Raw genomic sequence first — 57,671 nt, forward strand, 5'->3', positions numbered from 1 at the left:
AGCAGAATCGAAAGATGGCAAAGCATGGACGCCTGTTCGAAGACAAAACCGCGCGCGAACGGCAGCAATGCCGCCAGCGCCGCATAAGGGCGCGGCGAGACCACAATCGCCTGTCCGTCGTGAACACGCAGTTGCCGCTCAAGCTCTTCCAGTTCGGCACCCAGCGAGCTGGACGAAGGGATCGAATTGATTGAAACGGTGGCCGAGATACTCAGTTCTTCCAGCTGTCGACCCGCCGTGACCAGCACCACCGGCCCGTCGGCATAACCTGGCGAAATCAGGCGGATTTCCGTTGCGTCCTGCACCTGCACGAACGTCGACAACGGCGAAAAATCAATCAGGTGCAACTGTTGCCCTGCCCTTACCCATTCCAGTTGCACCGAGCCCAGCAGTGCGCCCGCCGCATGGGTGATGCTGTGCAGCTGCTGCGCATCGGAGGGCCCACTCGGGTCGTTCGTCGCCAGGCGCGCGCGTTGAGTGCCGGCAATGCCGCGATTGATCGCCAGCAAACCTTCCGATGACCACTCACAGGTCGTCGAGCCGTCATCACACGCCTGGGTGATAAGCCCGGTTTCACCCTGCAGAAACTCGCGCAGCACGAAACACACCACCCGCTCATCGCTGAGTTCAAGCAGCCGCTCACGCAGTGCGCCACGCTCGAGAATCTGCTGGCGCACCTGATCGGAGAAATCCAGTACCACTTGATCGGTCTTGAGCCTGTCCAGCAGTGCCTGGCTCATTGTCGGTTCGAGCAGCCCCTGGCGATTGGCCTTAATCAGCAATGCCTGGCCAGCCGAGACGTCGTGGGTTTGCGCGAACAAGGCCAGCGGGCGGCGCTTGCTTCGAAAATACTGCGCAAAGGCAGGCAATGGACGGAATTCCGTCAGAGCTTCGTCACTGGCAAGGTAGAGCTCAGCCCACTCCAGCACCGGCTCCAGGCTGCGCGCCTCGCGCAGACTGGTGACGGGTCTTGCCTGAAGCAGCCAGACTTGCCCCTCATCCGCCGCCCATTCGATGTCGGCAGGCATGCCCAACGCCGCAGAAGCCCTGGAGGCCAGCGCGGCCACCTCCAGCAGCAATGCGGTGTGCGGTTCCAGCGCTGGGTCACAGTCCAGCAATTGCTGGTCACCGATCCGCGCCGACATGCCCCTCTCTACACCGGACACCATCGCTTCACCCAGCGAGGCAACCGTTTCGATCAGCGTCACGGCCTCACCGGTCAGCGGATCGTGGCTGAACGCGACGCCGGCGAAGCGAGCCTTGACCATGCGCTGCATGATCACCGTCATCTCCACCGGTGTTTCCAGCATCGACGCCCGCAGGCGTTCCAGAATGGCCTGACGGGAAACCCCGGAGCGCCAGACATCCAGAATCGCAGCCTTGAGCGCCGGCAATCCCTTGACCGACAGATGCGTGCTGAAGATTCCGGCAAAACTGTGCTGATTGCCATCCTCGATATTCGCCGAAGAACGCACGGCAAGTTCGCTGTCGGCGTCAAAGCCTGCCTGCCCGAGCAATGCCTGAAGATGGCCGTCGGCAGCGTCACTCCACTCGAACTCGGCGAACCGGGCGATTCTGTCCATGTGCTCGTCAAGAAAGGCACCGGCGGTGATGCGCACGGTTTTCAGCGTGTCCTCAATGGCCTGTTTGCGGTTTGCAAAGTCCTGCCATAACACGCGGTAATCGGCATCATGCAGAGCGCTCAGCGCGGGCACCGGCAGATCACCGGCCAGATGTTTCAAGGTCAAGTATTTACTGGACACGACGGCCTCCTGCTATCAGTGGAATCTCGGTGGCCATTCGCCCGTGCCTGCCGGCCAGCGCATCGGGCGAGGCATCGACCTCTTCCTGGGCTGCTACAACGGGAAATGGCGCAAGGTTGGGCACCAGCGGCTGTGGACGCGGCGTCTTTTCGAAATCCATGAAGATGCGGGACGCGAAAGCCTCGGTCGCGCCCTGGTACTTTCCGGAATACAGCTCGATATCGCCCTTGACGTTCCAGAACATCATTTGACCGATGTTCATGCCGGGGTAAACCCGTATGCGGTTGAGCGCATACAGCTGCAAGGTCCAGCGCCCGACGAAACCGATGTCGCCCAGTGGCGCCGAGAGGTTGATGAACATGCCCAGCCTGGCGATCGAAGAGCGAGCCGCATAGGTAGGTACGAAATGGGTGCTGCCCATGGTTTCTATGGTCGAGGCCAGATACAGCTTCATGGGCTGCAATTCAAAGCCTTCCGGACCGATCTCGATGGTTCGCGTCGACGCCTCGGCGCGCACATCGATCACATCGTCTTCGTAGACCTTCATCTGGTCATGCAGGCGGAAGTTGTAGCTGTTGGGGTTGACGTTCTCATGGGAAAACGGACTGATGACGATTTCACCCGAACGCACGCGATTTTCGATTTCACTACCGGTCAATATCATGGTCAATCCAGAATGATTTTCGAGGGCACGGTGCTCTTGGAGCCCAAGTAGCGTCCCGCGTAGCAGGTGGTCATGCCGAAGTTCGCCCAGAAGCAGACCTTGGCCACTTTGGTGCCGGCATAGACCCGCACCGGTTGAGTCACAACGATTTCCAGCGTCCAGCTGATGGCCGCACCGGTATGACCGAGCGGCGCACTGGTCTGGATGAAAACGCCACAGGACGCCGTGGACACATTGGCGTAAAGCTCGCTGGCGAAATCGATACCGCCGATCTGCTCGGCAGTCGCCCCCAGGTAAAAACGGTTGGGGTACAACACGAAGCCTTCGGGCGGAATATGGTGCTCGACCACCTCCAGCTCACCGTGAGGATCGATGCGGTCGCTGCGGTACTCCAGAAGCAGATCCGCCAGGTGACAGCCGTATGAGTTGACCTCGACATGTGCAGGGTCGAAGGGCTCGATGACGACACTGCCGACCTCGCGCATCTTCACTATTTCAGAACCTGTGAGCATCATGGGTTCAAGCCTCCTGATCCAGAGAGGCCACGGCACGCGCCCGGCCGTTGGCACCATACAATTCGGCGCGCATGCTGCGTTCCCCCAAGAGGTAACCCTGGGTGCTGCAGGCCGCAGCTGAACCAGGCAGGCTCTGGGCAAGACGCCGGGACAAGGTGCCCAGGTGATAGCTGGGTATCTGTTGAAAAAGGTGATGCTCCCAGTGCCGATTGATATTGCACGGCGCAAACAGCCCTCGTTCCAGCCAGCCCGGACTGACACTGCGTGCATCGCGCTTCACACTCTGGGTCGAAAGCCCTGCGTGCTCCGACAGGCTGCGAATGCGCAGAATCGGCGGCAGAAAGAACACCAGTGGCGCCAGCCAGTACAGCAGCACGCCCGGCCAGGCCTGCAAAGCCGTGATGAGCAGTGCGGCGCAGGTATAAAAGGCCATTGCCTGATAGCGCTCGATGCGGGTCGACGGCACGGGGTGAGTGAACAGTCCGATCACGCTGAAGCTGTCCATCGTGCGTAGCGATTGCAGGGTCGACAGCCCACTGATGTCGCGCAGCAGAGCCTGCCAGAACAGTCCGGAACTGGCGGGTGCGAAGGCATCGGCGTAGTCCGGATCGTCGGGCGTGTTGAGGTGCTTGTGGTGGGCAATGTGGTGAGCCCGGTAGCGTGACGTGCTCAACGTCAGGGGAAACGTCAGGAATACGTTGGAGATCAGATCGTTGCGCCGCTTGTCACGGCTGATCAGCAAATGCGCCGCATCGTGCATGAGTACCAGCAACGCGTGCTGTCGCGTCGCAATGATGATTACCGCGATCAGACACACCAGCGTCGAGTCGCTGACTTCAGCCAGCGTGACTGCGGCGACGATCACCGCCCACTGCACGCCTATCTGCAATGCCTGCCGCCAGTGGCTGAGTTGCTTGAGATCCGAGGTCAGTGACAGGTTGTCGCGTGCCAATGTGGCACGCTCGGAGCGTCGGTCGTAAGCGCCACTGTCCATCGTGTCGAGTTCGATTGTGTCTGCCATGTTCCATCTCCCGTTCAATCGTTGAAAGGGCCTGCTAGCCGTGCATTGCCGCCGATTTCGCGACAAGCTTGTCCAGGCTGATCCGTGCCTCGGGCGCATGAGCCAGCCAGTAATCCACCGCTTTGGGTAAAAACACTTCCGCGCCGGGTGCCGGGTTCCGGACGTTCAACGGTGGCCTGACCAGATCGCTTTCGGCGTACACGCCATAGATTTGCAACAGGCGCTCGAAATAGCGGAAATCCCGGGTCGAAATACCTTCGGGCCGCCATGCGACCAGCGAGCGCTTGAGGAATGCCCATTGCCGGCTGCGCAGGATCGGTGCCGGGGTCAAGGGCGCAATGCCGGCTTGCTGCCGCGCATGATCGACGCGCGACTCGATGATGCGGATCACCTGCTCATAAGGCAGGCGTGCATCCCCCGCCGAGGCGACGACCTCGCGCGCTTCGCCACCGGCCACGCAATGACTGACCAGGTGGATCAATTCGTCCACCACCCAATCGATAGGCACCAGATCGAACAACCCCTGGCGATTGCCGACCAGAAACGGCGGCGCAAAGGCATTGATGAAGCGAATCAGCGGGTACAGGCCGTGAAAACGACTGATTGCGCCATCGCCGGTAGCGCCGATGACCAGGCTGCAACTGAACACGGAAATCGGCATCTGCGTGCCGAAAGTCTCACGCAAACCACGCTCTGCCGCTGCCTTGCTTTCCTCATAGCCATTGCGATAGGTCCAGCCTTCACAACGGGTGAACGCTGTGGACACGTAAATGAAATGCGGCTTGCGCACCAGTTTCTGGACAAAGCCGCAGAACAGTTGCGCACCTTCGACATTCAACTCGTGCATCTCTTCGAAGCTCTTGTCCCAGGCCACATCGGCAGCCAGATGGACTGCCGTGGCGCACTCGATGGCGGGCAGCGTGGCGGCCAGCGCATTCAGGGAGTCGGCGTCTGTCAGATCGGCGATCCGGCATTCGAGCCGCGAGCGGCTGTGCGCAGGCAAATCCTGCAGGCAGCGACTGGCCGCCTGCGCGGAACGGCACAAGGCAATCACATGCGAGGCCGGATGCTGACTGAGCCAGTCGCGCACGAACCAGGAGCCCAGCGCACCACTGGCCCCGGTGATGATCAGTGTCGAGCGCATATCAGCAGCCCCCTGCCGCAACCCGCTGATGACGGCGAGCGAGCAGTTGATTGCGTATCCCGTCCAGCATCTGGATGTTGTTGGCGCGAATCGCCCGTTCACCGATAGGGTGCAGGACTTCGGCCAGCGACGGGATGCCCAGGTCGAAGGTGACGTTCAGGTCCACGTGCAAGCCGTCTTCGCGCTGGATCAGCAGCCACTCGCCGTACCAGACCTCAAGGTCGCCATCGGTCTGCTTGAATTCGATGCGTTCGTCCGTTACCAGCCAGTCCTGCTCGGTCCAGGTCAGCTCGCTGCCATTGATCAATACGCGCCACGTACTGGAAACGTATTCACTCTGCCGGGGGTGAACGATCACCTCCAGCACATCGCTCATGAAGTCGGGATAGCGAGCGAAGTCCGAGAGAATCGGCCAGACCTCGCCAGGCTCGAAGTCACCGAGAAGAACGCTGGTTGATACATCAGGCATAGGAATTCTCCGTCATTGAATGGAGCGATAAGCCGCATCGACGGCATCACAGAAACTGTTGATGCCTTGTTCGAGGTGGTCTCGGGAGATGGTCGCGTCGGGATACACCCGCAGCACGGAGGTTGCGCTCAGGCAGAACGCCAGCAGCACATTGCGCTGCGCGGCTTCGATCAGGGTCTGCGCCACATAGTTGCTGGAGGTGAATTCCACCCCGATCATCAGGCCGCTGCCACGCACTTCAGCCACGGCAGGACAGTCCTGTAAACGCTCACGCAGGATGCTCATGGCCACCTGCCCCAGCTGGTTGACGCGCTGACAGAATGCGGGATCGCTGACCACGTCGAGCACAGCGTTGACCACGGCTCCCGCCAGCGCGCTGCCAGCGTAGGACGAGGCATGCACGACCGGATCACGCGCCGGTGCACCGAAGCGGCTGCTGTCGTAAATGGCGGCGGCCACCGGAAACACACCACCGCCCAGGGTTTTGCCGAACACGACGATGTCGGCGGGCGCGCCGCAGATCAACGATCCGCTGCGCCCCAGGCCGGATTGAATCTCGTCATGAATCATGAACGCGCCATGTTCGCGACACAGACCTGCAAGTTCGCCCAGAAAATCCAGGTCGACCGGCCTGATTCCGCCCTCGCCCTGAACCGGCTCGGCGATCACTGCGGCAATATCGCCCTCTGCCAGTGCCTGGCGTGCAGCAGCAAGATCACCGGCAGCAATGAACACGACATCTTCGGCGTGCATCAGCGCGGCGTGCCCGCGATAGCCATAGCTGACCGCAAGCGCGCCACTGGTCCGGCCATGGTAGGCGTGGGTCAAGGCGATGATGCGCCGCCGGCCAGTCTGCATGCGCACCAGCTTGAGGGCTGCTTCGATGACCTCCGAACCGCTGTTGCCGTAAAGCAAGCCGTTGCCCGGACGGCCGACACATGTCACGAGCCGCTCGGCGGCGCTCAGGCTGGATTCGTTGGCCAGGATCCGGCTGGAAAGTCCCAGTGATGTGACCTGTCGCGTCAGCGCAGCCACGACCTGAGGGTGCCGGTGGCCCAGCAGGTGCAGCCCGAAGGAACCGAAGTCCAGCCAGCGGCGGCCGGTGTCATCGGTTATCCACGACCCCTCGGCCGAGTGTTCGGCTGCGGTCAGCCCGGCCATGCGCAACATAAGGCCTTGCTCACGGCCAAACACCGCACCGTAGCGTTCGACGAATGAGGATTTGCGCGCAGGCACGCTCGCCGGCGCACTCATGACATGACTGTTCATAGAGACCTCATCAAAGGTGCCAGAAAGGCAGCATCACCACCTGCCAGGCGGCAGGAGCGGTCCCAGTCGCGCAGGGTTCGCAACACCTGACCCTGAGTGCCCGGCAGCAAGGGGTTGAACAATTTTCCGGGAAAGGCTTCCAGCAGTTCCTTGAACAGTTCGATCAGCCGTTCTGCTTCATGGTCGTGACCTGCAGCGCTGTCAGCGGCAACGCCGAGCCATTCGACGGCGACCGGGCCTGTGTGGGCAATCACGTCGGTCAGGCCGTACTCGCTGAACAGCGCGAACTGGTGCAGTTCGTTCGGGGTGTCGGCACCGGCGAGTCGGCAGTCGATGTCGACCATCAATTCGGCCAGCTTGATTCTCAATGCATCCACCACCAGCGGCTCGTCCGCCGCGCCTTCGAGGTCTTCCAGATACGCCTCAAGCTCGGTCATGAGCAACCAGGCCACTGATATCAGCTTTTGCGTGTAGAGGCCCGCCGGGTATACATAGCCGCCAGCGAGCCGGGGAAACCAATGGCGAACGGCTGCTTGTGTGCTGGCAATCATGCGTGTGCTCCCTGCATAGGGTGTTGATCCTTGAGTGAGAAACTGACCAGCCCGGCCCGTGCGGCGCGCAGAAAATACGCAGCCTCTTCCCGGGATTGCTCGGCCAGGTCGATCGGGCGGGTGCTGCGCAATTCCGGCACATCCAGATGCGTCAACAGGGTCGCCTGCTGGTTGTCGGTGAGCACGAAGTCGACCCCCGGCAGAAACCTGCTGGCGGCGGAGCGCTCGATACCCGGCAGCAGCTCGGCGTAGGCGGCCTCGCAGGCGAACGTCTGCTCGGCGAGTTGAGTCAATTCACACAAGTGCATGAGGTCTGCGCCCTGCAACCCATTGCCGCAGGCCGGATAGGCGCACTGCCAGAGCTGCCCGATGGCGCGGGCAAGGCCGTCGTCCGCCAGCATGCCGTACCTGTTGAGCGCGCGGTCCCAGCGCAACAGCGTCCACTTGCGATTGGAGTTGACCCAACCGTGGCTGGCCAGCGTCGCGTTCATCAGAAACAGTGCGGCGTTGCAGGCATAGGCGGCGGCCGCGCGGTATTCGCCACTGCGCCAGGCCAGCACCGAGAAGCAGGCACTTTGGCGAAAGTCATCGAACGCTGCTGCAGACCAGATCGAGCTCAGGTCCTTCTGACTGTCCAGATAAGGCAGCGACTGATCGGTCGACACCGCGCAGACCAGACGCTCCAGGTACTTTCGCGATACCGCCTGCTGCTTGTCCCACTGTTTGAACGCAACGAGTTTCTGGGCGGTGGTTTGGTGTGCGTCCGTTGCCAGTCGGGAGAACGCGTTGTCAACTTCTTCGCGGGCAAATGCCACCACTTCCATATGGTGTTCATTGTGGTAGATCTGCGAGGCCATCGATTGATCGGACTGCCGACCATCGGTTACGCATATCAGATCTATATCACTGGCCGCGTTAGCGATGCCATGTACTGGAGAACTACTGATCAAGGCCAGTTGTGCATCGCCATACTGGCGTTTTACAACCTCTTCAAGTTCGGCAAAAGCGAGTTGGCGCGTGGCCAGAAACTGCCGGGCGTTGCCTGAATAAAAAGCACGAAAGTCCATGTATACCTTCCACTCGATAACGGTGACTTCATTAGGGCTGCTATTCGGCGTGCCGAGCAGCCCCCTGCCTGATCCATGACCATGAATTACGTTGTCGTCGTTAACGCGAGCGCTGACGCAATGGAACAAGCACCATTACTTCACGATGGAGTACACAGCAAGTGGCGTGCCACCGTTATTGATCATCGTCTAATGGCAAGGCGTCAGATAACCGCCAACGCGGATCCTGAGTGTTACCTGTCGAACGCCAAACCTTTAGATTCATTGGCTTTTTTACGACCAGGTATTGAATATGACTACTTTAATATATGTATAAAATTATTTATAAGCCACTTTTGGAAATAGCAAAGTGCTACCTGTATTTATTATTTCAGCGCCTGCACTTAACTGCACCACGCCGATTCGAACACTTTAAAATCGCCCTGTTTTGGTGGGCCGTCTTGTATACATGTTTATTAAAGTGTTCTCGTTAAGTTGTTCAGCCACTCGATAAAACCGTGGCACGAAGCTTGCTCGAAACTTGCCCACACTTCGAAATCAGAGGCGTTCAACGTGGACACACTTTTTGCACAATTAGCCGATGACACCAACGACACCTTCTATACCGTTGACCCGCGCTGGATCACCCGGAATGCGCAGCAATTCAGCGGCTGTTTTCCAGGTACCGTGCTGTATGCAATGAAGGCCAATCCACTCGTGCACGTGCTTGAAGCCTTGAGCCAGGGCGGTATCAATCATTTTGACGTGGCGTCGCTTGCCGAGGTGCAGACGGTGCACAACACGCTGCCCAACGCAGTTCAATACCTGATGAATCCAGTGAAATCCCGCCACTGCCTGCACGAGGCCTACTATCGACATGGCGTACGTTCATTTGTGCTCGACAGTGAGGAGGAACTCTCGAAGTTGCGGGACGTACTGCCCGAGCGCGACAGCACGATCAGCATGTTCGTGCGCTACGCGCCCTCCGAGTCGACGGCGGTTTACGATCTCAGAGGCAAATTCGGGGCAAGTCCGGCGTTGGCGACGCAACTGGTGCATCAAGTGGCGGCCAGCACTGACTGGTCACTCGGGCTGTCATTCCATGTCGGTTCACAAGCCATTGAAGACGGCCCGTGGCTGGCAGCCCTCGATGACGCGGACGCCATCGTGCGCGACACCGCCCAGCATGTCAGGCACCTGGATATCGGTGGCGGGTTTCCGGGCAATTACCTGAACTCCATGGGTAATACGCCGGACCTGGTTGGCAGGGTCTGCGAGCACATTCAGACCAGCCCGACATTGAAGGATCTGAACCTGATCTGCGAAGCGGGTCGTGGCCTGGTCTACGGCGGCATGTCGCTGTTTGCACGGGTGCTGTCGAGACGCGAACACAGTGTTTTCTGCGGCGCCGGTATTTTTGGCGGTCTGCTCTCCGCCCAGCAATGGCTGCAATTTCCCGCACGCGTGTGGCGAGACACTGCGCCTTACGCCGGCTCGGCGGAAGCCACCTTCAATATCTTTGGCCCCACCTGCGACAGCATGGATCGCCTGGCCTTCCCCTACTCGCTCGCCAGCGATATCAGGGAAGGCGACTGGCTGGAGTTTCAATCGACCGGCGCTTACTCGGTGTCCTTGCGCACCCCGTTCAACGGGTTTTACGCCGACCGCATCATCTCTCTCCCTTCCTGAATGCCTGAAAAGCGATCTGCCGTCATGCTCATAAAAGCTTATTTGTTCCTGCTTGCAGGTATCGTCGCTGAAACAGTAGCGACCATTGCGCTCAAAGAAAGCAATGGCTTCACCCGCTGGGTTCCGGTCATTGCCTCGATAGCAGGCTATGGCCTTGGGATTGTGTGTCTGGGGTATGCACAACGGGACTTGCCCATGTCACTGATCACGTCCATGTGGTCAGGCCTGGGCATTACCCTGATCACCGTCATTGCAGCGTTTCGTTATCAGCAGGTGCCCACTTTGATGGCCATTGGCGGTATCAGCCTGATCATCGCGGGCATCATCCTGGTCAATCTGGCCAAGGAGCAGGCGACCTGACAGCCTGCGCTGTCAGGGTCATCCCCGTTCAGGCGAAGTCAAAAGGTCCTTCGAAGCGGCCTATCGGCACCCAATGGGTGATCAGGCCGGTGTCGGCTTTCCAGTGGTGCAGCAGCAATGCAGGCGGTTCGACATAGGAGGCGTCGGCAGCCTCGGGGTGCAGTCGCAAGGCGATGGCCGTCGTCGTGCTCGGTGCCGTACACATCAGCGTGCCGCCGAAGCGCAGCTGCATGAAGCGATGAATATGCCCGCAGACGATGCGCTCGATGGCCGGGTATCGGCATACGACCTCCGCCAGTCGCTCGCCCCTTTCACAGCGATATGCATCGATGTAGGGAATGCCGCTTGAAAACGGCGGCTGGTGCATCATGATCAGCGTCGGCTTGTCCGGCTCCAGCGCCAGTGTGCTGTCCAGCCACCGGGTCGCCGTGTCGGTCATATCGCCGTGATGCTGCTCGGGGACGCTGATATCCAGACCGATAATGCGCACCGGCGCAGAACCCGAGTAAACGAAACTGCAATCCTGATCATTGATGAAGTAATCGTGCTCGGCAAAGGCGTCGCGCAGGTTCTGCCGATGATCATGGTTGCCCGGTATCATCAGCAGTTTTTGCCGTAGCGGTTGCAGCAACTCCCGAGCCATCGCGTACTCTTCGGGCCGCCCCTCGTCCACCAGATCACCGCTGAACAAAATCAGATCGGGTGCTGGGTCGAGGGCGTTTATCGTGTCGACGGCGGCGGCCAGCATGGCATTGGAGTCCACCACGCCTTGATAGAGTTGCCCTCTGGGCCGTACATGTGTGTCCGAAATGTGTGCTATCAGCATTCCATTACCTCAATCGTGTCCGGGTCGCGTGTTCACTTATGCAGTGAACCTGCAACGACCGGGCCAGACTGCACCTCAATCACCGGCCCTGGCCACTGCCACCCTCACACCTCGGGAAACACCGGCTCCCCCAGGTTGAGCATGAGCCGGTTGGCCCAGGCGAATATCGAGATGGCGTGAATCAGGTCCAGTACCTGTGTCTCGTCCAGCCCCTGTTCGTACAGCGTCTGGATATGCCCGGCGTTGAGCGAAGCCGGTTCAAGCGTCAGGTCGATAGCGAACTGCACAATCGCTTTTTCACGCGCCGTGGTGCCTGCCGTCGCGGGGTCGGCAAACACCTGGGCGATGACGTCATTGCGCTTGGCCAGTTGTTCGAAGCGTTGCGCATGCACCGACGCGCAATACACGCAGCGGTTGATACGCGACACCACGGTACTTGCCAGCTCTCGTTCGGCGCGCGACAGGCCGCCGGGGGCGTACATGATCGCGTTGAACGCCTGAGAGCGCTGGCGAAGAATGTCCGGATGATGGGCCAGCGTCAGGTAGTAATCCGAGGTCTTGGCCTGCGGATGGCTTTCTTCAAGCACAGCGACCTGCTCGGCGCTCGCGCTGTCGAGGTCAACGGTGGGCAACCAGGCCTTCCAGCCCAGCACCTGATTGGTGAAACCTTCAATTTCTATGAGTTCGCTCATCAGGCTGCTCCGGCAGACTTTAAAGCACCCAGCCCTGCGGCCAGACGCACCTGGTAGGACAGAAAAGCGATCAGTTGCGCCAGTACCACGATTTCAGCGGTGCTCAGGCCCTGCTGTTGCAGCGCCTGCAATGCGCTTTGATCGCCGTGTACCGGAGACTCGATCAAGGTTCGGGTAAAGCGCAGGATCGCCGCCAGACGCTGATCCTCCAGCAGATCGATTCGGCTGGCGTCCACATCGGCCAGCACGTTTGCCTCGGTGCCGGCCGTCTGCAACTGCGACAGGTAATACCCGCTCAGGGTCGGCTGCGCGCTCAGCAGCGTTGCGTAGTAGGCCACCCAGAGGCGTTCGCTCAGTGACAGGTTGTGCGCCAGTGCCGGGTCGAAAAACAAGTTCTGGCTGCCCTGGGTTGCCAGGGCCACCTTGTCCCGCGCATGCCGAACCGCGTGCAGCGGGCTGCCCGGCGCGATACCCAGCAGGCTGTCGAGCACGTCCGGTGTCGTTGAATGTTCAGTCGATGTCATGAAAGGTCCTGCGAGGCTGTAGTTGCATTCGCGCAGCGCTGGCAAAAGCGCGCGGTCATGGAAGAAAATCAAGGCTGCTCGGTGACCATGGTCGCTGCAGTGCGGTCGCTGACCAGTGGCTCGACCTTGAGGCCTTTGCGCGCTGCCCAGATGTTCTGGTAATGGAACAGCGGGATGATGCCGACGTCATCGCTGACAATCTGCACCGAGTCCTGGAGAATCTTGCGCCGCCTGGCCTCGTCGAATTCAGCGGTCGAATCAGCCAGGGCCTTGTCCACCAGCGGATTGCTGTAATGGCCCCAGTTCGAAGCGCCCTGCCCTTTGCTGCTGTCGACCGTGGTCAGAATATTGGTCAGGGCATAGGCCGCTTCGCCGGTGCCATTGCCCCAGGCAATCACGCTGATCGCCAGTTCATTCTTGTTCGCCTTGCCCGCGTACACCGCCCACGGCAATACCTCCAGCTGAACCTTGACGCCAATCCGCGTCCAGAACTGCGCCACCGCCTGCATGACCTCCGGTGCCTGCGGATAACGGTCGCCCGGCACATGCACAGTCAGTTGGAAGCCTTCGGGGAAACCTGCCTGCGCCAGCAGGTCCTTGGCCTGCTTGAGGTCATAAGGGATGTTCTTGATCTGCGGGTTGTAACCGAACGTGTTGGCCGGCATCCATTGATTGGCTTCGGTGACGGTGCCTTGCATGATGCGCTCGTTGATGGCCGGACGATTGATCGCCAGGGACAGCGCCTTGCGCACGCGTACATCCAGCAGCGGGTTTTCGGCCAACGGCTTGCCCGCGTTGTCGCGAATGAATTCGTTCGGACCGGCACGGAAACTCGGCTGAATGATCAGCGCACGCAGCCCCTGATAGGCGAAGACATTGACGTTCGGCGTTTTGCGCAGGCGCGCCACATCGGTAGGCGATACCTTGTCGATCACGTCGACATCGCCTGCCAGCAAGGCCGCGGTACGGTTGGCGGCGTTGGCGATGAAACGGAAATCAACCTTGTCCCAGGTCGGTTTGCCACCCCAGTAATTGTCGTTGCGAGCGAATATCGTGCGATCGCCCGGCACGAACGAGACAAACCGGTAAGGCCCTGTGCCGATCATCGCCTTGCCCGAGTTGTAATCGGCGCTGCTGGCTGCCGCACCGGCATGGCGACTGACGATATAGATCGAATCGATGTCCGGCAGCAGATTGGCATTGGGCGAACGGGTCTTGATGATCAGCGTGTGATCGTCCCTGGCCTTGATCGATTCAACGGTACGCATGGCACCTGCATACGAGGCCACGCTGCCGGGCACGTTTCGCGCGCGCTCGAAGGAGAAGACCAGATCATCAGCGGTCAGCGGCGTGCCATCCTGCCATTTGACGTCATCACGCAGGGCGAACTCCCAGGTGGTGTCATCCACCACCTTCCAGCTCTTGGCCAGACCTGGCAGGGTCTTGTCGTCACGGCGGCTGACCAGCGATTCGAAGGCATGCAGCGCTACCGAGCGGTCGCCTGCATAATTGTTCAGCTGTGGGTCGAGGGACGAGACCGGGTCGGCGTAACCGATGCGCAAGTCCTGTGCCGTGACACCGCCGGCGGCCAGCAAGAGGGCCGACGCCAGCAATGAACGAACGAGTGGTTTCATGGGTGGTTCCTTGTACGCAATGGCAGAGGGTAACGGGCTTCAGGTGCCCGTTCAGCGTTGGTCATTCAGGTGACAGGCGCTCTGGTGATTCGGCGAAACCTCCCGCAGCGCTGGAACTTCCTCGCGACAGCGCGCCATGGCGTGCGGGCAGCGAGGGTGGAAATGACACCCGGCAGGCGGGTCAAGCGGGCTGGGGATTTCCCCTTGGATCGCGTCATAACGGGTACTGCGAATATCGAAGCGCGGGATCTGCGCCAGCAAAGCCTGGGTGTACGGGTGATTGGCCCGCGCGAACAAGTCATCGACCGATGCCGTCTCGACCACACGACCCAGGTACATCACGATGACCCGATCGCAGAGGTGCTCGACGACGCCCAGGTCATGGCTGATAAACAGATAGGTCAGGCCCAGCTCGTCGCGCAGGTCCATGAACAGATTGAGGATCTGCGCCTGAATCGACACGTCCAGCGCCGCCACCGACTCGTCGCACACCAGCAGTTCCGGCTGCACCGCCAGCGCCCGGGCAATCCCGATGCGCTGGCGCTGGCCACCGCTGAACTGATGCGGATAGCGCTGGCGCAATTGCGGGCTGAGCCCGGCACGCTGTAATTGCGCACTGACGTAATCATCTGCGCCCTTGCGGTCGGTCAGGCCGTGCAACAGCGCACCTTCGCCGACGATCCGGTCGACACGCAGACGCGGGTTGAGGCTTGACGAAGGGTCCTGAAAAATCATCTGCACTTTCAGGCGCAGCGCCTTGCGCTCCTGCGGGGTCAGGCTCTCCAGCGGTTTGCCGTCTACCGATGTGGTGCCCGAGGATACCGGCAGCAGCCCGGCAACCATGCGCCCCAGGGTCGATTTGCCACAACCCGACTCGCCCACCAGCCCGACCACTTCACCGCGCGCAATGCGCAGATCGACACGATCCACGGCATGGGTCAGCGGTTTCGGGCGCGTAAGGTGCAGCCGTTGCAGGAGCCCCTGCAGGGAGCGCTCATCCACGGGTTTGCCGAAGGTCTTGCTGACCTGATGCAGCTCGATGAGGGGAATCTGATCACTGGGCATCGGCCGCTCCTGGGTGAAAACAGCGAACCGTCTGGCCCGGTCGCGCCTGGTGGGGTTGCGGCTCCTGCGCACAGACCTGCGAGGCTCTGGGGCAGCGCGCTGCGAAAGCACAACCGACCGGCATCGACAGCAGGTCGGGCGCCATGCCCGGGATCTGCCGCAGGCGCTGGCCGCGCTGGTTGCGACTTGGCAGGCTGTCGATCAGCCCTTGTGTGTAGGGGTGCTGCGGACGATCCAGTACATCGGCGACCGGACCCTGCTCGACGATGCGCCCGGCGTACATCACCGCCACATCGTCAGCCAGCCCGGCGATCACGGAAAGATCATGGGTGATCCAGATCAGCGAAGTGCCCTGCTCGCGCACCAGCTTCTGCACTTCACTGAGAATCTGCGCCTGAATGGTCACGTCCAGCGCCGTGGTCGGCTCATCGGCGATGATCAGGTCCGGTGCATGCAGCAGCGCGATGGCGATCGCCACCCGCTGGCGCATGCCGCCGGACAACTGATGCGGATAGGCGCGCAGACGTTCTTCCGGGCTGGCGATGCCCATCAGCGCCAGCGTGCGGCTGGCGTGTTCGCGGGCCTCGCGCCTGCTCAGCGGGCTGTGGGCACGTACGGCTTCGATCATTTGCGTGTCGACCCGCAGCACCGGATTGAGGGTCATCATCGGGTCCTGAAAGATCATCGCTACCCGGTTGCCCTGAATGCCACGCAGTTGTGAGGCAGACAGCCTGGTCAGATCGCGCCCCTTGAACAGCACCTGGCCGCCGCTGATGCGTCCGGGTTCATCGACCAGGCCGAGGATCGAAAAGCCGGTGACCGACTTGCCCGAACCGGACTCACCCACCAGGCCGAGAATGCGTCCCGGCTCTACGCGCAGTGACACATCGCGCACCGCTGGCAACACCCCGGCGCGGGTATGAAACGAAGTGCACAGGTTGCGCACCTCCAGGGTCGGCTGTTGGACTGCGTCAGGCACAGACGACATTTCAGGCACGCTCATCGCTGTAACCTCGGGTTCAGGACATCGCGCAAACGGTCACCGACCAGATTGATTGCAACGATCGTGATCAACAGCGCCAGGCCCGGAAACAGACTGATCCAGTATTCATTGCTGAGCATGTATTGAAAGCCGTTGGCAATCAGCAGCCCCAGCGACGGCTCGGTGACCGGCACGCCCAGGCCAAGAAACGACAGGGTCGCTTCCAGTGTGATGGCGCGGGCAATCTGCAAGGCGCCGATCACGATCAGCGGCGGCAGGCAGTTGGGCAGAATGTGGCCGATCACAATGCGCAGCGGACCAACGCCCTGCCCGCGCGCTGCATCAACGTATTCACGGCGGCTTTCGGTAAGCGCCTGACCGCGCGCTGTGCGGGCGTAATAAGCCCATTCGAGCAAGATCAGGGTCAGCATCACGTTGCCGACACCCTTGCCCAGCCAGGCAAGAATCATCAGCGCCATGAGAATCACCGGAAACGACAGCAGCAGGTCGACCAGACGCATCAGCAAAGCATCGAGCCAGCCGCCTACATACGCAGACACCAGCCCGAGCAGCGTACCGAGCACTGCCGCAATCAACGCCGAGCCAATGCCGACCCACAGGCTGATGCGCAGCCCGTAGATAATCGCCGAGACCAGATCGCGGCCCTGCCCGTCAGTGCCCAGCCAATAGGTGTAACCGCTGTCCCCATTGAGGCTGCCAGGCGGCATGCGCGCATCCATGACGTTGAGCTGCATCAGGTCGTAGGGGTTCTGCACCACAATCCACGGCGCCAGGGCTGCAACCAGCACAATGATCAGCAGGACTACCAGGCCCATCACCGCCGTGGGCGAGCTGAAGAACTCGGTCAGCACTCGTCGCCAGGGCGATTGGGCCTGCAGCAGCGTGCTGCCGATCGGGGCTTTTTCAATGACATTCATCGCGATGCCTCGATGCGTACGCGTGGGTCCAGCAGGTAATACAAGCCGTCGACGATCAGGTTGAGCACCACGAAAATCACCACGACCACCATCAGGTAAGCGACCACCACAGGGCGATCAAGCATGTTGATGCTGTCGAGAATCAGCTTGCCAGCACCCGGCCAAGCGAAAATGCTTTCAGTCACCACGGCATAGGCGATGGTCGAGCCCAGTTCCATGGCCAGCACCGTCACCACCGGAATCATGGTGTTGCGCATGACGTGCATGCACATCACGCGCATCGGTGACAGGCCCTTGGCCCGGGCGAATTTGACGAATTCTTGGGGCAGCACTTCGCGCACGCCCGCACGGGTCAGGCGCAGCACCAGGGAAATCTTGAACAACGCCAGGTTCAGCGCTGGTAATAACAGGTGCTGCAAACCGTCCAGCGTCAGCCATGACCATTGCACACCCAGCCACTCACGGGTTTCGCCGCGGCCGCTGGCCGGCAGCCAGCCCAGGGTGATGGAGAACAGCATGATCATCATCAATGCCACCCAGAAGGCTGGCAGCGAAAAGCCGACAATGCTGGCGGCCATCATCAGCCGGGACAGCGGATGCTCGGGGTACATGCCGGCAAACATGCCCAGCGGCACACCGATGACCACCGCCAGAAACAGGGCACTGAACGCCAGTTCGAAGGTTGCGGGCAAGCGCTGCAGAATCAGGCGCATGGCATCCTCGTGATACACGAAGCTTTGCCCCAGATTGCCGTGAATCGCGCCCTTGAGAAAAATCAGGTACTGCTGCCACAGCGGCTGGTCCAGGCCCAAATGCGCGATGGCCTGCAGACGCTCGGCCTGATTGAGGTCTTCACCGACCAGAATGTCCATCGGGTTGCCGATGGCATTGAGGCCGACGAACACCACCAGCGTCATCAACAGGATGACCAGCAACGATTGAATCAACCGACGCAGCGCCCAGCCGATCATTGGCGCAGCTCTGCGGCGTCTGGCTGGCTGACCACCCACTCATCGCCCAGCAGCTCTGGCTCGGCGTAATCGAGCATGGTGTCGAAATGCAGGTCGATGTCCTCGTTGAACAACTGCCCGACCAGGGCATGCGCCAGACGTTTGGAACCCTCGCTGATGGCAGGAATGTCCCCGGACACCGCGCCATAGCTCAACGCGGCCGGATAACTGAAGCAGTGAATGTGGTTCAGCCCCGGGCAGGCGCCTGCGGTCTTTTCCTGAAATTCAAAGCAGTTGCCTAGATCCGGCAGCACAGCCAGTTCCGCATCGGTTTCGCCACTCGGTGCGTCGAAGCGATCCTGCCAGACACGGATCTGCGCAGAGAATGGCGCAAACTCCGGACGCTGCCGGAAGTCGGTGCGAAACCCGGTGGCAAATACCACGAAATCCGCCTCGATACGCGCCTTCGGCGTATTCAGCCAGACGCCCCCGGCAGCGCTCTGTTCGACGGAAAGCACCGGGCTGTCGAGCATGAACCGCGCCTTGCCGGAAGCGGACACTCTGAGCGTACTGCCGCGCGGTGGTGGCACTTGCTGGGTATTGAGGTAATGGCGAATGCGCCATTTCCAGATGTCCGGCAGGCGCCAGTAGCCATGCACCATGCCGGGATTACCGACGCCTTTGCCTTTGTTGATGCGCGGCAGCTCGGCGCGCCGGATCAGCAGATCGACCCGCGTCGCACCAGCCTCCAGCGCCGTGGCGGCGCTATCCATCGCCGAGGCGCCACCGCCGATGACCGCAACGCGTTTGCCGGCGAACCAGCTGTCCTGCAAACCCGCCGCCGAATGCGTCCACAAATGCTCCGGCAACTGCCGGGCAAAGTCCGGCACCCAAGGGCCGCCAAGACCGTCACGCCCCGTGGCGAGCACCACATGGCGGGCCAGCAGAAATCGCGTCTGTACCGGCGTGACGACGTCCAGTTCAATCAGACCGTCCGCTCTGGGCGCTACCCGGCTAATGCGGTGCTCATTGCGTACGTCCAGTGCCAGCACCTTGCGATACCAGCGCAGATACTCGGCCCATTGCAAACGTGGAATCTTGTCCAGCAACGGCCAGCCGTCGACGCCGAATTGCGCTTCGTACCAGGCGCGAAACGTCAGCGCTGGCAAGCCCAGCGCCGGTCCGGTCAACTGCTTTGGCGAACGCAGGGTCTCCATCCTCGCCGTGGTGGCCCAGGGGCCTTCGAAACCCGCTGGTGACTGATCGAAAATGACCGCCGCTACACCTAGATTGCGCAGCTCTGCGGACAGGGCAAGACCGGCCATGCCTCCGCCGATGATCGCCACGTCGAGCACGGCCTGCCCTGCGCTGATCCTTGGCTTGACCCAGGGTTTGGCGGGCAGATCCAGCCAGGCCAGATCCTGCTGCAAACGAGCTTCCAGAGCAGCCAGGCCAGCGGGTGCATTCACATCGGACATTGATCGGTACTCGAAAAAATGATCGGGCCACAAGCCCGAGCCTTGATTCAAAGCACTTCAAGAATCATTCCAATAGTGTGATAAATGAATTCTTAAAGCCATTGAATGCTTAATTCGAATAGTAAAAGCCGTTTTTTATTCTAGCAACGCGCAAAAAAGCATATTTATATTCCAAAATAGAATTTAAGGGAGTTTTGCGTGTTGTGTAACGAAGGGTTACGAAGGATATTCACGGACGCGCTGCGTCGATTTTCAGTCTTGCGCTACGACAAGCGTTACCAGCACCCGGGCCTGAATGCTGTCTGGATGGCCCACTCACTCGGCATAAATGCTCTGTAACAGGGCATCGTGCGCGCTGGCTTCGTGCATGATCATTTCCGGCAAGAGAATTTTTGCGCTGTCGGCAATCTCATCGATCAGCGCGCGCGCCACATCCGACAACGGGCTGGCGAAGGCTGAAATCAGCCCGAAGAAAAACGGAATGTTGCAGGCGATCGGTCTGACGACCACGCCTTGCACCGGCACGCCCATGGCCGTGAACGGATCGACCAGCGCAATGCCCAGCCCGACCCTGGCCATCTGCATGGCAATCAGCGACGTATTGGTGTCCAGCATGCGCGGCGGCTGACCACCCGCCTCCTGAAACGCCTTGTCGATGCGTCGACGAAAGCGATAAGGGTTGGCCATGGTGATCAGCGTCTGCTGACGCAGCAGCTCCATCGACAGCACCCCATGAGCGGCCAGCGCCGAATCGGCGGGCAATACCGCCACACAAGGCGCCTCGCCGATCCAGTGGATTTGCAGACCACGATGCTCCAGCGGCAGGCTGACCGCTCCCAGGTCCATGGTTTTCGACAGGACGGCCTGAACCACGTTCTCCGGAGACATGCTCTGCAACTGAATCTGTTGCGGGCGCAGGTGCTCGGGCAGCCGCGACAAGGCTGTGGGCAGCAGGCCGGCCGCCAGGGCCGAGATCGCCACCAGCTTGATCTGGTGGTTCTCCTCCTGGGCAATGTGCTGCGCACGCTGGCGGATGTTGCGCACACCCAGCAGCGCACTCTCCACCTCGCCATACATCATGAACGCCTTGTGGGTAGGCGTGACCTTAGGCCCGCTGCGTTCGAACAACGCAAAGCCCAGCTCCTGCTCAAGTTCCTGAATGGCCCGGGTGACCGAGGGTTGAGACCGGCCGAGCATTTTCCCTGCCGCCGTGACACTGCCTGCCGACATGACCGCCGCGAAGGCTTCGAGCTGACGCAAATCCATAAGCATGCCTTGATCGATACATCGCCGATGAGGAAGCACGACACAGTGCTCCCCGGTTCAAAGCGCGAAAGTCTACACGCTGGTAGCGCCTGGCGTGAGCAAGCACCTCATCCGGCGATCATTACCCGGTTTCGGCCCTGCTGTTTGCCCATGTACAGCGACGTGTCGGCACGATTGAGGGCCAGCTGGAACGCCTCGCCCGTGGCGATGGTCGCCACCGCGACTGTAGCGCTGACGGCGATGATGCGCTCATTGATCCGCCCGGCCTCTTCGGCGATACGCCGCCAGATACGTTCGGCCGCGCGCAGCGCATCTTCGGGCGTAGTGTCCGGCATGAGCACCAGAAATTCCTCGCCGCCCCAGCGTGCCGCCATATCGCTGCTGCGTACGCTTGAACCGATGATCTCGGCCACCCGTTGCAGAACCACATCGCCGGTTTCATGCCCATGGATATCATTGATCTGTTTGAAATGATCGATGTCGAGCAGGATCAACGAAGCCGACAGCCCCTGCCGCCTGGCTTCCAGTTCGCGTATGCGATGCAGCACTCGTCTGCGCGTGTAGAGATTGGTCAGGCTGTCGCGGTTGGCGATATGAAACAGGCTCAGTTGCATCGACGAGGTGAAACGTACCGACAGTGCAGTGGCGTAAATCGACAGAGTGGTGGCTGTGAGTACGTTGACGATACCGAACGCATCCAGCACGTTCTGGCTCAGACCGGTTCCCTGCCCCGTGTATCGGCGAAAAACGAAGCAGCCCACCAGCGACAGCAGAATCGCCACGCTGTAGGCAATGCGTCTGATGACGTTGAGTTGAAACGTGAAGGCAATGACCGGAATCACGCAAAATATGTAAAAACTGAAGTTGCTTTCCCAGCCCAGTTGCCATGTCGCGAGCACGGCATGGCCGATGATCTCCAGGCACATCAGTTGTCCGGCTTGTCGATGCCGCCCCCTGCGGATCAGGTAGATGCAGTTGACGTAAATCAGCGTGCTGACGATGTTCGCCATCCACATGATCTTCATGCCCAGCCCCAGAAACACTGTCAGCAACACACAGTGAATGCCCAGAGCGACATAAACGATCGGGGTGATGTGTTTCCAGAACTGGATAGCCGTGTCCTTGAACAGCTGGGTGCGGTCTTCCGTCGGAAGGCTCATCATCACGTTATCTCGAAATGCAGGTGGAATATGACCCTCGGCGTAGGGTTGAGATCATGACGTATTGTCGGCCTGAACCGACGCCGCTTTATACAGCGACTGGATAATATGTTTGTCTGCAGCGCCCGAACCCAGTGAATGCCGGAAGGATTCAAATGGACATCATTGAGCCCGGGTAGTGCAATCCCGTGGCTGACTTTTTCATATTCCGCCGGCCGTGTCGGCAGCATCTGGCATTACGCAGTGAGTTTGCACCCACGGGCAGCGGATGGCGGTTTTTCGTCGTTTTACAGTAGCGATCCTGATGCTCCGCAAATACTATCGGGAGCGGACCTTGTGTCGATCACGTATTGCTCGTCAGCCCGCCCAGACGCAGGCAGCCCTGAATGATTCGGAAGGAAGCGTACCGATGGAACGTCTCACTGCAAAAGACTTTGCTCCTGAACTGCTTGAGCTCTATGACTACTACGCGCACGGCAGGATCAATCGGCGCGAGTTTCTCGACCGAGCAGCGCTGTTCACTTTTGGCGGCATGACCGCCAGCGCGCTGCTTGCCTCGCTGAGCCCCAACTACGCGCTGGCCGAACAGGTGGAATTCACCGACCCGGACATTATTGCCGAGTATGTTTCCTACCCTTCGCCCAACGGGCACGGTCAGGTTCGCGGCTATCTGGTACGCCCGGCCAAAGCTACCGGGAAAGTACCGGCAGTGGTTGTCGCACATGAGAATCGCGGCTTGAACCCGTACATCGAAGACGTGGCGCGCCGCGTTGCCAAAGCCGGTTTCATTGCGCTGGCACCTGACGGGCTGTCATCGGTCGGCGGCTATCCAGGCAACGATGACAAGGGCCGTGAGCTGCAGCAGACAGTCAACCCGGAAAAGCTCATGAACGACTTCTTTGCCGCCATCGAGTGGCTGATGAAGCATGACGCCAGCACCGGCAAGGTCGGCATCACCGGTTTCTGCTACGGCGGCGGTGTGGCCAATGCTGCTGCGGTCGCGTATCCGGAACTGGGTGCTGCGGTGTCGTTCTATGGGCGTCAGCCCAACGCCGAAGACGTGGTGAAGATCAAGGCGCCGGTGATGATTCACTACGGCGAACTGGATACCCGCATCAACGAAGGCTGGCCAGCCTATGAAAAAGCCTTGAAAGCGGCGGGCAAGACGTACGAAACGTACATTTATCCGGGCGCCAATCATGGTTTCCACAACGATTCCACCCCACGCTACGACGAAGCAGCGGCCAAACTGGCCTGGGATCGTACATTGGGGTGGTTCAACAAGTACCTGGTTTAAGTTCTGACCGAACGGCGCGACGCAGATCGGTGACGCTGAGCGTCACGCAAGGCATTCCCACGCTGGAAAATGCCACTATCGTGCGACGCTCCGCGTGGGCATGCCGTTCTGGACGCTCTGCGTCCTCTCTTATAGCGCCCTCACCCGTTCCAGCAGTACCTGTAATGGATGCTGCACCACCTTGCCATCCTGGCGCTTGACCTGGCTGCGGCATGAGTAGCCATCGGCGACCAGTCGACCTTCACCGCCGTGCCGCGCCACCAGTGGCTGCCAGGACTGACGGTAGATGGTATCGCTGGTTTTCGCGTTTCGGGTTTCATGCCCATAGGTGCCGGACATGCCGCAGCAACCACTGGCCAGCACCTCCAGCTTGAGCCCGGCGCGGGCAAAGGCTTTCTGCCAGAGGCCGACGCTGGCGGGCTCGTTGGTCTTTTCAGTGCAATGCGGCAGGAAGTAGTACGTTTCTGCCGACGCGCCATCACCACCTTCCTCGACTGTGGACGCCAGCCATTCCTGCGGCAGCATGACCTCGGGCACATTCTCGCTGCCCAGCGTCTTGCTGTACTCCTGGCGGTAAACCAGGGTCATGGCCGGGTCCAGACCGATCAGCGGGATGCCGTACCCGGCCAGCTTGCCCAGCGACTGACTGTTGAAACCGGCAGCTTTCTCGAACGCCTGCAGAAAACCCTGCACCTGCAGCGGCTTGCCATTGGGCGCAAACGGTGCGAGGTAGACCTGATAACCGAGACGTGAAATCAGCTCCAGCCAGTCTGCCGCCAGCGGGGTTTCGAAGTATCGGGTGAATGCATCCTGAACCAGCACCACCGTGCGCTTGCGCTCCTCCTCGCTCGATGCGGCCAGACGCTGCGGCGTGGCGATGCCCACATTCCAGCGAGCACAAGCCGCACGGAAGTCGGTCAGGCTCAATAACGGGCTGTCGACCATGCCGGCCACATGTTCGAGCAGGTAACGCACCGGCCTTGCGCCCATGATCGCGTTGTACAGCTTCGGAAAGCGCGCCAGGTGCGGAATGCTGAACTCCAGCGAGCCAATCAGATAATCCTTGATCGGGCGCAGGTAGCGGCTGTGGTACAGCTCGAGAAAGCGCGAACGGAACTCGGGCACATTGACTTTCACCGGGCACTGTCCCGCACAGGACTTGCAGGCCAGGCAACCGGCCATGGCGTCGTAGACTTCGTGGGAGAAATCCTTCTGCCCCGCCACCCTGGCGACACTGTTGACGGTTCGCTCGGCAAGGCTTTTCAGCACATTGGCACTGCGCGCCCTGGCGCTGGCGGTGAGGACATTGACGTCCTGCTCGCCTTGCAGACGCAGCCATTCCCTGACCAGCGAAGCGCGGCCCTTGGGTGAGTGAATGCGGTCACGGGTGGCTTTCCATGACGGGCACATGGCGTCGTCGGTGTCATAGTTGTAACAGGCGCCATTGCCATTGCAGTGCAACGCGCTGTCGTAGCTTTGCCAGACCCGTTCATCGATCGTACGATCCAGATCGCCACGCAACGTCACTTCATCCACCAGCGTCAGGCGCGCGTCGGGCACTGTGGCAGGCGTGGCGATCTTGCCGGGGTTAAGCTGGTTGAACGGGTCGCAGGCGGCCTTGAGGGCCTGCAACGCGGGATACAACTCGCCGAAATATTCAGGCACGTATTGCGAACGCAGACCCTTGCCATGCTCACCCCACAGCAGCCCGCCATAACGCTTGGTCAGCGCCGCGACTGCGTCGGAAATCGGCCGAATCAGCGCAGCCTGCGCGGGGTCCTTCATGTCCAGAATCGGCCGCACGTGCAGCACGCCGGCATCCACATGGCCGAACATGCCGTATTGCAGGCCGTGGCTGTCCAGCAGCGCACGGAACTCCTGAATGTAATCGGCAAGATTTTCCGGCGGCACGGCAGTGTCTTCGACAAACGGCTGCGGCCTGGCTTCACCCTTGACGTTGCCGAGCAGCCCCACCGAGCGCTTGCGCATGGTGTAGACGCGATTCACTGCCGCACTGCCAGCCGCCAGCGTGTGGCCGAGACGCAGCACCGACGTGTCAGTCTGCAAGTGCGCAACGAACGCATGAACGCGCTGCTCCACTTCACTCAACTCATCGCCGCTGAATTCGATCAGGTTGATGCCCAGCGTCGGCGTTGCAGGGTCCTGGGGGAAATACTCGGCCACGCCATGCCAGACGATATCCTGCATGGCCAGCATCAGCACCTTGGAGTCCACGGTCTCGATGGACAGCGGCTTGTGCGCCATCAAGGCCTTGGCGTCCCGCAGGGCGTCCATGAAACCGGCATAGCGAACGTTGACCAGAATCGAATGTTTGGGGATCGGCAGGACGTTGAGTCGGGCCTCGACGATAAAACCCAGCGAGCCTTCAGAGCCGCAGAGCACGCTGTTGAGGTTGAAACGCCCGTCTTCCTCGCGCAGGTGCGCCAGGTCGTAACCGGTCAGACAGCGGTTAAGCGGTGGGAAAACATCCTTGATCAATTGTGCCTGCGTATCGGCAATCTGCTGCGCGCAACGATAAACGTCGCCGGCGCGGTCGACGCGTGCCTGCTCGCTGGCCAGTTGTTCGACATTCAGTGCATGGCTGTTGACGTACGAACCGCCCAGCAACACGGTCGATAGCTCAAGGACGTGATCACGGGTCTTGCCGTAGGTGCAACTGCCCTGCCCGCTGGCATCGGTGTTGATCATGCCGCCAATCGTGGCACGGTTGGAAGTCGACAGTTCCGGCGCGAAAAACAGCCCGTGCGGCTTGAGCGCGGCATTGAGCTGGTCCTTGACCACACCGGTCTGCACGCGCACCCAACGTTCCTCGACGTTGATCTCGAGAATAGCGTTCATGTGTCGCGACAGGTCGACCACCACCCCGTCGGTCAGTGATTGCCCGTTGGTCCCGGTGCCGCCACCACGCGGGGTCAACACCACCTGTTGGTGCTCGGGCCGCGCCGCCAGCCGGGCGACGATTGCGACGTCATGGCTGTCCATCGGGAACACGGCAGCCTGTGGCAGGCGCTGGTAGATGGAGTTGTCAGTGGCCAGTACGGTGCGCGAACCGTGGTCACGGGCTATTTCGCCACGAAAGCCGGCCTCCGCCAGGGCATTGAGGAAACGGTCATAGTGACCGATCTGCTCAGAGGTCGGTTTCAGCAGCGCAATCATGGTGGTCTTCCTCGCTAGGCGTTTTATATGCAAAGCACGTATGCTTCGAAACGCTCGAATGCATGGCGTTATCAACGGTTAGCGTGATTCTCCTGCCTGTCATGCTTCAGTGCAAACGTAAAACCTGCCGTTTTTCCATGAGTTTTATGAATGAACACCCGAAGACTGACGCCCTCCATGTCGCTGCTGCTCGCCTTCGAGGCGGCCGCCCGGCATGGCAGCTTCACCAAGGCCGCAGACGAACTGGCCCTGACCCAGAGCGCCGTCAGCCGGCAGGTGCAGGCGCTGGAGGCACAACTGGAAGTCGAGCTGTTCAAGCGCGACGGCAGACGCATCGAGCTGACTACCGCAGGCGCGCTGTATCAGCATGAGCTGGCTGCCGCGCTGGGCCGCATCCGCAGTGCGACCCTGCAAACCATCGCGCACAAGGCCGAAGGCGGCACGCTGCATCTGGCCGTGCTGCCGACCTTCGGCTCGAAGTGGCTGCTGCCACGCATGAATGACTTTTACACCCGGCATCCGGGCTATGTGGTGCATATCCACTCACGCATCGTGCATGCCGACCTGACGCCCGCCGCCAGCGAAATGAACGCGATCATCTGTGCCGGCAACGGCAACTGGCCCGGTTACATCGCGCATCCGCTGGTCAGTGAAAAACTGGTGGTGATTGCCAGCCCGGCTGCCCTTGCCGGCTACAAGACGATGACCCCGGCGCAGGTTGCCCAGCATGCGTTGCTAAGCGTGGTGTCGCGGCCCAATGCCTGGTCGGGCTGGTTCGACAGTAATCGGCTGGACCATCACATCATGCGCCCCGGTCCGAGCTTCGAACTGACCTCGCACCTGATCCAGGCCGTCGCGGCCGGCATTGGTGTCGCGCTGGTCCCGCGCATTCTGGTGCAGGACGAAATCCACAGTGGCGAACTGGTCACCCTGTTCGAGCCCCTGGACAGCGGACGCAATTATTACCTGGCCTACGCCACGCGTTTTCAGAACCTGCCATCGCTGTGCGTGTTCAGGGACTGGCTGCTGTCGACGCCGTTTCCCGACACTTTGTAAAACCTGCCCGCAACAGGAGCCACTGTGCGTATCGAGCCTCTTCCGCCGCTGCAGAACCTGATCGCTTTCGAAGCTGCCGTCCGGCATGGCAGCTTCACGCGTGCCGCCAGCGAACTGAACCTGACCCAGAGCGCGATCAGCCGTCAGGTCGCGCAACTGGAGGAATTTCTCGGCCGCGCGCTGTTTCGTCGCGAGCACAAGCGCATTCATCTGACGGTCGCCGGGCAGATTTACGCCGAGCAGATCCAGCGCGTATTGACGTTGTGCGCCGAGGCCACCGCTCAGGTGATCACTCACAGCGGCGATCAGCAGCTGACCCTGGCCTGCTCCAGTGGCGTGGCGGCCTTGTGGCTGGGGCCTTTGCTGGGACGTTATCGCGATGCCTTCCCGGCCGTGGATATCCGCCTGCGCGTGGTCGACGGGCTGGATTCGCTGATTCGCGCCGAATTCGATCTGGCGCTGTATTTTCTCCGCGAAGTCTCACCGGCGGGTCTCGACAGCCGTTTGCTGTTCGCCGAATCGGTCAATGCCTACTGCTCGCCCGACTATCTGGACGGACGTCTGCTGGAGCCCGTGCAGTTGCTGGATCATTGCCTGCTGATGCTCGAAGACGGCCAGCGTCAATGGTTGTCATGGGGTGACTGGTTCGGCCGCCAGGGTGTCGATGCCTCGCTGATCCGTAAGCGCATGACCGTCAATCTGTATCCGGTGCTGGTCGATCTGGCGGTCGCCGGGCACGGCATCGTGCTCGGCTGGCAGCCAATGATCGACCGCCACGTACAGTCCGGCGCGCTGGTGCCCGCCTGCCGCAAGAGCGTCGGCGCGGTAGGTGGCTACTACCTGCTGACACCCAGCGGCAAGACGCCTCGGCGTGCCGCACGCGCCTTCGAGAAATGGCTGGCGGGCGAAATCGCCACACTGGCTTCAGCGCCCTGAAACCTGCATGCGTCTGGCGCATGCAAATCTGCGTAATAAGCGTTTTCTTAAAATCCGCCCAGCGCCTACTCTCGACTGAAACGGGCAAAAAGACCTGACTCAGCCGCACTCACAACCACCCTGCCCCTCAATCAATGCAGCCGATGCAGGGGGCTTCCCTGCGTGTATCGCATGCAGGAGCTTATCCGGTGAGCACATTACAATCCTCTGCTTCACGCCCCCATGAACAAAAGGCACGCCGCGCGGTAGTCGCCACGGTGATCGGCAATGGCCTTGAATGGTTTGACTTCACGGTCTACAGCTTCTTCTCGGTGATCATCGCCAAGGTGTTCTTCCCCACCGGCAGCGAACTGACGTCTTACCTGCTGGCGCTGGCGACCTTCGGGGTCGGCTTTTTCATGCGTCCGGTGGGCGGCATTGTGCTGGGCATCTATAGCGACAAGCGCGGACGCAAGGCGGCATTGTCGCTGACCATCCTGCTGATGGCGCTGGGTACGCTGATCATCGGGCTGACACCCGGCTTCGCGCAGATCGGCTATCTGGCGCCGCTGCTGATTGTCCTGGCGCGCCTGCTGCAAGGCTTCTCTGCCGGTGGCGAGATGGGCAGCGCCACGGCGTTTCTGACCGAGCATGCGCCTGAGGGCAGGAAAGCCTTCTACTCCAGCTGGATTCAGGCCAGCATCGGCGTCGCGGTGCTGCTGGGTTCCGCGCTGGGCGCGGTGCTGTCCAGTTACCTGACCCAGGCACAGCTCGAAAGCTGGGGCTGGAGGGTGCCGTTTCTGATTGGCACGCTGATCGGGCCGGTCGGCTTCTATATTCGCAGCCGGGTTGACGAGACACCTGCCTACAAGGCTGCCAAACCGGTCGAATCGCCGCTGCGCGAAGTAATCAAGACTTACCCGCGACAGACCCTGATCAGCTTTTCGCTGGTCGTGCTGTGGACCGTCTGTACCTATGCGATCCTGTTTTACATCCCGTCCTACGCCCAGCGCGTGCTTGGTCTGCCGTCATGGATGGGCTTCAGCGCGGGCATGATGGGCGGCGCGGTGCTGATCGTCGCCACGCCGATTGTCGGCGCCCTGGCCGACCGCAGCGGGCATCGCCCCTGGCTGCTGGGCTCGGCCATTGCCATCTTCCTCAGCGCCTACCCGATGTTTCTGTTCATCAACCAGATGCCAGGGCTGTTTTCACTGTTGATCTTCGAGCTGGTGCTCGGCCTGCTGATTTCCGCTTACATCGGCTCGATCCTCGCAGCCTTCGGTGAATTGCTGCCCACCCACGTGCTGTCCACCGGGCTTTCGGTGGCCTACAACTTCGCCGTCACCCTCTTCGGCGGCTTTGCCACCTTCACCATCACCTGGCTGATTGCCTCGACCGGCAGCAACCTGGCGCCAGCCTTTTACATCATGTTCGCCGCCCTCGTCAGCGGTATTGGCGCACTGCTTTATCGCGACCGTGCGCCTGCGGCCCATCAACCCCTGTCTGGAGCTTACCCATGAGTAACACTGAACCCACACGCCTGATCCTGCGCAACGGCCGCCTGCTGGACGTGCAACAAGGACAACTGATTTCGGGCCAGGAGGTCGTGATCGAGGGTGAGCGCATTGTCGCGGTGCGTGCCGAGGGTCAGCCGGCCCCGGCAGGCGCTCAGGTCATCGATCTGGGTGGCAGAACACTGATGCCCGGCCTGATCGACTGCCATGTGCATGTGCTGGCTTCCAACGCCAACCTGGGCATGAACGCCCTGCAACCCAACGCAATCATCATGTACCGCGCCTTGCCGATTCTGGCGGCGATGCTCGACCGTGGTTTTACCACCGTGCGCGATGCCGGGGGCGCTGACTGGGCACTGGCCCGTTCGATTCAAATGGGGCTGATTCCCGGCCCGCGCATCTTCGCATCGGGCAAGGCACTGTCACAGACCGGCGGGCATGGCGACATGCGCGCACGCGGCGAACTGCTGCTCAACGAGCCCTGCTCCTGCTGCTTCCGCGCCGGGGCCATCGCCCGCGTGGTGGATGGTGTCGACAACGTGCGCCTGGCGGTGCGCGAAGAGCTGCAGCAAGGCGCCAACCAGATCAAGATCATGGCCTCGGGCGGTGTTTCTTCGCCGACCGACCCGATTGCCAACACCCAATACAGCGAAGCTGAAATCCGCGCCATCGTCGACGAGGCCGCCGCCGCGAACACCTACGTCATGGCGCATGCCTACACCGCTCGGGCGATTCGCCGCGCCATCGAATGCGGCGTCAGAACCATCGAACATGGCAATCTGGTCGATGCCGACACCGCGCGGCTCATGGCTGAAAAAGGCGCATTTGCGGTGCCGACTCAAGTCACTTACGAAATGCTCGCCGAATATGGCGAACGCTTTGGGCTGCCGGCTGACTCGGTCGCCAAGATCGAGGATGTGCGCCAGGCCGGGCGCAATGCCCTGCTGCTGTTCGCCGAAGCGGGCGTACCGATGGGCTATGGCTCGGATTTGCTGGGCGAAATGCACGAGTACCAGACTCATGAATTGAAGATTCGCGCAGAACTGCTGGGTAATCTGGCAGCGCTGCGCAGTGCCACAAGTGTCGCGGCGCAGATCCTTCAGCGCGAAGGCGAACTGGGCTGCATCGCCGCCGGTGCGATCGCTGATCTGCTGGTGGTGGATGGCGACCCGCTGAGCGATATCAGTTGCCTGGTCGGTCAGGGCGAACACCTGGCGATGATTGTTCAGGGCGGTCATGTGCGCAAGAACACCCTGGTCTGACGCCTGGTCAGTGCGTGTCGTCAGTGGGCGTTGTGGTCCCAGATCCAGTTCCAGACGCCGGGCAAGCTGACAGGCTCGCCCGCCTCCTTGACCGTCCGGGCCAGTGCCGCGCGCTGCAACTGCCCGCTGTCGTCATAGAACGGTTTGTCGGCGAGCCGCACGCCGGTCTGCCCGGCACTGTCGACCAGTATCTGCAAGTACTCCCGCGCATGCCGCGCGGTGTAGCGGTTCAGGTCATGGAAGGTCACCACCACCGGAATCACGCCATCCACCGCAGGCAGCTCGCCGGCGGCAATGCGCTCGCGCACCCGCGAGAGCTGGCTGACCATATTGGAACGGCGGCGCAGGCTGAAGTTATAGCCCCAGATCTTGCCGTCATTGGCACTCAGGTCAGTGAGCAGCACCTGCAGATGGTGGCGCTGATAGGCGCTGAAGGTGCGTTTGTCGTAGTTCCAGAACGGCGGACGCAGCAAGGTAGTCGGCACGCCCGTGATCGACGCAATGATCGCGCAGCCCTGGGTCAGGGATTGCTCCAGTTCCTCATCGCTCAGCGAACGGTGGTTGGTGTGGTGCGGCGTGGCGGTGTGAAAGCCCAGCAGGTGCCCTTCATCATGCTGACGGCGCATGATCGCCCAACCCTGATCACTGTTACCCGCACCGGTTGCGCCGGTCTGCACGAAGAACACCGCCTTGATGCCCGGCTGCAGCGGATTGTCCGCCAGGCTGTCGAGCACGGTGATGCTGGGGTTGTAGAACGTCGAGGCGCTCGGGCCATCGTCGAAGGTCAGCAGAAAGCGCACCGGAGGCTGTTGCTGCAGCTGCGCGGCGGTTTTCGCGGCCAGCGGGATCGGCGCGCTGATGCAGGCCGACAGGCTCGCAGCGATGGCCAGTACGCAAAAAGCCTTGAGCACGAACTTAATCACGGTAGAGAGTCCTGTGGCCGGTCTGCTGAAGCGCACGCATGATCATCCACAGGCGCGGCAAACACAATCACTGCGGCCCGAAGTTTATCGGCACCGAAACAACTCATGCGGTTGAAGTCGGCATGGCTTACCGGCATATGCTGGCAGTCGATGGCCTGCCGATGCAGGCTGTGATCGATATCGGGATCGTGCAGGTAGACGAAATCGCTGTCGCAATCGGTGACCATCACCCAGTGCGGTGCCTTGGAACGGGTCAGGCGGTAACTGCTGATCAGCACCAGCGGCTTGCCGCCATCGGCCAGCAGGCCTGGCAGGTTCAGCGAGCGATTGGGCAGTGTGTGCACCCCGGCGGTTTGCAGCGCCTCACAGAACTGCTCGTGAACCAGGCGAATCACCTGTTTCTTGTTGTCACTGCGCACGCCGCCCAGAAACAACGGGCCCGAGACCGACACCAGCAGCTTCACCGCAAAGCCCCGTTGCAGAGCCGCCAGCGCAAGCCCCTGAGGGCTGCAACCGCCATGGCCGGAGGTCATGAACACGGTGGTCGCCTCGCGCCAGATCTGCAATTCTTCGCCACGGCCCATCGAGCGCGCAGGTTGCAGGGCTTTCATGGCCATCAGCAGACAGGCCGGGCCACAGGTGAACTCCAGGGTCTGCTGGTAGTAAGGCACTGAGCGACTGTCCAGCCGGGCGTGTTCAACGATGCGCTTCTCGTAGCGCAAGGCCGGGGCATGGTCCTGGTAATAGTCATCGACCTGAGCGAAACGCCGATAACCGCTGCGCTCGTAAAGCCCGATGGCAGCGCCGTTATCGGGGCGCACCTCAAGGCGCAGGTAAGCGCAGTCGCGGCCCACGGCCTGTTGCTCGGCACGTTGCAACAACTGCCTGCCCAGGCCCTTGCCCCGCGCTGCATCGGCAATCGCCAGCGAATACAAGCGCCCCAGCGAGGTGCCCCGATGAAACAGCACCAGCGCATAGCCGGTGAGCTGTCCGGCCTGCTCGGCGACGATCAGGCTGGCATTGGCGCGGCGGATCATCCAGTGAAAGCTGCGCGCGGTCAGACGGTCGCCGTCAAAACACTGGTTCTCCAGAAGCAGCAAGTCATCGACATCGGTTTCAACTGCATCTCGAAATATAAAGTCCATCTGCACCGCCGTAAAAGTTGTGTAACGAAACGGGACATTTCAAAAAGCACATGCTTAATAGAAAGGACTTGTTTCCCATCGGATCGATTACACATGTCAGCGGCACAGGTGAAGATGAACGAAGTATCTGCGCAACTTGCGCTTTCAGCAACAGCCCGACGTGCAGACCCCGCAACACTCTTTGCAGCGCAGAGGCAACTGGTGATTATTGTCGAACGGCTCGAAGACTGGGCATCGTACTTCCCCAGCGAAGACTTGATCAGCGCCCAGGACTACCTGGAAAAACCGCTGAAAGCCACGGCAGGCAGGCGTGTGCAAGTCATCAACCTGTGCCGCAGCTACAAATACCTGGGCCACGGTTATTACTGTTCCCTGCTCGCCGAAGCGCGTCAGCACAATGTCATTCCCTCGGTAAAGACCATCAGCGAGTTGACCCGCAAGTCACTCTACGGCCTGGCCCTCGATGACCTGGACAAGTTGCTGGAAACCGCACTTGAGGATCATCCCTATGACGACACCGAAGGCTTTACCCTGACACTGTACTTCGGCCAGACGACACTTGATCCGTTGAAGGATCTTGCCCGTCAGTTGTTTGAAGTCTTCCCCTGCCCGATCCTGATGGTGGAGTTTCGCAAGCGCGACAATTGGCATATTGCCGGTATCAAGGCCGGTGCTCTGCCGCGTCTGCGCGAGGATCAGCAGGATGAGTTCGCCACGGCGCTGGAAGGCTTCAGCCGCAACGTCTGGCGCCAGCCCAGTTCGCGGCGCATGGCCCGCTACGACCTGGCGATTCTGCATGACCCGCAGGAACAACTGCCGCCTTCCAACCCTGAGGCGCTGGCCAATTTCATCCGCGTCGGTCAGCGCCTGGGCATCGATGTCGAACTGATCGAAAAGAAAGACTACGCCCGGCTGGCCGAGTACGACGCGCTGCTGATTCGCGAAACCACCAGCGTCGACAACCACACCTATCGCTTTGCCAAGAAAGCCGAAAGCGAGGGGCTGGTGGTCATGGATGACTCCACCTCGATCCTGCGCTGCACCAACAAGGTGTATTTGACCGACCTGCTCAAAAGCCACGATCTGGGCATGCCGCGAACGGAAATTCTCTACAAGGACCGCCCGGAAGAACTGCAGCACGTGGCCACGCGTCTGGGCTTCCCGCTGGTATTGAAGATCCCTGACGGCTGCTTTTCCAGAGGTGTGATCAAGGTCAGTACACCCGAGGAAATGCACACGGCGACGACGCAGTTGTTCGAGCACTCGGTATTGCTGCTGGCTCAGGAGTTTTTCTACACCGAGTACGACTGGCGGATCGGCATTCTCAATCGCAAACCGATATTCGCCTGCCAGTACTTCATGTCCAAGGGGCATTGGCAGATCTACAACCACAAGGCGATCGGCGCCGAGGTGATTGGCGAATGCCGCACGCTGGCGGTGCACGAAGCGCCGCGCGCCGTGGTCGAGCTGGCGCTCAAGACCGCCAACCTGATTGGTGACGGCTTGTATGGCGTGGACTTGAAACAGTCAGGCGATCAAGTGGTGGTGATCGAGGTCAACGACAACCCGAACCTGGATGCCGGCATCGAAGACGCTTATCTGCAGGATGATCTGTACAGCCTGGTGCTGGAAGAGTTCGTCCGCCGTCTGGAGCTCAAGCGCCTCGGTCAGGCATGGTGAAACGATGATTCAGGGCCTGAAACTCGACAACAACCAGTTGCTGGCATGTGATCCGCAAAAGGCCCATGTGCTGTGGTTCAGCAAACCGGATGCCGGAGAACGCAGATTATTGCTGGAGCGATTTCACCTTGATGAGCACGCTGTTGCCTCGGCACTCGACCCGGACGAAATTTCGCGCATCGAGTTTCACCCTGATGCATTGTTCGTCATCTGGAAACGCCCCGAGAACTATTCGGGCAAGGACAGCTTCTCGTTCGACGTTTCGTCCTTTGGCGTGCTGCTGAGCCGGGACCAGCTGGTGCTGATCTGTGATGACGAGCAACCCTTGAGCGCGCTGGGCGCGCACCGCCCGCTGAACCAGCCGCTGGATATCCTTCTGGAGCTGCTGTTCAACAACATTCATCACTACTTGGGGCACTTGAAAGTCATCAAGATGGTCGCCCGTGAATTGCAGCAGAAATTCAACTCTTCACTGGAAAACCGCCATCTGCTGCAGATGTTCAACCTCAGCGAAAGTCTGGTGTATTACATCAACGCCATCCACAGCAACGGTGCGGTCCTGACCCGTCTGCGCAATCATGCGCAAGCCAGGCAATACCCAGCAGAAAGCCTGGCGCTGATCGACGACATGATCATCGAGAACGATCAGTGCTACAAACAGGCGGAGATCTATTCCACGGTGTTCGCCGGTCTGATGGATGCGCGCGGCAACCTGGTCAATAACAGCACCAACACCCTGCTGCGCAAACTGACCTTGATCAATGTGGTGTTTCTGCCGTTGAACCTGATTGCCGGGATCGGCGGCATGTCGGAATTCAGCATGATGACCGCACCGCTGCACTGGTGGGTGGCTTACCCGGCACTGCTGCTGGCCATGCTCGGGATGGGGGCGGTGATGGTCTGGGGGCTGCGCAGAATGGCGCGCGCAGCCTGAGCGGTTATTGCTCCCAATCGGCCTTGGCGATCCGCAGACCGTGCAGGCCGTTATAGGCCGCGCGCTCGGGGGACTGCCAGCCGTCCAGCAGCGACGCGTCGAGGTCATAGATCTCGACGCCCAGCGGCCGGCAGACGCTCAACGGGTCCTGCGCATCAGGCCCCCACATCGGCAGTGACAGGTCGCCACCCGGACAGGTCGACAAGGCACACAGCAGGTCGATTTCCGCGAAGAACTCCAGATAGTCGCCCTTCTGCGCCGGGCAGGCTTTCATGAAATACAGGTCGTCATGGTTCAGGCCGGTGCACTGGAAGATGTTCAGCACATCGTGCACATCGAACTCGGTCAGCCCGTGCGGCAGCACTGCGCGGGTCAGGTTGGAATGGCAGTGATGGTGAAAGTCTTCACCGGTCAGCATCTTGTTGATGTAGGGATCGCAGCGCGTGCCGAGCAGGTCATGCAGGCGGCCGCCGTGCTCGTCGGTTCCGTAACTGGCCAGACTGTCATCGGTAATGGTTACCATTGGCCGCAAAAACGGCAGGTTCGACCACAGCCGATCATGGGTGCTGACATGCGCGCCCTGCAACTGCCGCGTGCGCGCAGCCCACAGTCGCTCGCGGGGGTCGTTGGCGTTCCAGACATTGAAATCGCCGACTTGCGGGCCCACCGGTGTAGTGACCCGAAACACCTGGCCGGCCTTGACCTTCCAGGCCCGCCCGGTACGAATCGGTACGTCGATCTGTTCGACGAGGGTGCGTTGCTGCGCATTCGTGCGGATGCGCTCATAAAAGGCAGTGTCGACTTGCAGCGCCGCGCCTTTGCTGACTTGGTAAGCGGCTGGATAGTCTTTGTACATACTGGGCTTCTCGGTGACAGGATGTACCGATTGATACTGCAAATTGCAGGCCCGATTACTGAAAATCCCGGCTGCGCACATCCAGTCCGGTGAGCAGCGGCGTCAGGTCGTACAGGCGCTGGGCAATCAGGTGCCGCACCCCGCTTTTCGATTCCAGTCGCCCGAACACCTGCAGCAATTGCGAACCCACCAGCACCTTGCGCTGACGCTCGGCCAGGTCGCGCCAGACTACGACGTTGACCATGCCGAACTCATCTTCCAGGGTGACGAAGGTCACGCCACTCGCAGTGCCCGGTCGTTGACGACCAATGACCAGTCCCGCCACGCTGAGGGTCCGGTCGTTTTCCAGGTGTAACAAGTCTTGTGAGCTGCGAAAGCGTTTGGCAGCCAGTTGCCGGCGCAGCAAGGCCAGCGGGTGTGGCCCCAGGGTGGTGCCCAGCGTCGTGTAGTCGGCCACCAGGTCTTCGGCCACGGTCGGCAGCGGCAAGGTTACCTGGGTTTCTTCGCTGGGCAGGTCGTCGAACAGGGGGCGCTGGGCCTCAACCCCGGCGACTTCCCAGCGCGCCCGGTGCCGATGACCGATCAGGCCGCGCAAGGCCCCGGAATCCGCCAGCGCTTCGGCGGCCCGCGCGTCCAGTTCGGCGCGCAACGTCAGGTCCGTGGCATCGACAAACGGGCGTTTCGCGCGCGCCGCTTCGATGCGCAGGGCATCTTCCTCACGAAAGCTGCGGACCATGCGCAGCCCGAGACGAATCGCCAGATTGCGCGTGCGGTCAGGATGATCGAGCGGCTCCAGCGAGCAATCCCAATCGCTGTAACGCACATCCACCGGGCGAATTTCAATGTGATGGCGGCGTGCGTCCTGCAGCAATTGATCCGGGCTATAGAACCCCATTGGCCAGCTGTTGATCAGCGCGCAGGTGAACGCTGCCGGTTCGTGGCACTTGAGCCAGCAACTGGCGTAGGTCAGCAAGGCGAAACTGGCAGCATGGGATTCGGGGAAACCATAACTGCCAAAGCCCTTGATCTGTTCGAAGATCCGGTCGGCAAAGTCCGCTTCGTAGCCGTTTTTCAGCATGCCCGTGCGCAGCCGTTCGCGATGCGGCTCGAGCCCGCCGTGACGTTTCCATGCGGCCATCGCGCGACGTAACTCATCCGCCTCGCCCGGCGTGTAGTCGGCGGCCAGAATGGCCACTTCCATGACCTGCTCCTGGAACAGCGGCACACCCAGGGTGCGCTTGAACACCGATTCAAGCTTGGGCGGATAGGTGACGTCCTCTTCACCATTGCGCCGCCGCAGGTACGGGTGAACCATGTCGCCCTGAATCGGCCCTGGCCGGACAATGGCGACTTCGATGACCAGGTCGTAGAATTTTTCCGGTCTGAGGCGCGGCAGCATGGCCATCTGCGCACGCGACTCGATCTGAAACACGCCGATGGTGTCGGCGCGGCTGATCATTTCGTAGGTTTTCCGGTCGTCGCCCGGAAGAGTCGCCAGGGTCCATCGTTGGCCACGGTGCAAATGCACCAGATCGAACGTGCGGCGCAAGGCACTGAGCATGCCCAGTGCAAGAATGTCGACTTTCAGCAGGCCGACCAGGTCCAGGTCGTCCTTGTCCCACTGGATGATGGTGCGGTCGGCCATCGCGGCGTTCTCGACCGGCACTAGCGTTTCAAGCGGGTGTTCGGAAATCACGAATCCACCCGGGTGTTGCGACAGGTGCCGGGGAAAACCGATCAGTTCGCCGGTCAACGCCAGCACGCGCTTGAGGATCGGCGTGTCGGCATCGAAGCCGTATTCGCGCAAGCGCTCAGGCGACGGCAGTGAATCGCTCCAGCGGCTGAAGGCTTCGGCCAATGCATTGATCTGGTCTGGCGGCAAGCCCAGCACCTTGGCCACGTCACGCATTGCGCCGGAGCCATGATAGGTGCTGGCTACGGCCGTCAGCGCGGCCCTGCCCCGGCCATAGCGCCGGAAGATGTACTGAATGACTTCTTCGCGGCGGTCATGCTCGAAATCCACGTCGATATCCGGTGGCTCGTTGCGCTCTCTGGAAATGAAGCGCTCGAACAGCAGGTTGCTCTGTTCCGGGTTCAGTTCAGTGATCCCCAGCGCATAACACACTGCCGAGTTGGCCGCCGAGCCGCGCCCCTGACACAAAATGTGCTGGCTGCGGGCAAACTCGACGATGTCATGCACGGTCAGAAAGTAGCTGTCGAACTTCTTTTCCGCGATCAGCGCCAGTTCCTTCTCGACCTGCGCACGGGTGGCCGGTGTCAGGCCGCCCGGCCAGCGCCTGCGAACGCCGCGTTCGGTCAGTTCACGTAGCCAGGACGTAGAGGTTTGGCCTTTGGGGACCAGTTCATGCGGGTATTCATACTTCAAATCGCCCAGGTCGAACGTGCAGCGCCGGGCAATACGCACCGACTCGGCCAGCAGCCAGTCCGGGTAATGCTCGCTGAGCGCATCCAGTGGCCGCAGGTGGCGCTCGCCATTGGCAAACAGCAGATGACCTGCCTCGGCCACTGTGGTGTGGTGGCGGATGGCAGTCATGGTGTCCTGCAGGGCACGCCGGCCACGCGCGTGCATGTGCACATCGCCACTGGCCACTGCCGGAATACCCAGCGATTGTGCCAACGCCAGCAGGTCGGCCAGCCGCTGCTCGTCATCCGGGCCACGGTGCAGCCCGACACCCAGCCACAGGCGCTCGGTAAATCGCTCACGCAACCAGCGTCCGCCGGCCAGACAGGCTTGAGCATCGCCGTCGAGGTCCGGCAGCCAGAGGGCCAGCAACCCGTCCGGCGCAGGCTCGAAGTCTTCGCGCAACACGCGGTATTCACCTTTTCTGGCCCGGCGGCGCGCTACCGTGATCAGTTTGCACAGCGCCTCATAGCCTGCCTGGTTTTCCACCAGCAAGACGACTTTCGGGCCGTTTTCGATGTGCATTTCACTGCCGACGATCAAGGGCAGACCGGTGCTTTTTGACGCCTGCCAGGCGCGTACGATGCCGGCCAGGGTGCACTCGTCGGTAATTGCCAGCGCTTTGTAGCCATGGCGTAACGCCCGTTCGAACAACTCGCGTGCGCTCGAGGCACCCCGCTGAAAGCTGAAGTTGGACAGGCAATGCAGCTCGGCGTATTCGCGGGTCATGCGAACCAGCCATGCAGCAGCAGTTCACCCTGCTCGCCAACCGCGCGATACGCCCAGGCGCGTTGGCCACTGGCGGTTTCGACCAGGTAATAGTCGCGGCGCACATCGCCGCCGTCCCACCACCCGGACTCGATTCGCTCGGGCCCGGCCACGATACGGGTCGCCTGCACTGGCAGCGGCTGAGGCTCGCGCAGCAGCCAGCCTGGACGCGTGAAGCCTCTGGCTGGCAGGACCGGTTTACTGCTGCTGTGCGCTTGCCAGGCACATTCGGGACGATAATCGGCCTGGGCGCGCAAGCCATTGACCGACTCGTCGCCCAGACGCGCCCGCAGGCGCTCGCGTAGTTGCTCCCAGGGCAAGGTCTGCTGCACGCGCTCATCGAACAACTGACGGTGCGCCGGGACGAAATCCGGCAAGTCTCGCGCCAGCAGGCGCACGGCACGTACCGGCGACGCGACCAGCACCTGCTCCAGCCTGCCGCGGGCCAGTTCGAAGAGCATCGACGCATCGCGCTCGGCGCTCAGCAGCCCGACCGGTACGACAGTCTCCGGCACGACGGTTTCCGGCCCTGGCACATGCTCGAGGTGCAGGGAAAATCGCTGCACACCGCTGTCGCGTCCGGCCAGGAACAAGGCCAGATCGGCGATCAGCCGCTTGAGCGGAAACAACAGGGCCTGATGGGACTCGACGTCGAAATTCAGCTCGATGCGTACATCGAAAAAGTCCGGCGGCGTGTAGCACTCCAGCGCCACGGGGCGCTCGCCGAGCAAGGTATCAAGGTGCTGCAGCACGCTGGCCGGAAACCGCCGAGCCAGCGTATCGCGGGGCAGCGCCAGCACCTGCCGCACACTGCGCAGCCCCATGCGTGTCAGGGCGGTAGCGGTTTCGCGGCTCAGGCCGATGCGTTCCAGTGGCATCTGCTCCAGACGGCGACGCAATTCATGCGGACAGTCGATGCTCAGCCCGTCATGCATGTTGGCCAGCATTCGCGCGGCTATCGGGTTGGGCGCGACCACGATGCGATGGCGGAAACCCTGTGTGGTCAGCTCTTCCCGCAAACGCGCCTCGAACACCGGCCAGGGGCCGAACAGCTTGAGGCTGGATTCGATTTCCATCAGCAGCACCCGCGGGTACTTGAGGCTGACATTGGAACTGAAACCGTAGGCCCAGGCCGCGAGCAGTTGCTGCAAACGCTCGATATCGGCCGGGTCATGTTCGATCGTGGTGAAGTTGGGCACCAGCGCCTGGGCTGCGGTCAGCGATTGCCCGGCTTTCAGACCCAACGCACGCGCAGCCGGATTGACGCTCTGCAACACGCGACGTTGAGCGCTGCCGCTGATCAGCGCCAGCGGTTCATCGGGGTTGCCGTGACGACGCATGACGCCGTCCAGCGCCAGTTGCGGCAGCAAGACACAGGCCCAGAGCATAAGAACCTCAAGCGTCGGTCGGGAACGGAATGGGGAAAGGCGGCGCAAGTCCGCCCCGGCATTTGAGTACCCGCAACTGTGCGGGACGGGTATCGAGCGCTATGCGCAGGGCCGCAGGTGAAGGATTGGCGGCGGCCTGCTGCGGGCGACAGGCAAAGGCAAGGGTCTGCCCGGTTTCGGCAGCCACCTGCAAGCGTCGCAACGCACGGTCATCGACCATGCCGGGCCAGCACACGATCGCGCCACAGCTGCCGGAGCGCAGGCATTGCTCGGCAGCCCACAAGGCATCGCGGTTACTCGCCTCGATCACCACCAACTGGCGCAGATCGACGCCGGCGGCCAGCCACGCCTGTGGGTACGGAATATAGGGCGGTGCGACCAGCACAATGCGCTCAGCGATCGCGGAAAGCCGCGCCAGGCTCGGCCACAGCAGGCGCAGTTCGCCGCTGCCATTGGCCGGGATGAGGATTTCAGTCAGGGCCGCAGCAGGCCAGCCGCCGGTGGGCAAGGCAGCGTCCAGCAACGCATGGCCACTGGGCTGCGGGCTGACCTGTGGCGCGCTCTGCTGACGCCCTTTCCAGACCCTGCGCTCATCCAGCAAGGCGTCCAGGCTGACCACCGCGCCCATCATTCGCGACGCACCAGCCCGCAGAACACGCCTTCGATGGCGAAGTCCTGATCGGGCGTGACGATGATCGGTTCGTAGGCCGGGTTGCGCGGTAACAGGCGAACCTGGTCGGCACGGCGTTGCAGGCGTTTGATGGTCACCTCGCCGTCCAGACGGGCAACCACGATCTGCCCGTCACTGGCCTGCGGGTTACGGTGCACGCCCACCAGGTCGCCATCGAGAATGCCGTCCTCGATCATCGAGTCGCCCTGCACGCGCAGCAGGTAGTCCGGCACACGGGTAAAGGTGCTGCGGTCCAGGTGCAGCGTGGTGTGGATATCGAGATCAGGCCCGATCGGTACGCCCGCCGCCACGCGCCCCAGGACCGGAATTTCCAGCAATTCGGGCCGTGGCTCAGTGTTCAGCAGGCGAATGCCCCGTGCCTGATGCGGAACGACTTCGATCAGCCCGGCTTCAGTCAGGGCCACAATGTGTTTGCGCGCCACGCTACGCGAAGCAAAACCGAAAGCCTCGGAAATTTCCGCCAGGCTCGGTGATTGCCCCTGCTGCGCGATGCGATCGCGGATGAAGGTAAGAATAGCGCTGCGTCGAGGAGATAATGTGCTCATGGAGTACATTTGTACTCCATTCGGTATGGTGTGACTAGCGCGCTTTGTCGGATTCAAGAGGCGCGGTGTTGCATGCCCACCGACAGGCGCTGACCACCACTACGGTCAGCATTGTTTGGATTTCAACAACAGTGAAATAAGAAACACCCGGTTTATTGAGCCACGCAAAGAGGCGAAACTCGACCGATCTTTCAACGATCAGGAGCACTCATTGTGATCACGCGCCAATTGGGTCAACTCGGTCCGCACGTGTCCGCCCTCGGGCTGGGCTGCATGGGAATGTCGGACTTCTACACCACCGGCATCGACGAAAAGGAATCCATCGCCACCTTGCACCGCGCGATCGAGCTGGGTGTCAACTTTTTCGATACGGCTGACATGTACGGCCCGCACACCAACGAAGCCTTGCTTGGTCGTGCCCTCGAGGGCAAGCGTGAAGGTATCTACCTGGCCAGCAAGTTCGGCATCGTCCGTGGCGATGACCCGCATGCGCGTGGCGTCAATGGCAGTCCGGCGTACATTCGCCAGTCCATCGACGCCAGCCTGAAGCGGCTGAACACCGATTACCTTGATCTCTATTATCAGCACCGTGTCGACCCCACGGTGCCCATCGAGGACACCATTGGCGCCATGGCCGAACTGGTCAAGGCTGGCAAGGTTCGCCACATAGGCATCTGCGAAGCCAGTGCCGCGACCATCGAAAAGGCCCACGCGGTGCATCCATTGGCGGCCGTGCAGAGCGAGTACTCACTCTGGTCACGCGATCCGGAACAGGATGGCGTGCTTGCCACCTGCCGCCGTCTGGGCATTGCCTTCGTGGCGTACAGCCCGCTCGGCCGGGGGTTTCTGACCGGTGAATTGCGCACACCGGACGACTTCGCGGCCGATGACTACCGTCGCTTCACCCCACGGTTTCAGGGCGAAAACTTCAATCGCAATCTGCAATTGGTCGAGCAGGTCAAGGCACTGGCTACGGCCAGGGGCATCAGCGCGTCGCAACTGGCGCTGGCCTGGGTGCTTGCCCAGGGAGATGACATCATTCCGATCCCCGGCACCAAGCAGCGCAAATACCTGGAAAGCAACGTGGCAGCGGCTTCATTGACGCTGAGTACCGATGACCTTGCCCAGCTGGAGGCGATTTTCCCGGCCCAGGGGTCGGCATCCGGTGAGCGCTATAACGCGGCGTCGATGAAGTCTCTCAACGGCTGAAAACCGTTGCGCTTGGGCATCAGGTCGCTTCAGGGCAGGTCTCGGCGCCGTTGTTGAGGCCCTGCTTTTGATTCTTGTAATCGAGCGTCGCTTTGCCATCGACCCATTTCAGGGTGACGACAATCACCGAGTCGAAATCATCGTTTGTCCAGTCATCCAGCAGATTGGTGCTCTTGCCGGACGCTTCTTCAGCCACCTTGTTGATCAGCTCCGGCAGATAGCCATGCGACCAGGCGGTGTAGATGACTGCGTTGTGGTACTTGTCCTGCATCAGTTCATCGGCCAGGTCTGCGGTGTCGTTGGCACCGAAGTCAAGGTTGACGGGCAACCCCAGTTTGATTGCGCTGGGCCCTACCGTCATCAGCGGACGAACGTAGCTGTAGGACTGGTCGCCCTCACCCTCTTCCACATGTCGGCTCGGATTGGCGGCGAAGATGAAGTCAGCCTTGCCGAATTCCCTGGGCAGGACTTCCGACAGTTCTATCGCCCGGTTGAGCCCCTGGCAGTTCAATTGCCCCAGCCCCATGGCCGGCTTTTCGGCATGACGCAGAAATACCAGTGTCTGGATACCATTCTTGGGCTCTGCATGCACGCCTTTGCCCATGGTGAACAGGACCAGGGCAGAAGCCACCAGCACGGAGGGGAAGAAACACCACGCAAGGCGGCGCTGAAGTCGGTTGATGGAAGACATTTTCGGCATATTCATTATTTTCTGAGTCCGGTGCGCATTTGAAAGGGGACAGCCACTTGGCTGGTGCGAATACGCAGGCTTGTGCAGCTCGCCCTGGAAATTTCTGCGGATCAGTCAAAAAGGGTCACGCGCGAATCTTAGGCTCTGTACGAAAAGTGGCTGCGCTCGGTGATGCTTCGTTAAAAACAGGCTCGGAATGCTCATTTACAACACGTAGACTCCGCTTCCTCGCCTGTTTTTGCCTCGCCTGACCTTCGCTCGCCGACTTTTCGTACAGAGCCTAGTGCGCACATGTTTCGAAATTAAGAATGTGGACGATTAAGAGTGTCAAAAAACGATTCTGTTGCAATACCGGCAAAAAAAATCGCCTGACAAGCAGGGAAAATGTCAAAAAATCGTCGAAAGATGAGTCATCAAACCCGACTGTCTGCCTGGCAACAGCCATTCAACAGACCGCTGTCAGATCAACATCACGGACGCTGAAAAACCGCGTAAGCCCCCGGAATTCAAGCGCTTTGGTCGTTGGCATAGAGCGTGCAATATTCCGGTTCTGAATTTCACGCCCTGCGAACTGCCTGTTTTGGAATATACCAACCGGTCGCTGCGGCTCTGCTTTCCTGACCTGGATGCCACTATGCCACAACCCCCCGTTTCTTTTCGGTTGTTGTCTCCGCGCGCGTTGATTCGCTGGATGGCAAGCTCCTGCCTATTGGCGTTGAGCCTCAATGGCACAGTGCAAGCCGCCGAGACCGCACCTGCGGAAATCCGCCTCGACTACGCCTACTATTCGCCGCTCAGCCTGGCGCTCAAGCATTTTGGCTGGCTGGAGAAAGCCCTGCCGGAGGCGAAAGTCACCTGGGTGTTGAGCCAGGGCAGCAACCGCTCGCTGGAGTACCTGAACAGCGGCAGCGTCGACTTTGCATCGTCGGCCAGCCTGTCTGCGGTGCTGGCGCGGGCCAACGGCAGCCCGATCAAGTCGGTGTATGTCTACAGCCGGGCAGAATGGACCGCACTGGTGGTGCGTAAGGATTCGCCGCTGCAATCGGTCGCCGAGCTCAAAGGCAGGAAAATAGCCGCCACCAAAGGCACCGACCCTTATCTGTTCACCTTGCGCGCGCTGCAGAAGGCCGGGCTGAAAAAGGATGATGTCGAGCTGCTGCACCTGCAGCATCCCGATGGACGCACCGCCCTCGAAAAAGGTGACGTAGATGCCTGGGCAGGGCTTGACCCGCACATGGCGGCCAGTGAAATCCAGTCCGGCTCACGCCTGCTTTACCGCAACAAGGACTTCAACAGCTATGGCGTACTGAGCGTCACGGAAACCTATGCCAGGGAGCATCCTCAGGCGATCAGGACAGTATTGAGCGCTTATGAACAAGCCCGGGAATGGGCAGTAAAAAACCCTGATGAGCTGGCCAGGCTGCTGGCGACCGAGTCGGGCCTGCCGCTGGAAGTCGCCAGACTGCAATTGACCCGCACAGACCTGAGCACCCCGCAACTGAGCGCGAAAGACGTGGAAGCGTCCAAGGCCGCAGCGCCGATTCTGGTCTCCGAGGATCTGGTGCGCAAATGCATCAATGTCGAACAGGTCATTGATCAATTGATCACGCCTGAATTCTCCAAAGCCGTGATCGCCACGCCATGACCCGCCGCAACAAGTCGTTGCCTGCCTCAGCGCAGGCAACAGTGCCGGACAAGGCACAACGAACGCTTTGGCAGCGCTACAGAACACCACTCAAGGGCCTGGTGGTGCCGGCCGTGATTATCGTTTTGCTGGAAATGATCGTACGCATCGGCTGGCTGCCTGCCTACCAGATGCCAGCGCCCAGCGAGATCGTGCTGACCCTGCGCGACCTGGCGGACGGTGCGTTGTGGAAGCACATCAGCGCCAGTCTGTTGCGTGTGCTCAGCGGCTTTGCGATCGGTGCGAGTCTGGCCCTGGTGTTTGCCGCGTGGGTGGGGCTCAGTCGCGAGGCAGAAGCGTATCTGGAGCCTACATTCGCCGGGCTTCGCTCCATTCCGAGTCTGGCATGGGTGCCGCTTCTGCTGTTGTGGCTGGGCATTGGCGAAACATCGAAAATCGTGCTGATTGCCATTGGTGCGTTCTTTCCGGTGTACCTCAACGGCGTGGCCGCGATTCGAGGCATTGACCGAAAGCTGGTGGAAGTCGGCCAGATGTATGGCTTGAGCCGCTATCGCCTGACCCGGCGCATTCTTCTGCCCGCAGCCCTGCCCGGCCTGTTTACCGGTTTGCGCAGCGGCATGAGCCTGTCGTGGATGTTTCTGGTGGCTGCCGAGCTGATCGCTGCCACCAAAGGCCTGGGCTACCTGCTCAGTGACGGGCGCGAAACCTCGCGTCCGGACATCGTGCTGGCGGCGATCATCGTTCTGGCGACACTGGGCAAACTCAGCGACGGCCTGCTGGCAAGCCTGGAAAAACGCTTCCTGGCCTGGCGCGATACATTCAACGGGCAAAGCCGTGAGGGTTGATAGATGCCGGAATCACTGATGGACATACGCGTCCAGCACAAGGCGTTCGCGGGTAATACCGTGCTGCACGGCATCGATCTGTCGCTACAGTCAGGTGAAATCGTCAGCCTGCTCGGCCCCAGCGGCTGCGGCAAAAGCACGCTGTTGAGGATTGTCGCCGGGCTGGAGCAGGAATTTAGTGGTTCGGTGCAGCGTATTCAGGGCGAAGTGGCGTTCGTGTTTCAAGAGCCGCGCCTGATGCCCTGGCTGACCGTCGCACAGAATATCGGTTTCAGTGACGATGATCGCTACGACCGCCGCTGGGTCGCTCAATTGATCGAAGAAGTGGGCCTGTCCGGTTTTGCCGATGCCTTGCCCAAAGCGCTGTCCGGGGGCATGGCGCAACGCGTGGCCATCGCGCGCGGCCTGTACTCGCACCCGGCGGTGTTGCTGCTGGATGAGCCGTTCAGCGCAGTCGATGCGTTTACCCGGATGAAGCTCCAGGACCTGCTGCTGCAACTGGCTGCGCGCCATGCCATTACCCTGTTGCTGGTGACTCATGATGTTGACGAGGCGTTGTACCTGAGCGACCGCGTGCTGGTGATGGGCAGCCGCCCCGGCACAATCACCCACCAATTACCGGTCGGGCTGCAGACGCCAAGGGATCGTCGCGATCCGCTGCTGGCCCGGTTGAAGGCTCAGGCACTGACCGAACTGCAACAGGCTCATGTCATCTGAGCAACGTTACCTGTCGGCCCTGAAACTGTCCCAGAGCTTCTCGCGCAACGCATCGATAGTGTCCGGGACCTGAGACATCACAAACAGGCGGCTCAACATGTCGGCGTCCGGGTACACCGTGGTATCGGTCCACAGGCCGGGACCTATCAGCGCGTCTGCCTTTTCATTGCCGTTGGCGTAATGCACGGTATTGGTGATGTTGGCGATCACTTCGGGGCGCAGCAGGTAATTCAGGAACGCGTAGGCGCCCTTGATATCGGTGGCGTCCGCAGGGATGGCGACCATGTCGAACCACATGGGCGCGCCCTCCTTCGGAACGGCATAGTCGATGGTGATGCCATTGCCTTCTTTTTGTGCCTGCTCCTGAGCCTGGGAAATATCCCCGGAATAGCCCACCGCGACACAAATTCTGCCCTTCGCGAGGTCGGCGATGTAATCGGCAGAACTGAAATTGCGTACGTATGGCCGCACGCTGTCCAGTACCGCCTTTGCCTGGCGGTAGTCGTCAGGCACTTCGCTGTGTGGTGGCAAGCCAAGGTAATTCAGGGTGATCGGCAGCAGAGCCGGCGCGCTGTCGAGAAATACCACACCGCATTGGGCGAGCTTTTTCATGTTTTCCGGCTTGAGCACCAGATCCCAGGAATCGAGCGGTGCATCCTTGCCGAGGATGGCCTTGACCTTGGTCGAGTCATAGCCGATGCCGGTACTGCCCCACAGATAAGGGAAGCCATGCTGATTACCGGGATCACTGCCCTCCAGCGCCTTGAGCAGGACCGGGTTGAGGTTTTTCCAGTTGGGCAACTGCCGCTTGTCGAGGGTTTTGAGCAGCCCGTTCTGGATTTGTCGTCCCATGAAATGAATGGACGGAAAAACCACATCGTGACCGGAGTGGCCAGCCAGCAGCTTTGCGTTCAGCGCTTCATTGGTTTCAAAGGTTTGGTAAGTGGTCTTGAAACCGGTGGCGGCTTCGAAATTCTTCAGGGTGTCCGGCGCTATATAGTCCGTCCAGTTGTAGATATTGACCGTCTCTGCCGCGTGACTGGTCGAGGCCAGCAACACCAGTGCGGCAAGGGATTTTTTCAGCATGTGCGATTCCTCGGGTCAATAGCGACAGCTTGCCCCAGACCCGGCACGAAAACCATCTTCGTCACGGCAAATTCATTCCATTGAAGGACTTGCGGCAGCGACTCTGCAAATGCATGGAGCGTGCCTATTAATACCGTCTAATGACACGGGTCATATAATTGATTTTTTTGTGCCGCGTCATAAAAAATTTTTCCAGAACGGCGCTGGCAGATGCTATTTTCAGTGTTCGTCAGACCGCTCAGCGATCCTGCTGGAAAGTAACTTGACCGACCGATGATCTGTAGCACTGATCATCGTCTCGTCATCATCGCTTTACCGGACGCATTCTGGCTGTCTGCCTACCCATTGGAGCAAAGGAAGTGCTCGATTGATTCAGGTGGGCCCTCGTCATGACTAAAGTCACATTCCCCAATGCATGCCAATTGATGCGCTGGCACTTCCATCCCGTGGGTTTCGAAGCCTCGATGGATGCGCCAGGGAGCATGATTGCGCGACTTTTCGACCGTGCCAGCGGTGAAACCGTGGTCGCCATTGCCGGCCTGCCCTGTTCTACCGTGATGAATGCCGCAGACGTGGAGCGCATCATCGAAGCCATCGAGGATGAGCTGGAATTATTCGGCACTCATGCGCAACGACAGATCGCCGGTTTTATCTGACATGAATGCCTCAGCCGGCACGAACCCTGTTACGCAGGTCTTCGAAGAAAGGCTTGTCGCGGGCAATCCTGTCTGACGCTTTGGGCATCTGAACAGCGTCTCCTGAAGTGGCGCTTTCATCGATATACCAATAACAGTGCCGCGCCGAACGAGTAATGGCGACATAGGCCAGACGCAAGACTTCATCCTTCTGTGCCGTATCGAATGGCTGAAGATCATTCGTATCACCCAGCCCTGCCAAGCGGTAAACCTGATTCTTGTAGGGCGAGACGGTCAGATGCTGACAATCGCCCAGCAAAAATACGGCATCCGCCTGCAAGCCCTTGGAGCTGTGGTAGGTCAGCGTTCTGATGCGACGGTTCTGCGCGCCATTTGCCGAATCGGCGTCGATCAATGCCTGCAGGCGCGCCGAGAAGCGCGCCTTCTCGCTGCCCTTGCGGTACAGCAGCAGGATCGAGTCGCCATCGTGATAATGCTCGGCGACCCGCTCGGCAAGCTCGTCCTCATCGCGATCCAGTACCTTGACCGGCAGCAGTTCCTGAAGCAGGCCACTGGCGCGGGCCTTCTTGCCCGGGATGGCCGGGGCCGCACGGACGATGTGCTCGGCGGCGTCGATGATGTGCTGATGACTGCGGAAGTTGTCACTGAGCATGACCCTGGTGGTCGCCGGGGAGGAAAACTCCTTTGCGAACTCCATGAAGTACTTCGGCGAGCTGCCGCGCCAGCCGTAGATCGATTGCCAATCGTCACCGACACACAGCAGCGATGAATGCTGAGCGATGCGCCCCGTGTGCAACGCCGGACCACGGCGCCTGATTTCGCGCAGGCTGGCGCGTAACCATGACACGATCTGCGGCGAGACGTCCTGGAACTCGTCGATCATCAAATGCGCCAAGGGTCTGAGCATCGGGTCACTGACGTGCTTGAGGTTCTCGGGTGAGGTCTCGCCGAACAAGGCAAACATGCGGTTGTAGGTCATGATCGGCGGCGATTGAGCCAGAAGGTGCGTTTCAAAGGCTTTCCAGAACAGGCTGAGTGCTTCGAAGAAGAAGCGGTCCGGGTCATCGCTGGCAAAACTCATCTCGGACACGGCGCTCGGCACATCCAGCCCCAGGTTCTCGATGAAGCTGGCGGCCGTGACGAAGCAGTCCAGCAAGGGTGCCGCACCGAGTTCGCCCTTGACCCGGTAATCGAATCCAGGCCCCGCGGCGGCTTCCCCTGCCAGCGATTGCAAAACCTCATTGGCCGACTGGTAGTTATCCAACCATATCAATGGCTTACTGCAGAAAGCTTGAAACAGCGTGCGCTTTATCACGCCCTCTGCCCACACCGGCAGCTTGGCGCCCGGCCGCTTGAGTTGCTGGTCCTCACTGGCGTCCAGACCCAGCACGACCCAGGCATCCAGCTCGGCGATATAGCCGTGAAAAGAAAACGGAAAACCATTTATTTCAACAGCTTGGCGCATGGTCTCAATGCCTTTTATAGGCCAGGCTCCCGCGCGAATCCATAGATCTTCAACGGTGTCGCACCATTCCTCATCGCGTTTCGAGGACAGCTCGGTCACGGCGACCCGTTTCTGCACATCAGGGTGATCGCGGTCCAGTTCCTTGAGCTGCAGGGCATGGCGATACAGCGGCGCCATGACTTCGCGAAAACGCTCGTTGCCGGCGTACAGATCGCGGTAGCAGAGATTGAGTTGCTGGCGCTGCGCATCGTTGATCCGCAAGTCGAAGGGGTTGCTGTCCGCCTCTTCCAGGCCGGAAGACTGACTGCTCAGGTTCTCGAACGCGCGCAGCTGCTCAAACCCCGGCAGGCTGCGCACCAGCGGCAGAATGCGCGAATGGAAGGTACGTACCACCTCGCGCGCCTGCTTTTGCTCCAGCGCATGCCCCCACAGGGCCATGACATCGATCAGTTTGCTGATGAAGTCCTTGCGCGACTCACGGGTGAAGGTCACCACCGTCATGGCGTTCAGTTCGAAGCCCAGGTAGTGATGCAGCAACAGAATCCGCAGGACCAGCGACGTGGATTTGCCTGCGCCGGCCCCGGCAATCACGTAGGTAGACGGCGTATCGCTGAAAATCATCTTCCACTGCGCCGCGCTGGGCTGGGCATGTGCGGGGAGTTTTTCGGCGACATCGGCCTTGATGCGCTTTTTCAGTTCAGGTGTGAGCGCCAGTCGCCAGTCATCGAACAGATGATCGTCGACCTTGGGGCCACGATGCCGGGCTGGCCGGGTATCGCTGATGACCAGCACCTGACGGCCCGACTCCTGGCCATCCAGATAACCCTCTTCATAGCCTTCACGCACGCCTTCGATGTGGCCGTTCAGATAACCGTCGGCATGCCCCTGCGACCATGAGGGCGCGTGCTGCGAGCGCAGCCCGGTAAGGCCGCGCCCCATCAGCCGCGCCAACAGGCGTCGGAAAAACGGCAATTGCCGGGGCGGTACAAGGTCGACATCCAGGTCATGAGGAAGCGCAGAAGGCAGGTCGTCAGGCACGCAGACTCCGGTGGTGGGCTCGCAGGCGAAAAGGTCGCCTATGGTGGCCGGATTTTCGCGCGGGTTCCAGCGATATGCTTGTCTGTCAGTGTGTTAGCCGATCAACTGCATGTTCCGTGGCAAGTGCTATCAGACTGGCATGACCGACTTGGGCACCAGCGCGCCCGGGTGCTGGATCACGATACTGGCCAGGCGATGCCCTGCTTCCGCCGCCTGCAGCGGGCGTTCACCCGTGAGCCGGGCCGCGAGATAGCCGGCACTGAACGAGTCTCCCGCAGCCGTGGTATCGACCACACGCTCGACCTTCTGCGCTGCGATGTCGAAACGTTCGCCGCCGGCTTCGACGAGGCAACTCTGGGCGCCACGCTTGACGACGATTTCACCGATGCCGCGCCCGCGATAGGCGGCCAGCAGCTGTTCGCTGTCGGCATAGCCATACAGCGCCTGCTCGTCGTCTTCGGTCAGCAAGGCCAGATCCACATGCTGCAGGCACGCACGGTAGGCTTCGCGGGCCTGCTCGACACTGGCCCACAGCCGCGGACGATAGTTGTTGTCGAAGGCGACCCTGACACCGCGCTGACGCGCGCGCGCCAATGCCTCCAGCAGTTTGGCACGCCCCTGCTCGCCAAGCACTGCCAGGGTAATGCCGCTGAAATACAGCACGTCGTAGCTGGCCAGCGCTGCCAGGATCGGCTCGGCCGCCGGGGTCATGAAGCAGTCGCGCACGGCAGCTTCGTTGCGCCAGTAGAGGAAACGCCGCTCACCATTGGCGTCGGTCTGGATGCAGTAGAGCCCCGGCAAGCGTCCAGGCAGGCGCTGCACCTTGCCCAGACCGATGCCCTCGTCCGCCCAGATCCGGCACATCGCATCGCTGAAGCTGTCGTCGCCCAGCGCCGTGACGTAGTCGACCTTGGCCCGCTCACCCAGCAATCGGGAAAGGTATACCGCGGTATTGAGCGTGTCGCCGCCGAAGCTCTGGCGCAGGCTGCCATCAGCATGCTGTTGCAGTTCGATCATGCATTCGCCGATAAGGGCGACCCGGGGAAGGCTCATGTGACGATACTCCTGCAAATATTTTGACTAGAAATATGTACTGAAAGGCTCGATTACCCGCAGGTCATTATCCACCAGGCAACCTGAACGCCACTTGTCGAACGTCAGACACGGGTGCGAGGTGCCGAAGGAAATGATATCGCCGACCTTCAACTCGCATCCGGGTGCAACGCTCATGAATGCATGCTGGTCCATGACAGCCGTCACCTTGCAGGCGCTGACATCGTCACCGGCAGTCGATTGCACGCCTGGCTTGTAACGCAGCAGCGGATTGGGCAACCCGGCGTCGTAGGCCACATCGCGCTTGCCCATGGCAATCACTGCAAAGCCCGGTTCCGGCATGGATTGCACATGCGCCCAGACTTCCAGGGCAGGCAGCAACGCTTCGCTCAATTCGGCACGCCGATCCAGCACGCAGCACTGCGCGTCCTTGTAGATGCCGTGGTCATGCACCACATAGCTGCCCGGCCGCAGCACGCTGAGGAAGCGCTCGCGAACCGCCTGAGCGTCAAATGCCTCGGCGATCAGGTCATACCAGGCCGAGCCGGACGCCGTGACGATCGGGCGATCCAGTGCGAAGGCGCCCTTGTCCTGCAGGTCGACAGCCAGACGCACCAGTGACGCGGCAAAGGCCTTGATGCCTTCGATAGCGTGGTCGCCGTGGATGACGCCCTCGTACCCTTCAATGCCGGTCAATGCCAGCGCCGGTTGAGCCAGAACAGCGTCGACCAGCGCCAGCACCTGTTCTTCGCTACGGCAGCCGCAGCGCCCGCCGGGTACGCCGTATTCGATCATCACGTTCAAACGCAGGCCACGCGCAGCGAAAAACTCGCCCAGCGCGGCGACATTGTCCGGATGGTCGACCATACAGTGAAACTCGAACATCGGATCAGCCAGCATGTCGGCGACGATCGCCATGTTCGGCGCACCGACCAGTTGGTTGGCCATCAGCACCCGGCGCACGCCATGCGCGTAAGCGGCCTGCGTCTGGACTGCGGTGGCGAGGGTCATGCCCCATGCGCCCGCGTCCAGTTGCCGGCGAAACAGCGCGGGCACCATGCTGGTCTTGCCGTGCGGTGCCAGCTCTGCACCGCTGTCGCTGACAAACTGCTGCATCCAGCGAATATTGTGTTGCAGCGCCTGATTATGAATTACCAGTGCAGGCAGGCTGACATCACTGACCAGGCTGTCACCCGGCTGCGCAGTACCCTTGTCCATTGCGGCGGTGCTCATCGGTAATCTCCTGCGGTTATTCGTTGATACGGCGAGCCAGGCCATTGGCGCTGTCGATCAGCACCCGCCGATAGTCGTCGTAGTGGGTCTTGGCGTCGGCACGCGGCGCGACGATGCACAGTGTGGCGATGCACTGACCGTGTTCGTTGTTCACGGGGGCGGCGAAGCAGTGGGTGAAAGTGTCAGCCACGCTGTTGAAGGAAAAGAAGCCCTCCTCGCCGGCCTTGCGGATTTCCCGAAGAAAGGTCTCCAGCGGCAGACGTTCGCCACCCGGCAGAATGAAATCGTCGGGGTCGATCAGGTCGATGATCTGCTGATCGCTCAGGTGGCTGAGCAACAGACGCCCGGACGCCGTCCATGGGATGGGCGCGTTTTCGCCGATGTCCGAAGAAATCCTGAAATGACGCTCGCCCTCCTTCATCAGTGCCACGGTGTATTTGCGACCATTGAGCAGGCACATCTGCGCAGTTTCCCGCGTCTGGCTGACGATCTCGCACAGGCAGGCTTCGGCCTCGCGAGTGAAATCGAAGTGCCGCAAGTGTGCCTGCCCCAGGAAATACAACTGACGGCCAAGATAGACATGCCCGTCCTTGCCCACTGTCTCCAGAATGCGCCGTTCCAGCAGCGAGGCCACCAGCTCGTAAACCGTCGATTTGGGGCTGCCGATGCCGCTGGCAATCTCATTGGGGCGCATGGGCCTGGCCTTTTCCTTGAGAAAATCCAGGATATCGAACGCCCGGTCCAGTCCACGTGCCCGGCGCTTGATAGTGTCTTCGGTCATGAGTTCATTCCTTGGGAAAGCGGCAAGCCAAAAGCCTCAGGTGATCGGGCTTGCGGCTTGCAACGTGTAGCTGCACGTCTGCTACTTGCGCTTGTAAGCGATACAGTCGATTTCGACCTTGCAGTCGACCATCATGCTCGCCTGAACGCAAGCGCGTGCCGGTGCATGCTCCGGGGTGAAGTACTCACCGAACACCTTGTTGAAACTCCAGAAGTCCCGCGGGTCTTCCAGCCACACGCCGACCCGGATCACATCCTTGAGCGCATAACCGGCTTCCTCAAGAATTGCGATCAGGTTGCGCATGGTCTGGTGCGTCTGCTCGACGATGCCGCCGACGATAATCTCGCCATCCTGCGCAGGCACCTGGCCGGAAACGTGCAGCCAGCCGTCAGCCTCGACTGCGCGGGCGAATGGGCGTGGCTGGCCGCCCCCTGCTGTACTGCCTGCGCCATAACGGGTAATAGTCATGAGTTTTTCCTTGTCTTGAAGCATTGGACGTGGTGAACGTTTAAAAACGGATGTTCTTGAGAAACTCGCTCAAGCGCGCCGACTTCGGCTGCTCGAACAAAACCTTGGGTGGCCCCTGCTCTTCGATACGGCCCTGATTCATGAACACGATCTGGTCCGACACTTCGTAGGCGAAACGCATTTCGTGCGTCACCAGCAGCATGGTCATACCCTCCTCGGCCAGGTCCTTGATGACGCTCAGCACTTCGCCCACCAGTTCCGGATCGAGTGCCGAAGTGACTTCGTCAAACAGCATCAGGCTGGGGTTCATGGCAATGGCGCGGGCGATCGCCACACGCTGCTGCTGGCCACCGGACAACTGACCGGGGAAATGATTACGCCGCTCCAGCAGGCCGACCCGGTCCAGCCACTTTTCGGCCAGCGCAACGGCCTGATCCTTGGGCATCTTCTTGACCTTGAGCAAGCCCAGGGTGACGTTCTGCAAGGCACTGAGGTGCGGAAACAGGTTGAATTGCTGGAAGGCCATGCCGGTCATTGCCCGGTGTTGCGCGATCAGACGCTCCGGATGGCGGGTGCGCTTGCCGTCTACATTGCTGTAGCCGATGTCCTGCCCCTCAAGGCGGATATGCCCGCCCTGAAACTCTTCCAGCAGGTTGACGCAGCGCAGCAAGGTGGTCTTGCCCGAGCCGCTGGAACCGATCAAGGTCACGACATTGCCTTTCTGCATGCGCAGATCGACGCCCTTGAGCACTTCCACTGCGCCGTAGGATTTATGCAGGCCCTCGATGCTGAGCAGCGCCGGGCCAGGGTTATGAGTCTGTGTCATGGCAATGCCACCCGCTTTTCGATTTGCCGCCCAAGAAGTTCGATGGCGTAGTTGATGAGAAAGAACAGGAAACCTGCAAACAGGTAGAACTCCAGGGTCATGAACGTGCGCGCGATCACCTGTTGGGTGCTGAGCAGCAGTTCAGCCACACCGATCACCGAAAGCAGCGTTGACGCCTTGACGATCTCGGTCGAGGAGTTGACCCAGGTCGGCAGGATCTGACGCATGGCCTGAGGCAGCAACACGTAGCGCAGCGACTGACCAAAGCGCAGTCCGATGGCCTTGCCGGCTTCCAGTTGGCCACGGGGAATGGCCTGCAGGGCGCCGCGCACGATTTCTGAAACGTGAGAGCCGCAGAACAGCGTCAGGCCTATTGCGCCGGCCTGAAACGCGCTGATCTGCCAACCCAGCGCCGGCACCATGTAAAACACCGCCAGCACCAGCACGAACACCGGGGTACCGCGAATCAGATCCACATAGAGCCGAATCGGCAAGCGGGCGAAAAAACCGCCGTAAGTCAGCACCAGACCGGCCAGCATGCCGATCAGCGTACCTGCGGCAATCGCCAGCGCCGAGCACTGGATACTGGTCATAAAGCCGGACCAGAGCACTTCCCGCGCATTCCACAATTCCTGCAACCAGCCAGGGGGTTGATACATGACAGCCTCCTAGCGGCGAATCGCCAAACGTTGTTCGAGGGTGCGCAGAAGCAGAGCGATCACGTAGCAGGCCACCACATAGAGTGCTGTGGTCACCAGCCAGGTTTCGATCACCCGGTAGCTTTCGACGTTGATCTTGCGCGCGTAATAGGTCAGCTCCGGTACGGCAATGGCGGCCGCAAGAGAGGTGTCCTTGAACAGCGAAATGAAGTTGTTGGAGAGTGCCGGCAATACATTGCGCAACATCACCGGCACGATGATGTAGGCCCGCACCTGCCATTCGCCCAGACCGATCGCCAGCCCCGCTTCGCGCTGCCCCTTGTGGATGCTCAGCAGCCCGGCACGGAACACTTCGGTCAGATAGGCACCGGCGTACAGCGACAAGGTGACGATGAATGACGCCAGCTTGTCCAGTCGAATGCCCAGCCCGGGCAACGCGAAGTAGATCAGCAGGATCAACACCAGAATCGGCGTATTGCGAACTACCGTGACGTAGATCGACGCAACAATACGCAACGCCTTGTAGCGTGACAGCAGCGCAAATGCATTCGCCAGCCCGATCACACAGCCAATCGCGATCGAGATCAGGGCCAGTTCCAGACCAAGGCCCAACCCCGCCAGAAGACTGGGGAAGTCGCGCCACACGGCATCAAAATTCAATTGGTAATTCATGCTTGCCCGTACCTGGCAGGGAAAGCCCGAGGGCCCGCCCTGCCGCTG

At 60.7% G+C, this 57,671-nt stretch carries 52 protein-coding genes (1 of these 52 only partly in view); 14 read left to right on the forward strand and 38 right to left on the reverse strand.

From position 1 onward, the window contains the following. The 9 genes in view from KBY08_RS09385 to KBY08_RS09425 are tightly spaced (at most 34 nt apart) and all read right to left on the reverse strand, a layout consistent with a single transcriptional unit that may run on beyond the window. Nucleotides 1-1,763: the 5' portion of a PEP/pyruvate-binding domain-containing protein gene (locus KBY08_RS09385; protein WP_003402640.1), read on the reverse strand. Its footprint begins 133 nt before the window's first position; 1,763 of the gene's 1,896 nt are visible here — the first part of the coding sequence; its start codon is at nt 1,761-1,763; its stop codon lies off the left edge, out of view. Then, nucleotides 1,753-2,427 carry a dCTP deaminase gene (gene dcd, locus KBY08_RS09390; protein ID WP_058822918.1) on the reverse strand — a complete coding sequence of 225 codons (675 nt, stop codon included), beginning with the start codon at nt 2,425-2,427 and terminating at the stop codon, nt 1,753-1,755. The genes KBY08_RS09385 and dcd overlap by 11 nt, the downstream gene beginning before the upstream one ends. Nucleotides 2,428-2,429: 2 nt before the next feature. Beyond that, a complete protein-coding gene (locus tag KBY08_RS09395) occupies nt 2,430-2,942 on the reverse strand; it encodes a dCTP deaminase domain-containing protein (protein ID WP_003410416.1) in 513 nt (170 codons plus the stop codon). A gap of 4 nt (nt 2,943-2,946) precedes the next feature. Next, nucleotides 2,947-3,963 carry a fatty acid desaturase family protein gene (locus KBY08_RS09400; RefSeq protein ID WP_024641589.1) on the reverse strand — a complete coding sequence of 339 codons (1,017 nt, stop codon included), beginning with the start codon at nt 3,961-3,963 and terminating at the stop codon, nt 2,947-2,949. Between the two features lie 34 nt (nt 3,964-3,997). Continuing rightward, entirely contained in the window at nt 3,998-5,107 is a 1,110-nt protein-coding gene (locus tag KBY08_RS09405; RefSeq protein WP_024660696.1) for an SDR family oxidoreductase, read from the reverse strand. 1 nt (nt 5,108) lies between these two features. Then, nucleotides 5,109-5,576, reverse strand: coding sequence for a type II toxin-antitoxin system RatA family toxin (locus KBY08_RS09410; RefSeq protein WP_003402649.1), 468 nt, complete (start codon nt 5,574-5,576; stop codon nt 5,109-5,111). A gap of 12 nt (nt 5,577-5,588) precedes the next feature. Then, the gene (locus KBY08_RS09415; RefSeq protein ID WP_024641591.1) at nt 5,589-6,845 is read right to left on the reverse strand and encodes an aspartate aminotransferase family protein; all 1,257 of its coding nucleotides are present in this window, start codon (nt 6,843-6,845) and stop codon (nt 5,589-5,591) included. Continuing rightward, nucleotides 6,842-7,396, reverse strand: coding sequence for a DUF6031 family protein (locus KBY08_RS09420; RefSeq protein ID WP_024641592.1), 555 nt, complete (start codon nt 7,394-7,396; stop codon nt 6,842-6,844). The genes KBY08_RS09415 and KBY08_RS09420 overlap by 4 nt, the downstream gene beginning before the upstream one ends. Beyond that, nucleotides 7,393-8,463 carry a DUF6001 family protein gene (locus tag KBY08_RS09425; RefSeq protein ID WP_111522180.1) on the reverse strand — a complete coding sequence of 357 codons (1,071 nt, stop codon included), beginning with the start codon at nt 8,461-8,463 and terminating at the stop codon, nt 7,393-7,395. Before KBY08_RS09425 ends, KBY08_RS09420 begins: the two co-directional genes overlap by 4 nt. Before the next feature lie 552 nt (nt 8,464-9,015). Between KBY08_RS09425 and KBY08_RS09430 the strand changes: the two genes are divergently transcribed. After that, entirely contained in the window at nt 9,016-10,131 is a 1,116-nt protein-coding gene (locus KBY08_RS09430) for a type III PLP-dependent enzyme (RefSeq protein WP_032656039.1), read from the forward strand. A 24-nt stretch (nt 10,132-10,155) separates the two neighbouring features. Next, on the forward strand, nt 10,156-10,491 hold the full coding sequence (locus KBY08_RS09435) for a DMT family transporter (protein ID WP_003402657.1): 336 nt from the start codon (nt 10,156-10,158) through the stop codon (nt 10,489-10,491). Between the two features lie 28 nt (nt 10,492-10,519). Here KBY08_RS09435 and KBY08_RS09440 read toward each other — a convergent pair whose 3' ends face one another. The 11 genes from KBY08_RS09440 to KBY08_RS09490 all read right to left on the reverse strand — a co-directional run bounded on the left by KBY08_RS09440 (nt 10,520) and on the right by KBY08_RS09490 (nt 22,009). After that, on the reverse strand, nt 10,520-11,317 hold the full coding sequence (locus KBY08_RS09440) for a phosphodiesterase (protein ID WP_110392577.1): 798 nt from the start codon (nt 11,315-11,317) through the stop codon (nt 10,520-10,522). A gap of 104 nt (nt 11,318-11,421) precedes the next feature. Then, nucleotides 11,422-12,009, reverse strand: coding sequence for a peroxidase-related enzyme (locus KBY08_RS09445; protein ID WP_011267763.1), 588 nt, complete (start codon nt 12,007-12,009; stop codon nt 11,422-11,424). After that, a complete protein-coding gene (locus tag KBY08_RS09450) occupies nt 12,009-12,533 on the reverse strand; it encodes a CMD domain-containing protein (RefSeq protein WP_024641597.1) in 525 nt (174 codons plus the stop codon). The genes KBY08_RS09445 and KBY08_RS09450 overlap by 1 nt, the downstream gene beginning before the upstream one ends. A gap of 68 nt (nt 12,534-12,601) precedes the next feature. Further along, nucleotides 12,602-14,167: an ABC transporter substrate-binding protein gene (locus tag KBY08_RS09455; protein WP_011267761.1), complete on the reverse strand. Its 1,566-nt coding sequence runs from the start codon at nt 14,165-14,167 to the stop codon at nt 12,602-12,604. A 51-nt stretch (nt 14,168-14,218) separates the two neighbouring features. After that, nucleotides 14,219-15,232 (reverse strand): ABC transporter ATP-binding protein, encoded by a 1,014-nt coding sequence (locus KBY08_RS09460; protein ID WP_011267760.1) that lies wholly within the window; start codon nt 15,230-15,232, stop codon nt 14,219-14,221. Then, the gene (locus KBY08_RS09465) at nt 15,222-16,235 is read right to left on the reverse strand and encodes an ABC transporter ATP-binding protein (RefSeq protein ID WP_011267759.1); all 1,014 of its coding nucleotides are present in this window, start codon (nt 16,233-16,235) and stop codon (nt 15,222-15,224) included. The genes KBY08_RS09460 and KBY08_RS09465 overlap by 11 nt, the downstream gene beginning before the upstream one ends. After that, the gene (locus KBY08_RS09470; RefSeq protein ID WP_111522181.1) at nt 16,232-17,152 is read right to left on the reverse strand and encodes an ABC transporter permease; all 921 of its coding nucleotides are present in this window, start codon (nt 17,150-17,152) and stop codon (nt 16,232-16,234) included. Before KBY08_RS09470 ends, KBY08_RS09465 begins: the two co-directional genes overlap by 4 nt. Then, a complete protein-coding gene (locus KBY08_RS09475) occupies nt 17,149-18,123 on the reverse strand; it encodes an ABC transporter permease (protein WP_111522182.1) in 975 nt (324 codons plus the stop codon). The genes KBY08_RS09470 and KBY08_RS09475 overlap by 4 nt, the downstream gene beginning before the upstream one ends. Beyond that, entirely contained in the window at nt 18,120-19,580 is a 1,461-nt protein-coding gene (locus KBY08_RS09480; RefSeq protein ID WP_111522198.1) for an NAD(P)-binding domain-containing protein, read from the reverse strand. The genes KBY08_RS09475 and KBY08_RS09480 overlap by 4 nt, the downstream gene beginning before the upstream one ends. Before the next feature lie 315 nt (nt 19,581-19,895). Then, entirely contained in the window at nt 19,896-20,846 is a 951-nt protein-coding gene (locus KBY08_RS09485; RefSeq protein ID WP_111522183.1) for a LysR family transcriptional regulator, read from the reverse strand. Between the two features lie 107 nt (nt 20,847-20,953). Further along, nucleotides 20,954-22,009 carry a GGDEF domain-containing protein gene (locus KBY08_RS09490; protein ID WP_024638749.1) on the reverse strand — a complete coding sequence of 352 codons (1,056 nt, stop codon included), beginning with the start codon at nt 22,007-22,009 and terminating at the stop codon, nt 20,954-20,956. Between the two features lie 406 nt (nt 22,010-22,415). Here KBY08_RS09490 and yghX point away from each other — a divergent pair, with 406 nt between their 5' ends. Further along, a complete protein-coding gene (yghX, locus tag KBY08_RS09495) occupies nt 22,416-23,303 on the forward strand; it encodes a YghX family hydrolase (protein WP_003402674.1) in 888 nt (295 codons plus the stop codon). A 129-nt stretch (nt 23,304-23,432) separates the two neighbouring features. Here the strand turns inward: yghX and KBY08_RS09500 are convergent, their stop codons facing one another. Further along, nucleotides 23,433-26,480, reverse strand: coding sequence for an FAD-binding and (Fe-S)-binding domain-containing protein (locus KBY08_RS09500; RefSeq protein WP_024641124.1), 3,048 nt, complete (start codon nt 26,478-26,480; stop codon nt 23,433-23,435). 150 nt (nt 26,481-26,630) lie between these two features. Here KBY08_RS09500 and KBY08_RS09505 point away from each other — a divergent pair, with 150 nt between their 5' ends. The 4 genes from KBY08_RS09505 (at nt 26,631) to KBY08_RS09520 (ending at nt 31,227) form a co-directional block, all read left to right on the forward strand. Next, the gene (locus KBY08_RS09505; RefSeq protein WP_111522184.1) at nt 26,631-27,536 is read left to right on the forward strand and encodes a LysR substrate-binding domain-containing protein; all 906 of its coding nucleotides are present in this window, start codon (nt 26,631-26,633) and stop codon (nt 27,534-27,536) included. A 24-nt stretch (nt 27,537-27,560) separates the two neighbouring features. After that, the gene (locus KBY08_RS09510; protein WP_024641126.1) at nt 27,561-28,472 is read left to right on the forward strand and encodes a LysR substrate-binding domain-containing protein; all 912 of its coding nucleotides are present in this window, start codon (nt 27,561-27,563) and stop codon (nt 28,470-28,472) included. A gap of 188 nt (nt 28,473-28,660) precedes the next feature. Beyond that, a complete protein-coding gene (locus KBY08_RS09515; protein WP_058398609.1) occupies nt 28,661-29,971 on the forward strand; it encodes an MFS transporter in 1,311 nt (436 codons plus the stop codon). Next, nucleotides 29,968-31,227, forward strand: coding sequence for a metal-dependent hydrolase family protein (locus tag KBY08_RS09520; RefSeq protein ID WP_060406181.1), 1,260 nt, complete (start codon nt 29,968-29,970; stop codon nt 31,225-31,227). Before KBY08_RS09515 ends, KBY08_RS09520 begins: the two co-directional genes overlap by 4 nt. A 20-nt stretch (nt 31,228-31,247) precedes the next feature. Here KBY08_RS09520 and KBY08_RS09525 read toward each other — a convergent pair whose 3' ends face one another. Further along, entirely contained in the window at nt 31,248-32,150 is a 903-nt protein-coding gene (locus KBY08_RS09525; protein WP_225651122.1) for a polysaccharide deacetylase family protein, read from the reverse strand. Next, nucleotides 32,147-33,295, reverse strand: a complete 1,149-nt coding sequence (locus KBY08_RS09530; protein WP_058398607.1) for a GNAT family N-acetyltransferase/peptidase C39 family protein — start codon at nt 33,293-33,295, stop codon at nt 32,147-32,149. Before KBY08_RS09530 ends, KBY08_RS09525 begins: the two co-directional genes overlap by 4 nt. Before the next feature lie 93 nt (nt 33,296-33,388). Between KBY08_RS09530 and KBY08_RS09535 the strand changes: the two genes are divergently transcribed. Together KBY08_RS09535 and KBY08_RS09540 are read left to right on the forward strand one after the other, a co-directional pair. Further along, nucleotides 33,389-34,975 (forward strand): RimK family protein, encoded by a 1,587-nt coding sequence (locus KBY08_RS09535; RefSeq protein WP_058398606.1) that lies wholly within the window; start codon nt 33,389-33,391, stop codon nt 34,973-34,975. A 4-nt stretch (nt 34,976-34,979) separates the two neighbouring features. After that, nucleotides 34,980-35,909, forward strand: coding sequence for a magnesium transporter CorA family protein (locus KBY08_RS09540; RefSeq protein ID WP_024660102.1), 930 nt, complete (start codon nt 34,980-34,982; stop codon nt 35,907-35,909). A gap of 4 nt (nt 35,910-35,913) precedes the next feature. On the opposite strand, the gene KBY08_RS09545 is transcribed toward KBY08_RS09540, so the two are convergent. The 5 genes from KBY08_RS09545 to lexA are packed head-to-tail and all read right to left on the reverse strand — an operon-like array spanning nt 35,914 to nt 42,588. Next, a complete protein-coding gene (locus KBY08_RS09545) occupies nt 35,914-36,765 on the reverse strand; it encodes an urea carboxylase-associated family protein (RefSeq protein WP_024660101.1) in 852 nt (283 codons plus the stop codon). A gap of 55 nt (nt 36,766-36,820) precedes the next feature. Beyond that, complete coding sequence (locus KBY08_RS09550; RefSeq protein ID WP_024660100.1) at nt 36,821-39,916, reverse strand: error-prone DNA polymerase; 3,096 nt, start codon at nt 39,914-39,916, stop codon at nt 36,821-36,823. Then, nucleotides 39,913-41,343, reverse strand: a complete 1,431-nt coding sequence (locus tag KBY08_RS09555) for a Y-family DNA polymerase (protein ID WP_032656075.1) — start codon at nt 41,341-41,343, stop codon at nt 39,913-39,915. Before KBY08_RS09555 ends, KBY08_RS09550 begins: the two co-directional genes overlap by 4 nt. Before the next feature lie 7 nt (nt 41,344-41,350). After that, a complete protein-coding gene (imuA, locus tag KBY08_RS09560) occupies nt 41,351-41,971 on the reverse strand; it encodes a translesion DNA synthesis-associated protein ImuA (protein WP_024641815.1) in 621 nt (206 codons plus the stop codon). Continuing rightward, on the reverse strand, nt 41,971-42,588 hold the full coding sequence (gene lexA / locus KBY08_RS09565) for a transcriptional repressor LexA (protein WP_011267741.1): 618 nt from the start codon (nt 42,586-42,588) through the stop codon (nt 41,971-41,973). The genes imuA and lexA overlap by 1 nt, the downstream gene beginning before the upstream one ends. Nucleotides 42,589-42,792: 204 nt before the next feature. Between lexA and KBY08_RS09570 the strand changes: the two genes are divergently transcribed. Further along, the gene (locus KBY08_RS09570) at nt 42,793-43,788 is read left to right on the forward strand and encodes an aldo/keto reductase (protein ID WP_054092207.1); all 996 of its coding nucleotides are present in this window, start codon (nt 42,793-42,795) and stop codon (nt 43,786-43,788) included. A 19-nt stretch (nt 43,789-43,807) separates the two neighbouring features. Here KBY08_RS09570 and KBY08_RS09575 read toward each other — a convergent pair whose 3' ends face one another. Beyond that, nucleotides 43,808-44,494, reverse strand: coding sequence for a hypothetical protein (locus tag KBY08_RS09575; protein WP_024641812.1), 687 nt, complete (start codon nt 44,492-44,494; stop codon nt 43,808-43,810). 619 nt (nt 44,495-45,113) lie between these two features. Between KBY08_RS09575 and KBY08_RS09580 the strand changes: the two genes are divergently transcribed. Genes KBY08_RS09580 through KBY08_RS09590 form a run of 3 tightly spaced genes read left to right on the forward strand, consistent with a single transcriptional unit; the run spans nt 45,114 to nt 47,686 of the window. Further along, nucleotides 45,114-46,124 (forward strand): aliphatic sulfonate ABC transporter substrate-binding protein, encoded by a 1,011-nt coding sequence (locus KBY08_RS09580; RefSeq protein ID WP_060409061.1) that lies wholly within the window; start codon nt 45,114-45,116, stop codon nt 46,122-46,124. Further along, nucleotides 46,121-46,969 (forward strand): ABC transporter permease, encoded by an 849-nt coding sequence (locus KBY08_RS09585; protein WP_024638764.1) that lies wholly within the window; start codon nt 46,121-46,123, stop codon nt 46,967-46,969. Before KBY08_RS09580 ends, KBY08_RS09585 begins: the two co-directional genes overlap by 4 nt. Nucleotides 46,970-46,972: 3 nt before the next feature. Beyond that, complete coding sequence (locus KBY08_RS09590; RefSeq protein WP_024638765.1) at nt 46,973-47,686, forward strand: ABC transporter ATP-binding protein; 714 nt, start codon at nt 46,973-46,975, stop codon at nt 47,684-47,686. 6 nt (nt 47,687-47,692) lie between these two features. Here KBY08_RS09590 and KBY08_RS09595 read toward each other — a convergent pair whose 3' ends face one another. Further along, nucleotides 47,693-48,772, reverse strand: a complete 1,080-nt coding sequence (locus KBY08_RS09595; RefSeq protein ID WP_003402721.1) for a polyamine ABC transporter substrate-binding protein — start codon at nt 48,770-48,772, stop codon at nt 47,693-47,695. Nucleotides 48,773-49,161: 389 nt separating this feature from the next. On the opposite strand from KBY08_RS09595, the gene KBY08_RS09600 reads away from it, so the two are divergent. Beyond that, nucleotides 49,162-49,428 (forward strand): DUF1652 domain-containing protein, encoded by a 267-nt coding sequence (locus tag KBY08_RS09600; RefSeq protein WP_024641605.1) that lies wholly within the window; start codon nt 49,162-49,164, stop codon nt 49,426-49,428. 10 nt (nt 49,429-49,438) lie between these two features. On the opposite strand, the gene KBY08_RS09605 is transcribed toward KBY08_RS09600, so the two are convergent. The 8 genes from KBY08_RS09605 to KBY08_RS09640 form a co-directional block, all read right to left on the reverse strand. Next, nucleotides 49,439-51,931: a UvrD-helicase domain-containing protein gene (locus KBY08_RS09605; protein WP_024641604.1), complete on the reverse strand. Its 2,493-nt coding sequence runs from the start codon at nt 51,929-51,931 to the stop codon at nt 49,439-49,441. A gap of 129 nt (nt 51,932-52,060) precedes the next feature. Next, nucleotides 52,061-52,984: a sugar kinase gene (locus KBY08_RS09610; RefSeq protein WP_024641603.1), complete on the reverse strand. Its 924-nt coding sequence runs from the start codon at nt 52,982-52,984 to the stop codon at nt 52,061-52,063. Nucleotides 52,985-53,011: 27 nt separating this feature from the next. Next, nucleotides 53,012-54,217 (reverse strand): amino acid deaminase, encoded by a 1,206-nt coding sequence (locus tag KBY08_RS09615; RefSeq protein WP_054092609.1) that lies wholly within the window; start codon nt 54,215-54,217, stop codon nt 53,012-53,014. Nucleotides 54,218-54,233: 16 nt separating this feature from the next. Then, nucleotides 54,234-54,998, reverse strand: a complete 765-nt coding sequence (locus tag KBY08_RS09620) for an IclR family transcriptional regulator (protein ID WP_003317643.1) — start codon at nt 54,996-54,998, stop codon at nt 54,234-54,236. A gap of 81 nt (nt 54,999-55,079) precedes the next feature. Continuing rightward, on the reverse strand, nt 55,080-55,466 hold the full coding sequence (locus KBY08_RS09625; RefSeq protein WP_003317642.1) for a RidA family protein: 387 nt from the start codon (nt 55,464-55,466) through the stop codon (nt 55,080-55,082). Between the two features lie 40 nt (nt 55,467-55,506). Continuing rightward, entirely contained in the window at nt 55,507-56,292 is a 786-nt protein-coding gene (locus KBY08_RS09630; protein WP_011267730.1) for an amino acid ABC transporter ATP-binding protein, read from the reverse strand. Next, the gene (locus KBY08_RS09635) at nt 56,289-56,951 is read right to left on the reverse strand and encodes an amino acid ABC transporter permease (RefSeq protein WP_024640966.1); all 663 of its coding nucleotides are present in this window, start codon (nt 56,949-56,951) and stop codon (nt 56,289-56,291) included. The genes KBY08_RS09630 and KBY08_RS09635 overlap by 4 nt, the downstream gene beginning before the upstream one ends. A gap of 9 nt (nt 56,952-56,960) precedes the next feature. Continuing rightward, complete coding sequence (locus KBY08_RS09640) at nt 56,961-57,623, reverse strand: amino acid ABC transporter permease (protein WP_003345502.1); 663 nt, start codon at nt 57,621-57,623, stop codon at nt 56,961-56,963. Nucleotides 57,624-57,671: the final 48 nt, after the last annotated feature.

The organism is Pseudomonas sp. P135 (genome assembly GCF_020312125.1).
Classification (GTDB): domain Bacteria; phylum Pseudomonadota; class Gammaproteobacteria; order Pseudomonadales; family Pseudomonadaceae; genus Aquipseudomonas; species Aquipseudomonas fragariae.

Coding starts and splice junctions, on each gene's coding strand:
- KBY08_RS09445 (WP_011267763.1), bottom strand. CDS start 12,009: ATGAGCGAACTCATAGAAATTGAAGGTTTCACCAATCAGGTGCTGGGC.
- KBY08_RS09590 (WP_024638765.1), top strand. CDS start 46,973: ATGCCGGAATCACTGATGGACATACGCGTCCAGCACAAGGCGTTCGCG.
- KBY08_RS09610 (WP_024641603.1), bottom strand. CDS start 52,984: ATGAGCCTTCCCCGGGTCGCCCTTATCGGCGAATGCATGATCGAACTG.
- KBY08_RS09450 (WP_024641597.1), bottom strand. CDS start 12,533: ATGACATCGACTGAACATTCAACGACACCGGACGTGCTCGACAGCCTG.
- dcd (WP_058822918.1), bottom strand. CDS start 2,427: ATGATATTGACCGGTAGTGAAATCGAAAATCGCGTGCGTTCGGGTGAA.
- KBY08_RS09595 (WP_003402721.1), bottom strand. CDS start 48,772: ATGCTGAAAAAATCCCTTGCCGCACTGGTGTTGCTGGCCTCGACCAGT.
- imuA (WP_024641815.1), bottom strand. CDS start 41,971: ATGGGCGCGGTGGTCAGCCTGGACGCCTTGCTGGATGAGCGCAGGGTC.
- KBY08_RS09615 (WP_054092609.1), bottom strand. CDS start 54,217: ATGAGCACCGCCGCAATGGACAAGGGTACTGCGCAGCCGGGTGACAGC.
- KBY08_RS09500 (WP_024641124.1), bottom strand. CDS start 26,480: ATGATTGCGCTGCTGAAACCGACCTCTGAGCAGATCGGTCACTATGAC.
- KBY08_RS09415 (WP_024641591.1), bottom strand. CDS start 6,845: ATGAACAGTCATGTCATGAGTGCGCCGGCGAGCGTGCCTGCGCGCAAA.
- KBY08_RS09550 (WP_024660100.1), bottom strand. CDS start 39,916: ATGACCCGCGAATACGCCGAGCTGCATTGCCTGTCCAACTTCAGCTTT.
- KBY08_RS09630 (WP_011267730.1), bottom strand. CDS start 56,292: ATGACACAGACTCATAACCCTGGCCCGGCGCTGCTCAGCATCGAGGGC.
- KBY08_RS09420 (WP_024641592.1), bottom strand. CDS start 7,396: ATGATTGCCAGCACACAAGCAGCCGTTCGCCATTGGTTTCCCCGGCTC.
- KBY08_RS09395 (WP_003410416.1), bottom strand. CDS start 2,942: ATGATGCTCACAGGTTCTGAAATAGTGAAGATGCGCGAGGTCGGCAGT.
- KBY08_RS09640 (WP_003345502.1), bottom strand. CDS start 57,623: ATGAATTACCAATTGAATTTTGATGCCGTGTGGCGCGACTTCCCCAGT.
- KBY08_RS09460 (WP_011267760.1), bottom strand. CDS start 15,232: ATGCCCAGTGATCAGATTCCCCTCATCGAGCTGCATCAGGTCAGCAAG.
- KBY08_RS09580 (WP_060409061.1), top strand. CDS start 45,114: ATGCCACAACCCCCCGTTTCTTTTCGGTTGTTGTCTCCGCGCGCGTTG.
- KBY08_RS09545 (WP_024660101.1), bottom strand. CDS start 36,765: ATGTACAAAGACTATCCAGCCGCTTACCAAGTCAGCAAAGGCGCGGCG.
- KBY08_RS09520 (WP_060406181.1), top strand. CDS start 29,968: ATGAGTAACACTGAACCCACACGCCTGATCCTGCGCAACGGCCGCCTG.
- KBY08_RS09620 (WP_003317643.1), bottom strand. CDS start 54,998: ATGACCGAAGACACTATCAAGCGCCGGGCACGTGGACTGGACCGGGCG.
- KBY08_RS09490 (WP_024638749.1), bottom strand. CDS start 22,009: ATGATGAGCCTTCCGACGGAAGACCGCACCCAGCTGTTCAAGGACACG.
- KBY08_RS09505 (WP_111522184.1), top strand. CDS start 26,631: ATGAACACCCGAAGACTGACGCCCTCCATGTCGCTGCTGCTCGCCTTC.
- KBY08_RS09410 (WP_003402649.1), bottom strand. CDS start 5,576: ATGCCTGATGTATCAACCAGCGTTCTTCTCGGTGACTTCGAGCCTGGC.
- KBY08_RS09555 (WP_032656075.1), bottom strand. CDS start 41,343: ATGCTCTGGGCCTGTGTCTTGCTGCCGCAACTGGCGCTGGACGGCGTC.
- KBY08_RS09485 (WP_111522183.1), bottom strand. CDS start 20,846: ATGGATTTGCGTCAGCTCGAAGCCTTCGCGGCGGTCATGTCGGCAGGC.
- KBY08_RS09465 (WP_011267759.1), bottom strand. CDS start 16,235: ATGAGCGTGCCTGAAATGTCGTCTGTGCCTGACGCAGTCCAACAGCCG.
- KBY08_RS09435 (WP_003402657.1), top strand. CDS start 10,156: ATGCTCATAAAAGCTTATTTGTTCCTGCTTGCAGGTATCGTCGCTGAA.
- KBY08_RS09625 (WP_003317642.1), bottom strand. CDS start 55,466: ATGACTATTACCCGTTATGGCGCAGGCAGTACAGCAGGGGGCGGCCAG.
- lexA (WP_011267741.1), bottom strand. CDS start 42,588: ATGTACTCCATGAGCACATTATCTCCTCGACGCAGCGCTATTCTTACC.
- KBY08_RS09635 (WP_024640966.1), bottom strand. CDS start 56,951: ATGTATCAACCCCCTGGCTGGTTGCAGGAATTGTGGAATGCGCGGGAA.
- KBY08_RS09475 (WP_111522182.1), bottom strand. CDS start 18,123: ATGATCGGCTGGGCGCTGCGTCGGTTGATTCAATCGTTGCTGGTCATC.
- KBY08_RS09455 (WP_011267761.1), bottom strand. CDS start 14,167: ATGAAACCACTCGTTCGTTCATTGCTGGCGTCGGCCCTCTTGCTGGCC.
- KBY08_RS09535 (WP_058398606.1), top strand. CDS start 33,389: ATGTCAGCGGCACAGGTGAAGATGAACGAAGTATCTGCGCAACTTGCG.
- KBY08_RS09540 (WP_024660102.1), top strand. CDS start 34,980: ATGATTCAGGGCCTGAAACTCGACAACAACCAGTTGCTGGCATGTGAT.
- KBY08_RS09405 (WP_024660696.1), bottom strand. CDS start 5,107: ATGCGCTCGACACTGATCATCACCGGGGCCAGTGGTGCGCTGGGCTCC.
- KBY08_RS09480 (WP_111522198.1), bottom strand. CDS start 19,580: ATGTCCGATGTGAATGCACCCGCTGGCCTGGCTGCTCTGGAAGCTCGT.
- KBY08_RS09470 (WP_111522181.1), bottom strand. CDS start 17,152: ATGAATGTCATTGAAAAAGCCCCGATCGGCAGCACGCTGCTGCAGGCC.
- KBY08_RS09400 (WP_024641589.1), bottom strand. CDS start 3,963: ATGGCAGACACAATCGAACTCGACACGATGGACAGTGGCGCTTACGAC.
- KBY08_RS09585 (WP_024638764.1), top strand. CDS start 46,121: ATGACCCGCCGCAACAAGTCGTTGCCTGCCTCAGCGCAGGCAACAGTG.
- KBY08_RS09575 (WP_024641812.1), bottom strand. CDS start 44,494: ATGAATATGCCGAAAATGTCTTCCATCAACCGACTTCAGCGCCGCCTT.
- KBY08_RS09600 (WP_024641605.1), top strand. CDS start 49,162: ATGACTAAAGTCACATTCCCCAATGCATGCCAATTGATGCGCTGGCAC.
- KBY08_RS09425 (WP_111522180.1), bottom strand. CDS start 8,463: ATGGACTTTCGTGCTTTTTATTCAGGCAACGCCCGGCAGTTTCTGGCC.
- KBY08_RS09440 (WP_110392577.1), bottom strand. CDS start 11,317: ATGCTGATAGCACACATTTCGGACACACATGTACGGCCCAGAGGGCAA.
- yghX (WP_003402674.1), top strand. CDS start 22,416: ATGGAACGTCTCACTGCAAAAGACTTTGCTCCTGAACTGCTTGAGCTC.
- KBY08_RS09530 (WP_058398607.1), bottom strand. CDS start 33,295: ATGGACTTTATATTTCGAGATGCAGTTGAAACCGATGTCGATGACTTG.